Raw genomic sequence first — 57,671 nt, 5'->3', positions numbered from 1 at the left:
AGTTACCTCGGCGACTCATACTTTGGGTTACCTGAATGAAGGTTGGGAGGAATAGCTACACCTTGAGTTTGAAAAAATAGAAAATTTATGCGGTAAATTAGTCAATTTTCGGACTTTGTGCAACTGCTACATAATACCGAAAATATCTTGAAAACCCACCGCACTTTTCCACTTTTCACAACACCGTGATCTCAGAAAAGTCACCGTTTTCTTTGAGAAATTGATAGAAAAATTCGACGGAGTCTTTCACCGCGTCGGTCATCGGGAAGCCGAAGGAAACGAGGTCGGGTTGGATGCCCACAAAGACGATTTTTTTAATATCCTGTTCTAATTGCTCAATGAGGAAATTGAGCGGCATGTTATGCGTGCTCATGAAAAACATCTCAGCGATGGCGTCTTTTTCGATGATCCGGATTTTGCCCGGCGACAATTCCATATCGGCAGCATCGAAAATCAGCAGGAACTCAGGCTTAAGCTCACGCACGATGTGCGCGACGTTTTCCGGCGCGGATCCGCCGTCAAGTGCAGTCCAATTTTCCAGCGGATTTTCGCTCAGCAACCGATACAAATAAGGCCCCGCGCCGTCATCGCCCATCATGCTGTTGCCGACGGTCAAAATGAGGTTTTTATTCGTCACGACGTTTCACCATAATATACATCACCGGCTCGCGTTGAATGGAAGCCAAGGTGTCCATTAAAATTTCCGCCCATTGCTGGTGTTCGGCGCCAAAATTCCCTTTGTTTGCGTCAATGGCTTTGGCAAACAAATTTACATGGCTTGAATCAATCACGATTTCGCCGAATTTCATCAAGCCCGCCAATTTGCGTTTCGCCTCCCCTTCCGGGAAACTTGCCACGAAACGTTGATAATCCTCGTAGTCGCAAATCAGCAACTTTTTAAAGCAATCGATCACACCCACATGGTGGCCAATCGCCAAGGAATAATACATCACTTGCTGCGCTTGTTCGGGAATTTGCTCGTCGTTCTCGACGAAACGCTCGTTTAATAAATAGAAAAAGACTTTCGTTGTCATGGTATGTCCTTATAACGACGGATACGGTCTGAGTATATCCGAGAGTAATAAATTTCCCCTAAAGGAAAAACTTGGCTCCCCCTCGTTTACGGGCGAAGCCCTGAGGGGGGCAAAATCACGATTTTCAAGTATGGGTTAATTGAAAAAACAGCCCCCTTCCGCCCTTCGGGCACGTTATTCGCAAGCTCGCATGGCTTACTTGCTCACCTCGTTGGGGCCGTTGGTAAAGCCAACGCTTAAAACGCTTTGCGTTTTGTCCCCTGCAAGCAGGGGAGGTAAAATATTTAAGAATATCAGTATATTAATAGCATTTCTAACATCTTTGCTTTCCTAATGAGTACCCTAATTTTTGCTTTCAGCATAGTAGGAAAAGTGCAGCAATTTGAAACATAAATATATTATATTACTTATTAGTATTTATAAAATTTATAATAAAGCAATAGTTGCTATTTAAATCATCAAGAAAAAAGTGCGGTGGTTTTTTGAGGCGTTTTTAAAACGTTGGAAATTTCGACCGCACTTTAATATACCTTGTTACATTTAAAACTGACCCGTTTATACTGTTGGATACTTAATTAAGTCCATTCTTCCCAGCCATCAGGGTAGATCCAAACTGCTCCGGCAGGTGCAACGCAAATCCACCATAATAAATCAATATCCTTATCAGGCTCATCTTTACTATAGCTTTTGGGCCAGGCTTTTCTGAATAAATCTACTTGTTCTTCAGGCGATCCTTCTAGAAATTTGCTATGTTTAGCTAGTTTTAATTCCCCATCTTTTATTAATTCAGTCATAAAACTGAGAAACATTTCTTTTATTTCTGGTTTTTCATATATATCACCCATGATGGCTTGATATTGATTGAATAATGAAAATAATGGGGAGCCTTTAGAATAGTTTAATATCTCATTTCTAATGTTTTCCTGCATATCATTATCCTTACTATAAATTGTTATTTTATAAATAACTAAGTCATAAGGGCGCACTCTATGAAGAGTGCGCCGATAGAAAAAATGACTAGTCTTCTATTTTTATAAAAGGGAATGTTTCCTTAAAGCGTTTTAAAATGCTTGGATGTTGGTCTAGCGCTTTTAATGCTGCTTTTTTAGATATTGGCATATCATATATTTCTCCAAATCGTTTTATTCCTATTCCATACATAGCCATAATTTCACCTTTTGTAAAATTATCACTGGTAGCAAAACCAATTATATCGTATATATGTAACTTATTTTCTTCCTCTAAATCAATAAGATCCCATATAAAATTAGGCAGATCATCTATACTATTATTTTTTATAACAAAATATAGATACTCTTTAAACTCATTAAATGTAATTGCTATACCTTCACAATATATAACAAACCCTAATATACTAGAATCTTCTTTATTAAATCCTTTCATTTGTCCTCCTTAAAATCTATTTATTACCATTTTCCATACTATTTCCTCCAATATGTCCTGTTTCAGCATGTAATTTGGATGGAACTAATTGCATTCTTCCTGTATCTTGGTGATGATGCCAAGTATAATTAGGGATTTTTTCCTTACCAGCTTTAATAGCAGCAACTTGTTCTGCATTGAATTGTTTTTTTATACCATCCTCACCCAAATGCTTATACAGATCTCTTGTCGCCATTCTCATTTGTTCATTATAAGAAGAGGCTCTAAATTGGTTGATATCTAATCGCGTGTCATATTTGGCAATATCATCAAATATAGGGAAGCCTTTAACATCAAATGGAACCTTTGTTTCCGGATGTCTTTTTCCAGCTAATTTTACATTTGGCATACTCATCGGTGGAACCGTTTTTGACACAATATTGGCTTTGCCATATTTGTTTTCTAATAGATTTCTCACCTCTCTTGATGAATAAATAGATTCTACAGTATTTGGTACAACTTGATTGGCAAGAATATTTTGTAGTCTTTCTGCTTCTTTTACATTTCCTACTGCTTTGGCAGATTTTACTGCGGTATTTAATTCTTTTATTTGTTTTAACGGCACTTTTATGGCATCCGCGCCAGGTATAAGGGCTAGGGTGCTCAACAAATAGTCGGTAACAGTTTCTGATTCATAGAATCCTTTTATATCGCCAACTATTGGTGTCATATCTATCCCAATTTCGACCAGCGTATGAGCTAATGCCGTCATTTCCGCATCGGTTTTTGCTTTCGCTTTTTCATAAGATTCCATCTTTTCCAGTTTGGTATAGTTCTTTAGATTCTCCATTTCAGCCGGTGATTTAGGGATAAAGAACGTATTATTTAATAAAGCGATTTTAGCAACTGATGTTGATACATTAACATCTTTATTGGTTAGTGCTGCGATTGTTCCGACAACAATGGTAGCTTTATCAATAAGTTTCTCACGTTCTATTTTATCAATATCTTTAGGATCTCTGCCGTTAAGTAAGATTTCACCAACCACTTCCCCTAACGCCGCTCCCATAGCCCCATCTTGGCATTTTCCTTTGCTCGCACTTGCGGCGGCACAACCTACGGCGGCGTGGGCGAGTTTGTGGGCGACTTCGTGGTACCAGGTGTTAGCATTGGCGCCTTCTTTTATTCCTTTGATATATTGTGCGGCTTCACCTTGTAAGGTTTCGGCAAGCGCGGCAACAATGGCGTTTTCCAGCGCTTTGTCTAATTTCTCGCCATTAATCGCGGTGTTGACGACAGCAGATGTTCCGGCGTTAACCAGGCTCACTTGTAGTCTGTCGGTTAATAAATTGGATTCGGTGACGTTGCTTAACCCCACTGAAGAAATAATTTGGCTTGCAACACCGGCGGTGACGACGGAAGTCGCCAGTTGTTTTACCGTGCTACTCTGTCCTAAATCTTTTAAGGCTGCCCCCATATTGCCTCGGTTGTTGATCATGGTAATGGAAACTTATTGGTGCTTAATGATTCAAAAGTGCGGTCGAAATTTACCGCACTTTTCTTCTTCACTTAACGCCTAAACCAAGAGAAGAATCCTTTTTTCTTCTTGGCTTTTTCAGTGGCTATACGCATTCGCTCTTGCCACATATCGATCCATTCTTGTTGCGGGCGGTTATAATCGAATTCCTTCATAAAATCATACGGATCTTCATAATGAGGAAGCGGGTCATATTTAATGAGTTCTTTCGGTGCAATCGGGCTATCAATATTTAAATCGAAACCGTGGATTGAAGCGATTTTTCCATATAATACGACTTGCACTTGTAAATAAAAATCGAACCATACATTACAAGCATAAACAGCTTTTTTTGCCATTTTTGGTTCAAGTAATTTATTTAATGCGGCTTCCATACTGATCTTATCTTGATTACATAATGCTAAATAAAACTCATGATCAGGAATACGTTTTTGCTCCGATTTAGGAAGTTTTTCTTCATTTAAAAACATTAATGTTCTTTCTTTTAAAATCTCCCAATCTCCAGCTAAAGCAAGTAAAGTATTGCGAAGAAAAAAGCTGCTAAGCTCAGTACGCTTATAATGACCTTTAAAGCTATCTTTATGTTTAATCAAATATTCTATTAAATCTGGACTATCCGACATTATGGGAGCAAACAAACTTCGTGTATTCGTCCTAGAAATCCAACCCAATACATCTTTAGCACCTAGAATTTCTAGTTTTGCACCAACATATGCATCTTGTTTAAACAGTTTTACATCGGAATAAAGTAACAAATCACTAGAAGCTTTAGCTAAATAATAGTCTGACATAATATTCATCGCACCTATAGGATTACCAATACAAGAATCAATAGTTCTTAATAGTTCATTAATTCCTAATCTTTTATCTAAATTACATTCATACACATAATTAGCATCTTCTATCACATGTTTCACACTATCTTGGTAATTCCTATCAGAATCACTTACTAAAAAAACAGTATAGTTTTTATTCATAATTTATTCCTTATTTTAGTTGTTAGTGGAGTTTATTTGGTATTTTAACTGGTACTAAAAATACCTTATTATTTGTTTTATCAATTCCAGCTACAAGAGTTCTAACAGATTTATGATTTTGTTCTGCTTCTCTTAGTAGGTCTTTTACAGGATCATTTGATGATAAGCGCTCTCTTACTGCTTTAATCCAATCTTCCGATAATTGATTTGTTTTATCTACACCATTTGGACTTAGTTGGATCGAGCCATTTCTTAGTGGTTTACTATCAATAATTACTACAGTTCCATCTTTTCCTAAAAGAACATGATCAAATCCATTGTTACTTCCATATTTGCCACCTTGTAATGGAGAATAACCAGAGCGTTGAGCCAAATCATTGATCAGCTGTTCGGTTTTTTCTCCCTTTGGATCTCCGTTTTTAATAATGTCATCAAGTAATTTTTTCTCTAAAGTATTCGTCGGCTTAATTTCACAAGCTGTATTGCATACTTTAGTTGCATTTATAAAGCCGTTATTTGTTGATATGGCAATATTATCAACTTCCTTAATCACTTTGTTTAATACGGTGAAATTTGTAACTCGGTTCACTTGATGAGTTATGGTTTTACCGGCAACAGCCATTCCTTTTCCAACCATGCGGACTCCGGTAGTTGTTGCCCCTGTCACGGGAACTATCGTCAATACAATATCACCCAGTAATCTTGCAGCCTCTCTACCTGCATTATAGGCGCCTTCCGCACCTGCTTTTTCAAGATTCGCCGTTAGACTGTCAATTCTATTGATATAGCCTTGTTTTATATTTGCGGCAATCTGTTTGAGAGCATTGTCCTGTTGTAGCATAACCTTGATAGCCTTTAATGTTTCTATCGGACTGGAAGCCACTTCAATAATGTTTTTTAATTCTCCTTGCAAGAATTCAGGTGCTCCGACAACCATTCCGGCAGCAAAACTTAAGTTTTGTCCTGTGCCAATTGCAGCCCAGCGAACTTCTGTTTTGATTCGGCATAGATAATCGTTACAGTTAGCCAATTCGCGATTTTTTTGAATTTCTTGCCAGTCTGCCAGATAGTTGTTTTGAATTGTCACTGTCGCCGTATCAACCGTTTTATATACATCAGCATGGGTTAATGCCGCAATAGAACCGACAATAATTCTTGTCGTATTTAATACGATGCGCTTTTGATCCGGGTTTAGCTGTTTGGAATTATCAACACCATAAATTTGCTTGCCTAATATTTCCGCAACCACTTCCCCTAATGCAGCCCCCATAGCCCCATCTTGGCATTTTCCTTTGCTCGCACTTGCGGCGGCACAACCTACGGCGGCGTGGGCGAGTTTGTGGGCGACTTCGTGATACCAGGTGTTAGCATTGGCGCCTTCTTTTATGCCTTTGATATATTGTGCGGCTTCACCTTGTAAGGTTTCGGCAAGTGCGGCAACAATGGCGTTTTCCAGCGCTTTGTCTAATTTCCCGCCATTAATTGCAGTGTTGACGACAGCAGATGTTCCGGCGTTAATCAGACTCACTTGCAGTCTGTCGGTTAATAAACCGGATTCAGTGACATTGCTTAGTCTCATTGAAGAAATGATTTGGTTTGCAACACCGGCGGTGACGACGGAAGTCGCCAGTTGTTTTACCGTGCTGCTATGCCCTAAATCTTTTAAGGCTTCACTCATATTGCCTCGATTGTTGATAACGGCAATGGAAGCTTGACTGGCAAGGGAGCTGAATGCGGCATTCGCCATTGCGGCAGAAGCGGAACCGGCGGATAAGCTTGTTCCTGCGATAGTACCGGCGAGAGCCGAGCCTGCGCCATAAGTAGCAACCGCAACCACAATGGCAATTAACGCCGCGCCAGCACCGGTTAACCCTTGTTGTTTATAATCCCATTTGTCATACGCAAGGGCGACTTCATTCCAATTAATTTTTTCATTGGTTTGTAAGTCTTTTAAATAGGCGTATTCAGGTTTAGCAAGCAGTTTGACAATTTCAGCTTTCAGTTTACCTTTCGGAATATCAACCACAATGCCACCGGTAGCATGAAATACCGGTTGTTTGCCTTTGAATGTCGGCAGCGTTAAGTTTTCTATCACCTCGCCTTTACCCGACATACTTTGCCATACCATTGAACTGGATTTATGGTGTTCTTCCGTTTGAATCAGGGATTTCATGCCTTGCAGCAAAATTTTGGCATCTTTCCGTGCTTTTTCGCCTACGCCCGCCTGAATATGTGCGCCTGTTAACGTGTTAGCAAATTGGGTGCCTTGCAATACGGTATCCCAACCGGATTTTAAATTGGTGCTTTGTGCCACTAATCGGCTTGGCAACGCAGATTTCATCAGTGCCGTACTGGAATCATGGGAATGATGATAGGAAATACCGATAAATCTGGATTTCTTATGGCTTTCCAATTTGGAATAGCTGATTTCATCCACGGCATACAGGCGTAGGGCTTTTCCGGCAGTCAGGTTAATCGTGCCTTTTGGCGCGTCAAACACGGTAGCGTAAGCATCAATATTGCCGCCTGCGACGAGATCAATGCCTCCTTTAGCACTTAGCAACGTCGGTTCGGCTTTGGCATTACGATCTTCATGGATATCCGTATGGTACTTACGATTCAGGTGACCGCCGCTTTTATAACTGTATTTGTTATACGCGTAGAACTCGCCTTGTCCCGCCGGCATGACGATATCGTTATAAGCTTGCACATAAATCTTGCCGTTATCTGCTGATAGCAGGGAAGTCCCAATCACGACATTGCCGTTTTTGGTATCCGTAGAAACAATGTTAATGCCGTTTTTCGCGTTTATTACGGTCGGATTATTGAAAATCGCATAAGAATAATGATCGCCGCCGCCGTATTCATAGGTATCAAACAGCCCATTAATATTAATAGAAGACGGTGTTTGATCTTCTTTATTTGGCAATACGCCAGAAGCATAAATATTGACTTTCTGTTCGGCATTTAATTTAGCCCCTTCAATGTTAATACCTTGACCGGAGATTAAATTAATGTTTTTGCCTTTTAGATCGGAGAGGGTGTATTCGTGGCCTCGGGCTTTTTGTGTAAGGATTGATATTATTTTTTGTAACTTGCTTTCTTTTTCTTCTAATTCTAATAATTGAGAATCAAGCTGTTTTAAATACTTTTCTAACTCTAAAAATGAATCGTCAATTTCATCTAACATTCCATGAGAATAATAAAAATAGTATTCTCTGTTATAGTCGTTTTTTGCGTTAATATAACTTGGATTGCTTGTAAATATCTTGATTTTTTCTTTTATATAAGCGATTTCTTTTGTTGGATTTTCATTATGTTTAGTAGTAATGTAATTGTTGAAATTTTGTGCTATTCCATTAATTGATAACGTTCTATTTTTACTAACTAACGATACATCTCCTCTCTTAGCATTAAACTTCGCAGCATTAACCTCAACTTCATTACCAATGATCTTAATATCCTTTCCCGCTTCTAACTTAACCGGTTTTTCAATTAGATACTCGGTTGTAATCGGCGTTTTAATGGTTCTTCCGAGTCTTCTTTTTTCTGAATACGTCGTCTCAATCTTATTTCCCAACAACGTATCCAACTTTACCTTACCATTCTTAGAATGCAATTCAATGTCTTGTTGAGCACTAAAATCCGTATTGTTTGCTACCGTGATATTTTTATCGGCGAATACTGAAATATCGCCTTTTGCCGTATTCAGTTTGCTTTCTGAAATTTCAACATGATTTTGTGCATTTAATAAAATACCTGTTCCTGCGGATTTATCCGATTGCTTCACTTCCGTATTGGATAATTTGATGTTTCCGCTTGAGCTGAGAATGACATTATTTTTACCTTCAAGCTTGCCTTTAGTAGAGACAATATCGTTGTTTTTGTCAGAGGTTTGTACAATTAAGATCGCCGGTGATTTATCCGAATTATTGACCGCACTTATTTCCCCGCTATTTTCTAATTTGCCGGCTGCGGTTAACACCAAGCGATTATTGGCTTTTAAGGTTCCTGCATTTTTTACGCCAACACCGTTTTCATTGGCGATAAGTACAATACTGTTGGCATAAATTCCGCCTAATTGCGCCACATCAATCGCCACCGTTGGTTTGCTACCGCCGCTATTGGTGGCTTTTGCTTTATCGGAGGCATAATCAACGAGTTGTGTGCCGCTTTGTACGGATACCTGATTGGCTTGTAATTTGCCTTGAATTACCACGGCGCGACTCAAAACTTCCGTATAGTCCGTTCTGCGATTGTCTAGGCCTTTATTACCGATAGTTACCTGACCTTTCTGTACATTAATTTCTTTGACTGTGCCGTCTTTAACCGTCGGGCTGCCGGTGGTGAGGGTCACGCGTCCTGCGTTTTGAAAACTGCCGCCATTGACTTGGATACCGGAGGGATTGGCAATAATTACATCGGCCTTGGCGCCTCTTATGCCGAGTGCGCCTTCCAGTTTGCTGGGGCTATTGGAACGTACTTCATTCAGGATTAATTTCGCCGTACCTTTCGCGAGAAGCGGATTATCGCCCCGTTGGTTATTAAAGGTTGCCCCGTTTTGTGCTACATCAAACTGGCTATAACGGTTATGACTTAATCCGTTGGCATTCGGTGTTTGAATGTTAATCAACGGGTTGCCGCCACTGTCCTTTAGAATAATCGGGCGCTGATTCTGCGGTGCCGCCGAGTCGGCAATGATGTTGGCATAACAAGGATACATGGATTGGTACAGAAAACATAAAGTGATCAACGACACTTTGGTTTTTAATCCTTTATTGACAGAAAGCGCTGTACTTTTCTTTCGTTCCATCGAACCTGAGGTTAAAGTGCGGTCAGTTTTTTCCCTGTTTCATTAAATTTAATTTTTCCCATATATCCTGGGACGGCGGTAAGAAATAACATGCCGGAATTGAGATCCTGTGGTTCAATCACAATTTGTGTGGTAATTAATCCTTTATCTATTACGATGTTTTGTGCCAAGTTCTGTAAGTACTGAATGCCATTCGCCCCTAGACACATACCCGATTTAAAACCGGTTTGACGAGTTAATTCCAGAATAAGAGAAGATAACTCAGATATTGGATTTTTCAAGGATAACGCCTTGACCTGAATACAAGGTTGCTCAGGTGTAGAAAGATTAAAATGTTCGGTAGATTGTTCCGGTGTGGATAGATGAATATCGGTGCTTTACGCTAATTGTCGTTCTAATTGGTTTTGTTGTTGCTGAATGCGGATGGATTGTTGCTGAATAGTATCAGCATAAGAAAAAGAAGAAAATGTAAACCCAGTAAGTAAAGTGATTAAAGGTAAAAATGGACAAGAATAATGCAGATACAAATTCATGGCTCCTCCGAATCAGAGAATTAAAGTTATTTTTATGCTATTTATCTTTTGGCGGAGAGTTATCTCACTAATCTAGTTTTTCAATATATTTCACAAAATATAATTAAAAAATATTTCATTATTTAATGAATTAAAAAATAGAGACAGCACAATAGATGATCGTTTTCATTTTTATCCTATAAAGCGTCATCCCAAACAGATGGTACTTCTTTATACAAAGAAATTTAGTCATACCAATATACTATAGTGTTTCGAACAACCGTGGTCAGGAGACCACAGCTATTCGAAACATCATAACTACATAATAAAGGAAAACTTGGCTCCCCTCGTTTACGAGGAACTGGACGAAGCCCTGAGGGCAAAATAACTACTTTCAAGTATGGTTTAATTGAAAAAACAGTCTCTTCCACCCGTCGGGCCACTATTGGCAAGCTCGCATTGCTTACTTGCTTACCCTGAAAACGGCATACTTATCGCATGCAAACGCGTTACGATTTCGCTTAAGCGCGGATCCGCTTCCCGTTCCAAATATTCGCCTAAGCGCACACCAAACGGTACCTTGTCCTCTTCCGACATCATCGCCATAAATTGATTGGCGATGTCGCCGCCTTGGCGATAACCGGCAAGGCGACGGGCTTCGCGCTCAAGGCTAATGCGTAAATCCAGCGGAATGCTTGGAAAGCGCAACTTGGCTTCGGCGTTCGGGTCGGCTTTTTCCTGTTTGCCTTTGAGTTTTTGATCAAGCAGGCCTAACGCCATGGCGAAACCGTAAATGGTGGCGGCCGGTGTCGGCGGGCAGCCCGGGATATACACGTCCACCGGCACGATTTGATCGGAGCCGCCCCACACGCAATAAAGATCGTGGAAAATCCCGCCGCCGCAACCGCAAGCGCCGTAGGCGATACAAATTTTCGGATCAGGGGCCGCTTGGTAGGCGCGCATGGCAGGGGTTCGCATGGCGCGGGTGACGGCGCCGGTGAACAGCAAAATGTCCGCATGACGCGGCGAAGCCACCACTTTGATACCGAACCGCTCGGCGTCGAAGGTCGGGGTGATGGTGCTGAAAATCTCGATTTCACAACCGTTGCAACCGCCGCAGTCCACGCGATACACATAGGCGGAACGTTGAATGTCCTTTAACAAGGTTTTTTTCATTTGCGCAATGTTTTCATCAACGCTAAACGGCGTTGAGATACCGTTAACCGGCATTGGAATTTGTGTGTTCATCGTCTTTCGCCTCCTGCTAAAACGTTAGAAAAATCGACCGCACTTTCTTCCCGTTGTTCGATGCGTTTGGCAAAATTCAGCCGCACCGGTTCTTTAAAATCGATTAATTTCATTCGCATATTGGATTCCATGTTTGCGGTTTTTTCCAAACTATGCTGCCGTTTGCAAACCGGACAAGTATGCAGCACTTTCAATTTTTGTTTGACGACTTGTGGATCGCCCAAACTTTGGTTGAATAAATCGATGGTGTAATTCAGTTCTTTATAAGAAATAAACGGTTTACCACACTCCTGACAGCTCACTGTAGAAAAAGTGGTTTCTTGGAAAAGATCCTGTTTATTGCTCACCGATAATTCAAAGTCTTGTGTCAAGCGAATGGCCTTAGTTGGACAAACCTCTTCACAACGTCCGCAAAAAATACAACGACCAAGGAACAGCGACCATGTACGATCGCCCGTGACCGGATCGGTTCGCATGGTTAACGCATTAGCCGGACACGTCATCGTACAGGCAGCACACACAATACATTGATCGGAATTGAGTTCCGGTTTGCCTCTAAAATCATCATCGACTTCGTAAGGTTTAAACGGATATTTTGTTGTCGCATCACCGGTTTTAAAGACGGTTTTAAGTAACTTAAACATTTTCCACCTCGCTTATTTCAATGGTGAATTTTTACGTTCAATACCGTAGCGTTCAATTTCTTTGTAATCTACGGTTTGTGCCTTACGTTTTCGCACATCCACCACAGTAACGCGGTCAGTACAAGAGTAGCAAGGGTCAAGACTACCGATAATAAGTGGCGCATCTGACACCGTATTGCCACGTAACATATAACGCAAGGTTGGCCAGTTAGCATAAGTTGCTGCACGACAACGCCAACGGAAAAGTTTTTGGTTATCTCCCAGCATTGACCAGTGAATGTCTTCGCCACGCGGTGCTTCCGTAATACCAAGAGCAAAGCGTCCCGGCGTATAATTGAAGCCTTCTTTTAAGATGGCACCGCTAGGCAAATTATCCACCATATAATCAATGATATTCATGGACTCAAACACTTCGTTAATCCGCACTTTCACACGGGATAACACGTCGCCATTGGCCTCGGTAAACATATTGAAAGGAACATCACCATAACCTGAGAACGGATGCACTTTACGCACATCACGCGCAAAGCCGGAACCTCGAATCATCGGACCTACCGGGCTAAAATCGCGAGCGATATCTTTGGCTAAGATACCAACGCCAACGGTACGTTGTTCCATATTTGGCGTATTCAACAAAATATCAGACAAAGTTTTAATTTCTTCGCGCATTTCGCCAATCAGCTTGATACATTGCTCCCGTTGATGTTTCAACATATCGCGACGCACACCGCCGATAAGGTTAATACCGTAGGTTTTACGAGCACCGGTGAGTACTTCTGCCAAGGTCATGGATTTTTCACGCACACGGAAGAATTGCATAAAGCCGGTATCAAAGCCGGTAAAGTGGCTTGAAAGCCCCAAGTTCAATAAGTGACTGTGCAACCGTTCTACTTCCAACAAAATGGCACGAATCCACTGAGCACGTTGCGGAATTTGAATACCTAAGGCACTTTCTACGGAATTGGCGTAGGCCACACTGTGAGTAAAACCGCAAATCCCACACACACGGTCAGCAAGGAAGTTCACTTGGTCGTAATCCATACGGGTTTCCGCCAATTTTTCCATACCACGATGGACATAGAACAAGCGGTAGTCCGCGTCAATGATATCTTCCCCATCCACAAACAAACGGAAGTGTCCCGGTTCGTCCGAAGTGATATGCAACGGACCAATCGGCACGATACGCGCTTCGCCTTTTTCGTTAATAAATTCGTACGTTTCCGTTGCGGTTGTCGGATCGGGACGTAAGCGATAATCCATAGAGTCTTTACGCAATGGGTAAAGATCATCCGGCCAATCGTCCGGTAATACCAAACGGCGTTGATCAGGCAAGCCGACCGCTTTTAAGCCGTACATATCGAACAATTCGCGCTCACCCCAGACAGCCGCTTTGACTTTCGGTGTAACGGACGGAAACTCCAAGGTCACAGGGTCGACTAAGGCTTTAATGGTGACAAAGGTTTTCACTTCCCCTTCCATGGAAAGTACATAGTACACCGCATAATTGCCATGAATCGAACGCTCATCATTCCCAAACACCAAAGGTAACCAGCCATAATGTTGGTAATAAAGATATTCCACCACATCAGGCAACATATTAGTTTTAATGGTTAGCGTGACCTGATTCGGTGTTGACCACTCCTCGTCCAAAATGGTATTTGGAAATTTAGCATTCACTGCTTCAATATAATTTTTGCCAATCATTTTGGCTGGATCGACCGATGTATTTTTCGTTAATTCCATATATTCCCCCTCTTGTCGATCATTGCTCTAAACTTTGCCAAGGTAAAACTAACATTTCACCAAAAGACACATTAGGTTGTCCTAACACAATACCCACCGCATTTGTCAAAAGCTGTAAAATCGGTTCGGAAATATAAATCCCCATGAATAAAAGAAGTAACAAATACGTTGCCAAAATGACAATCGAGGATTTATTCAACTCACCGACTTCAATGCCTTCTTTCGGTTTGCCTAGTACCGTTTTCAATAACATGGTGGTTAACCCTGCCAACGCGATAGTTAAGAAGATTAAACACAAAACGATTAACCATGTTTTACCGGCATAAATACCGGCAACCGCAATGGCAAACTCACTGGTAAACATACCGAATGGCGGCATACCGCCCAGTGCTAACGCACCACCGGCGAATAACACGGCAGTAAACGGCATGGTGCGCCATAAACCACTGACTTCATGAATATCACGGCTGCGATATTTCAATAAAATGTTACCGGAAGCACAAAATAATAAGGCTTTTGCCAAACTATGAGTGATGGTATGCAGTAATCCTGCAAAGGCGCCAACAGGACCACCTAAGCCAAAGGCAAAGCTAATTAAGCCCATGTTTTCAATACTGTGATACGCCAGTTTACGTTTAATATCATGTTGCATGATGATAAAGAAGGACGCGACACCGGTGGAAAGCAAGCCAAACACTAACATGAGGGTTTGCGGGTAATCGCCACCCACGGCTTTAGAAACCAAAATGTAGTAACGCAATACCACCAACATGGCACAATTCAATAACACAGCGGAAAGTACCGCACTGACCGGGCTTGGCGCTTCACTGTGAGCGTCAGGCAACCAAGTATGCATCGGAAACAGACCGCACTTGGTGCCGAAACCAACCAAAATAAACGCAAAGGCAAGATACATCAAACCGTGGTGTAAGTCAGAAGCCTGTTGATTGACTGCTGTCCAGAAAATGGCTTGGCTAGGATCCGCCAAGAGGTTGGTACCGTTAGAGAAAGTTAAAATCGTGCCAAACAATCCAAAGGCCACCCCAACAGAACAAATAATAATGTACTTCCAAGCTGCCTCAAGCGAAGTCTTTTGCTTATAGGTTCCCACCAAGAAAGCGGAACTTAAGGTAGTCGCTTCAATACCTGCCCACATTAAAATTAAGTTATTGGTTGTTACGGATAAAATCATCGTAAAGAAGAAAAGATGTAGAAATCCGTAGTAATTACAATAGGTCTTAAGATCAATGTGGCCTTCGTTAAATTCACGATTGATATAAGCGATAGAATAAACACCGGCCAGACCGCCGACAACGCTGATTAAGGCTAAGAAGATAGCTGACAAACTGTCAACATGAATCCAGTTTCCCAAACTGCTGATTTCACCTTGTGTAAGCACACCGGCAATAACCTGCAATGAGAAAGCAAACATTAAGATGAGCCCTGTAACATGAAGTGCGGTACAAATTGTACGCGTTTTTGTCACACTGCAGGCGAAACTGGCAAGTGATATTGCTAAAGGTGCGATTAATAACGCGATTATCCATTGTTCATACATAGCGTTACCCCTTCAAACTCATAAGTTGTTTGGCATCTAATGAATGGAATGTACGGTAAATTTTGTTCACCAACACCACCATTATGATGACGGCAAAGATAGCATCTGTGGCAATTCCGATTTCCACTAACTCAGGTGCTTTGTTTGCCAATAAGGCTAATGTGAGATGAGAACCGTTTTCCATCAAACAATAACCGAACACTTGTTTCACGATATTGCGTTGGCTGACGATGCACACCAAACCTAACAAGAAGTGACTTAATGACACGGACAGCGCCGGTTTAAGATGTGCAACCAACGGCAAATCGATTGGGATGACTACAAAATAGCACAATGTCACTATCACTGCTGTGATCGGGATCAACCAAGCGACATTAATTCCGACAGGTGTTTGATTCTCGTCAATTTTTTTCATGGCATAGACTAAAATCATCGGTACTAAAATCACTTTGGTAATAAATGCACTGATTGACCACATATAAAGTTCATGGGCTTGCATTTCATAGGCAAGATATACAAACAGCAATACCAATACCAAAGATTGCAAGCTATAAAATAACGCAGCTTTTTTGGCGGTTCGCACCATAATTACGCAAAGAGAGGTAATAATGAGTAAACACGCAAGACCATTTATCATTAACATAGATTCCTCCTTAACCTAACCGGCCAAACCCAGCCAATATGCGGCAATAAAACTGGAGCATACGGACATCACCATAAGAACTACCAATACAACGCTCATTGAAAGTGTTATCGGTTGTGCTTTGGCAACCGCTTCTGACGGTTTACCGATCACACATTGTCCGAATTTATACAACAACCACACGAATGTCGCGGTAGATTCAATTAAGGCAAGCACCATCAACCAAGTGATCCAGCCATATTCATGACCTAATTCAAACCCGGCGGCGAATAACGGATATTTACTGAAGAATCCGTTAAACGGTGGCACACCGGCAATAGCTAAAGCCGCAACACCGAATCCTGCACCAACCATCGGCATAGTACGCATAATGCCTTGCAACAACGGCATAGAACGGGTTCCGGTGGCATAACTTAACGAACCGGCCACCAAGAAGAACAAACTCTTCGCGAAAGCATGGTTGAAGATATAGCTAATGGCGGCCACAAACGCGAGTTTAGATCCCAGTGCAGCCAGAGAAATCCCGATGAAAATATAAGAAAGTTGAGTAATGGTTGAATACGCCAATAAGCGTTTTAAGTCGGTTTGTGGCAAGTACATCAAGAAGCCGTAAATTAAGGTAATCATCGCCATGATGATGCCCACCTCGCCCACAATGTGTGGAATATCACCGGCGGATATAACAGAACGAGCGAAAATATATACCCCAACTTTCACCATTGATGCGGCGTGCAAATACGCACTCACCGGTGTCGGCGCTTCCATCGCATTCGGCAACCAAATTTGCATTGGCAATTGCGCTGATTTACCCCACGCTGCAAACATTACACCGAATAACACGATTGTTTTCGCACTCGGATCCAAATGCTCTAACGCAGTAATAGAGAAAGTACCTGATTGGCTAAATAAATAGGCTGCGGCGATATATAACCCGATTGCCCCCACATGGGTGATAATCAACGCTTTCATCGCAGCGGCTTGCGCTTTTGGTGTTTGATAATAACTGATTAATGCCCAAGAACATCCCCCAGTAATTTCGAAGAACAACAATTGTCCGGCTAAAGTTGAGGAATACACCAAGCCCGCCATGGCCCCGATAAAAATGAGCAAGAACGCGTAAAAACGTGGTAACCCATTATGTGGGTGTTCACGGTTTTTATCGGTTAAATAACCGCAAGAATATAAGCAGATTAAGAACCCCAAAGCCACGACGGCAAAGGCAATTAATGTACTTACTGCATCAAGGGTAACGCCGAAGATGGCAGTTTTCTCAAAAGCCACAATGTCGTAAGTGACGGCTTGATGGCCATCGGCAAACCACTGCCCCGCTACCAACAGGGTACCCAATGTAGCAAGGGCGGCAAATACAGTGGCAATTTGAGCAAAGTGTTTTTTGTTCAAACCGACAATAAACGCGCCGACGAAAGGTAAAATGATTGTAATCAGAGCTAAACGTTCCATATTTGTCCTCCTTACAACCCTGTGAAGTAAAACACAAACGCCAACACAGAAATGCCGAAGCCGACCACGGTTAAACGTCCTGTTAACATAAAGCGGGTACGGGAAAGCGTGTTTTCAAAGACACAAGCCAACACGAACACCACCAACAATTTTACAAAGAATAAAACGCCACCAAAAATGACCGCACTTAAGCTCATCTCGCTAGGGATACCAAACGGAAGTAACACGCTCACAAAGATAGATGCTACAACCATAGATTTTAAGCTTAAGCCGACTTTTAATAAGGCGAGCGCCGGACCGGAATATTCGGTCAATGGACCTTCTTGTAATTCTTGTTCTGCCTCTGCCAAATCAAATGGAATTTTACCCATTTCAATAAACACGGCGAAGAACGCGGCAGCGATAGCAATCACTGTAGCGACTGGATATTGCCAAGTGTTTTCAGAAAGCGCATTACCGATAACGGCTAAATTAGTTGAGCCCGCAATTAACGCAATCACAAGGAATGCCAACATTAAAATTGGCTCCACCAACACGCCCAATGTTACTTCACGGCTGGCACCTAAACTTGAGAATGTGCTGTTAGAGTCCAAACCCGCGATAGAAAAGAAGAAACGGAACAAGGCGAATAAGTAAATCACGGTGATTAAATCACTGCCTGCGCCAAACGGTGCGACACGGGTAAATAAAGGCAAGCTCATGGCAACCACCATCACGGTGCTGATTAGCACATAAGGCATCACTTTAGAAACCCAACCTGCATTGTCCGGCCAAATGTTTTGGCGTTTCATTAATTTCGCGATGTCGCGATAATCTTGTAACACGCCCGGACCTCGACGGGATTGAATACGGGCACGGATCATGCGTGAAATACCGGAAAATAACGGAGCAAGGACAAGCAAAATCAAGGCTTGCACAATGGCAAATACAAACATTCCGGCAGATGTTGCAATTTCTGAAGGTAACGTAATCATTTTCAACCTCCTACATCAACGCAATGGAAAGCAGTACTGCCACCAAAGCAATCACGAAGTACACGCAGTACACGCGGAAATCGCCTTGTTGCAGCCATTGAAGTTTTGTTCCTAACCAAGGAATAAAACGGGCGATAGGCATGGTCACCTTTTCTTCCCAGAACGGTTCGGTTTTCGTCGCACCTTTGATTACCGCTTGGATACCTTTATCACCTAAAGGCGCAGGATCCAACACTTCCCGCAAGGTATAAAGCGGTTTGAAAATCGTACGTAATGGACGAGTAAAACTACCTGCAGAAGCCGCCATATCTTGTTCATAAGCATAACCACAAGCCCATGGATTGCCTTTCGCACGATCGGATAAACGTTGATTTTTGGTGAAGGCGTAAAAACTAAATGGCAAGAAGAAGAATGCCAATAGCATGATAATCACCATCGGTGTTGAAAGTGCGGTATGCGGTTCAGCTTGCGCTACCACCACGCCGTTTTGCGCTAATGTTAACGGTTCAGTATTCGCAAGTGCGGTGGAGATTTTCGCTATAATTGGGGTTACTACAGATGCGCCCACACCTAACAACACACAACATAACGCCAACACTGCCATGGCAATCACCATTGGTTTTGGTACTTCACGTGCATTGGCTGCTTTTTCGCTACGCGGTGCACCACCGAAGCTGATACCGTACACTTTCACGAAACAAAGTGCTGCTAACGCACCCGTTAATGCCAACATAATGATGGCAATCGGGCCGGCAAGTTTTAATACGAAATCATCACTTTGGCTTAAGGTGAATAAAGATTGATAAGTAAACCATTCACTGACGAAACCATTAAACGGTGGCAATGCAGAAATCGCCATGGTACCGATTAAGAAACAGAACGCAGTGTAAGGCATAAGTTTGCCTAAGCCACCCATTAAGTCCATATCTTTAGTATGCAAGCGATACATCACGGAACCCGCACCTAAGAATAACAAACCTTTGAACACGGCATGGTTAAGTAAGTGATACAACCCACCAAGTAAGCCCACAGTTGCTAACACCGGATGATGTGTTGCAATACCAATCATACCTACGCCTACGCCCATCATAATGATGCCGATATTTTCAACGGTGTGATAAGCCAAGAGTTTTTTGATGTCATGTTCTGCCAAGGCATAAAGTACGCCAAGTACGGAAGAGACTGCACCGAAACCAAGCACGATGACGCCATACCAAACATTGGTAGAACCGAGAAGATCGACACCAACTTTAATGATTCCAAAGATACCAATTTTCACCATCACACCTGACATCATGGCAGACGCATGAGAAGGTGCAGCTGGGTGAGCTTTCGGTAACCAGCTGTGTAATGGAATCATCCCTGCTTTTGCACCAAATCCCAAGAACGCCAAAATAAAGACGGTAAAGGCAAGTGGTGCCGGCAAGGTGGTTTGACGGAATGCACTAAATTCAAAGCTACCCGCATAGCAGTAGAAAATGAAGAAGGCGATCATAATCAACACCGAACCTGCATGTGCAATAAAGAAATAAAGCAAGCCTGCATTTACGGCGTTATCATCTTGTTCGGTAAGGACTAAGAAATAGGATGCCAATGACATCATTTCAAAGAACACAAGGAAGTAGAAGGCATTATCGCTGGTGACTAAAGCAACCATTGAAGCGATAAATAAATTCATAAAGAAACCCATGGAACCTGCGCCCTTGCCTTTATATTCTTTTACATAAGAGAAAGAATAAAGTGCGGTCACAATCACTAATAAAGAAATCACGCACACCATAAACGCAGCCAATCCGTCAATACGGATGGAGAACGAAGCAAATTCAAATGGGGTTTGGAAAACATCAACGACAGTGTCGCTGCTGATAAGAACGGGGATGCAGGCAATGATGCCCAAAGCTCCACCAAGTACACCGGTCACGCCGGATATATTGATTGAAAGTTGTTCATTTCGTCTAACCGCAAGCGAAATAAATGCACCGACGACATAAATCAACAGGGTCGTGATGAGTAAATTGATTGGTAAACTCATAATTTCACTCCATTGATTAACGAGTTAAACAAACTAATTATCTTGGAATGGCCGGCGAAGAGACCATCGCCATTTCACGTTTTCTTTGGTTAGCTTGTTTGAGACTCTCATCACTGATAATAAACAACGTTTTGGTCGGACAGGTTTGCACACAAGCCGGACCATCTTCACGGAAATAGCAAAGATCACATTTCACCGCAATGGCTTTCACTCCGGGTTGCCATGCCAGCATATTGTGTAAATCCGTATTATCCGGCGCGGTACGAATATCCCGTGTTACCGCATCAGTGAAAGAGAATCCCTCATAATACGCAGGTGCGCCTATCGGTGCGGAACCATGTTGGGTAATCGCGCCGAACGGACAGGCAATACCACAAAGTTTACAACCGATACAGAGACTTTCATTAAGTTGAATGGTGTCATTAATATGCGTGATAGCATGTACCGGACACACAGTGGCACATGGCGCATCATCACAATGACGGCAAAGAATTGGCACGGTTACATCGTCATTACGCATAACTTGTAATCGTGGAAAAGACTGTAATCCGAAGGCTTTATGCACTTCGCTACAAGCGGCCATACAGGTGTTGCATCCAATGCAATCTTTCGGATCACCGATAACAAAACGATTCATATTTTCCCCCTATAAAAAGAGCCAGTAAATAACCACCCTTTTCGTAAGGATACTCTCGCTCCAAAATAATTAATACCTCAAAAGGATTATTGTTTGACGGAGATCATGATTTTTTCATTTTTTATAAAGTAGAGTAATTACAAGCAGATAAACGCAGTAAAATATCATTTGTGAAAATGAATAAGCTGTTAATAATATGACAATTTTGTAACGTTTACAGAAAATGAAAATCTACCGTTAAATCAGGCGGCTAAAAGATAATCACTCGGAAAAATTCTCGGAAAGCAACATGAAAGGGATCGAATTACGCATAAAAGGCAAGGTGCAAGGGGTCGGTTTCCGACCTTTCGTTTGGCTATTGGCAAAACAATATGCCCTTCGCGGTGATGTTAACAACGATGGACAAGGCGTATTAATTCGTCTATTAGAACCGACAGAACAACAGTTGCAACAATTTTTGCACGATCTGCAACATAAACTGCCTCCTCTTGCGCTAATCACCGATATTCAACAACACGAAAAATACTGGGAAAATCCACCGCACGTTGAAGGCTTTGAAATCCGCGAAAGCGAGAATAATGCCATGGATACCCAAATCGTGCCCGATGCGGCAACCTGTCCTGCCTGTCTGACAGATTTATTTGATCCAACTAACCGTCGCTATCACTACCCTTTCACTAACTGCACTCATTGCGGCCCGCGCTTTACCATTATTAAAGCCATTCCCTACGATCGCAAAAACACCTCTATGGCCGATTTTCCGCTATGTCCCGACTGTGCCGAGGAATACAAAAACCCAGCCGACCGGCGCTTTCACGCACAACCTAACGCCTGTGCCGTCTGTGGTCCGAAGGTTTGGTTGACTGACAAAGATGGCGCGCTTATCGATGAAAAAACACCGATAAAAACCACCGCACTTTTGCTTCGCGAAGGCTACATCGTTGCCATCAAAGGCATCGGCGGATTTCATCTGGCGTGTGACGCGGCCAATCCGGTGGCCGTACAATTATTACGCGATCGCAAACTCCGCCCAAGCAAACCCTTGGCAGTAATGGCGCCTAATTTAAATGTGCTGACAGATTTAACCGAACAGGAAATCAAACAACTCAAAAGCACCGCCGCACCAATCGTATTATTACCAAAACACAAAGCGCCGCCATTAGCTGAGCAAATTGCACCAAAACTCAACGAAATCGGCATTATGCTACCGAGCAATCCACTACAACATTTATTATTAAAAGAAACCGATCGCACCTTGGTGATGACCTCCGCCAACCCAAGTGGTCAACCGCCGGTATTGGAGAACCCAAGTGTGGTTGACAAAAAACAACGTTTTTTGAACGTTGGCGATGCCAATGGCCCCGAAGGGGTGAATAAGCGAACGAGTGCGCTTATGAATAATAATTTAAGTGATTTGGCGGATTATTTCCTCTGCCACAACCGCGATATTTTACAACGTGCCGATGATTCCCTCGTGCGACTAGCGTTCGATGGTGTAGAAACTCTACGCCGCGCCCGAGGCTATGTGCCTGACGAAACTCTGTTGGATCACCACAGCCCGCGTAATGTATTGGCGCTAGGCTCCGACTTAAAAAATACTTTCTGTTTATTACGCCAAAATAAAGCCATCGTCAGCCAACACATCGGTGACACCTCAAATGAAAAAGTGCGGTCACAATTAGAAGCGAATATCGCGCTATTTTGTCAAATTTATCAATTCAAACCGGAGCTTATCGCTATTGACGCACATGCGGGTTATTTCACCCATGAAGTGGGTAAACGACTGGCAGCACAACACCAAATCCCTTATGTGGAAGTGCTCCACCACCACGCCCATATTGTCAGTGTAATGGCTGAGCACCATTGCCATGAACAGGTTATCGGACTTGCGTTGGACGGTATCGGCATGGGTGAAAACGGGCAACTTTGGGGTGGTGAATGTTTGTTGGTCGATGAAAAACACTGTCGTTATTTAGGTGGTTTACCTGCGGTGGCATTGCCGGGTGGCGATCTCGCTGCCAAACAACCTTGGCGCAATTGGCTGGCACATTTACATCAATTCGTGCCAAATTGGCAAGAAGTCGCCGCCCAAACGTGCGCCGACTACGACTGGCAACTGCTCTCTAAAGCGATTGAACGCAACCTTAACAGCCCACGGATTTCCTCGGCCGGGCGCTTATTTGACGCCGTGGCATTCAGCTTAGGTATTACCCGACCACAACTGAGTTGGGAAGGCGAAGCCGCTTGTCAACTGGAAGTATTGGCTGCTCAATCGGGTCTCAGCAACCAACATCAACAAACCATCAAATTGCCGACACTTATGCCGATTAACGCAGACAACAAGTTGGATCTCGCCACCTTCTGGCAAGCCTGGATTGCCCTTAATGCCTCTCCGGCCGACAAAGCATTCATTTTCCACTATGCCCTCGCCCAAGGTCTATCCCGCCTCGTCCGTCAACAAGCCAATCAACATCATTGCAACACTATCGTGTTATCCGGCGGCGTTTGGCACAACCAATTACTACGGCGATTGGTTAAAGAGAATTTAGCAGAATTTAAGGTGTTGACTGCACATCAGTTCCCAATGGGAGACGGGGGGCTAAGTTTAGGGCAAGCGGTCATTGCAAGTGTCCAATTCAGTAAGACAGAACCGCATAGCTGACGCATGCCGAACTAAACCAGTAAATGGCACGCGTCAGGAGACGTGCGCCATTTATAGTGTCAGGGGACAACACCATCAATGGGAATATGATTTATGAAAGTGCGGTCGGTTTTCCAAACGTTTTACCTGCCATCTGCTATACTCATCACATCATTTCTTTATCTATAAACGGGAGGCTTCCTATGCTTAACAAAGATACCCAACTCTGTATGTCCCTCTCCGGTCGTCCCGGCAACTTCGGCACCACATTTCACAATTATCTTTATCAAAAACTCGGCTTGAATTTCATTTACAAAGCCTTCACCACTAACGATATCGAACACGCCGTAAAAGGCATTCGTGCCTTAGGCATTCGTGGAAGTGCTGTGTCTATGCCGTTCAAAGAAAGTTGCATGCCGTTTTTAGACGAGATCTCACCCTCCGCGCAAGCCATTGAATCGGTCAATACTATCGTCAATGACAACGGTGTTTTACGCGCCTACAACACCGACTACATGGCCATTGTTAAGCTTATCGAGAAATACCAATTAAATAAGAACGACCGCGTGATCGTGCACGGCAGTGGTGGCATGGCAAAAGCGGTCGTGGCGGCGTTTAAGTATTCAGGCTTTGAAAAACTCAACATCTTCGCCCGCAACGAAAAAACAGGCAAATATTTAGCCGCACTTTATGGCTACGATTACATATCTTCTCTCGACAAACAAACTGCAGACATTCTCATTAACGTTACACCAATCGGCATGAAAGGTGGCAAAGAGGCATTCGATCTCGCCTTCCCGGAAGCCATGATCCGTCAAGCCAAAACCGCATTTGATGTGGTTGCCCAACCTGCCAACACGCCATTAATCAAAACCGCCCAATCCTTAGGTAAACAAACCATCTCCGGCGCCGAAGTGATTGTGTTACAAGCTGTTGAGCAATTCGAACTCTACACCGGTAAAAGACCAAGCGAAGAACTTATTGCCGAAGCGGCAGATTATGCAAGAAAAAATGCGTAAAGTGCGGTGGGGATTGGAAGTGTTTTTTAAATATCTTGCTGGCGCACGTTTCATAACCTGTGCCTTTAATCTCAAGAAGTTACAGCACACGCTGGGAAGCGTGCGCTATCGGACTGGGAATCGTGAGCTATCAGAGGAAAAATAAGGAATAAACTATGATTATAATGAGAAGAAATGTAAAAATTCTTAACCAACATAATAACTACCAAAGCATATATAACATAGTTAATGTTATTTTGCCTATTATATCAATGGCAAGTATATTATTAGGCGGAGTCACGGCATTTATCTACTTAAAATCAATAAATCATGTAAGTTTATTATCATCTTTTACAGTAACAGATTTTGCATCAATATCATTATCTTGGTTTATATTTATTTTTTACATATGGTTCCTATCTCATTTCCTTTCATTTATGAATATTTATATTTTAAAAGAAGAAAATAATAAAAATAGAATAAACAAAAAATCCAACCCATTGATACTAAATTACATTCTAAACATTGTAACATTTTTGTTTCTACTACTGCACTACTATATATGTAAAAACAAAGAAAACAATTACTATTCTATTTGGTTCAATCCAGTTTTAATAACATTAACTTGGGGATACCTATCATATTCAATCTATAAAAAAATCAAAAAATATTATCCAGATTCATTAATATTTCGCGTCCTAACTCATATAGCAATTTTAATATATCCAATAATATTTATATTCACACCCTTTTATTTTATATACAAAGCCTCTTATAACCATACAGATAATTACATTTTATTTATAATGCTTTCAATGATATTTTCTAGTGTATTAGGAAATTTTATAACTATAGATATAAAAGATCGGAAATTTAAAGACATCTTGCCTAAAATTCTTTTCTCAATTACATTAACAATATTTTCTATAACAGCCCCATCTCAATTATTCGAGACTAATTTTAGCTATACATTACTTTCTATTTTAGGTAAGGTCGATAAAACGACCAAACCTTATATTATAGATACGGAATTTATTTCAAAACAAGGGATAAAGCTAAGCAATCCAGTTAAGGGAACTAATATTTATTGTGTGAAATTAATGTTTAATTCTGGAGAAAAATATATCTTTACTGAAGATAACAAGGCACCTCAACAGTACCTAAAGTATTATGAAATATCAAATAAAAATATTGAACTATATCAAGGTGACGTTAAATGTGAAGAAAACAGCAGCAAAGAGAAAAATGATAATTTATCCTAAATTATCTCCAATAGCGCCAGCGCACACGCCGGTGCTTCTTTGGGTACAAGCGTGGACGCTTTTGAACCATCACGGAATTTAAAGTACAAAAGTGTGGTTGAAATCCCAAACGTTTTTCACTGCAAAAAACAATCTAAAATCCCACCACACTTTTTAACTAATAACGCTCAAATAAAACGAACTTCGTATAAATTGCCCGAACGACTTGGCATTTTTAGGAAAATTTCGCTTTGTTTGAGCCACTCCGATGGCGCGCGTCTCCCGACGCGAGCCTTATCTTTTGTTTTTAGCACGCGTCGGGAGACGCGCGCTATCGATGCTCCATCGGAGGGGTTACATGAGAACTGAAACTGAAATACTTGATGTGATTTTACAAACCGCCAAGGTCTTGCAAGTTGACGCCGTCGCCTTGTCCGGTTCGCGGGCCACTCCCAAGGCATTAAAGGATGAGTTCCAAGACTATGATGTGGTCTACCTCGTAGAAAATTTGGATAGTCTCGTAGACGACCTCGCTTGGCTAGACCGGTTTGGTAAACGGATGATTGAGCAGCATATTTCCCTAGAACATCGCCGGCTCTTTCTTATGCTCTTTGAAGATGGCAATCGGATTGATCTGACTCTCTGTCCCAAGGAACATATTAAAGAGTGGCTGGATAGCGAAGCGGATTTCACAGTGCTGACCGACCCTCACGGGCTCTTTCAGGCCCATGCGCCTGCTCCCCAACGCTATTGGACGGCACCAGCGACTGCGACTGATTTTGAAAAATCCTGCAATGAATTTTGGTGGGTATCAGCCTATGTGGTCAAAGGCATTCGCCGCCATCAATTAATCTATGCCGCGGATCATCTCTATGAAATTTGTCAGAAAGAATTGCTCAAACTTTTAGCCTGGCAGGTAGCAGCAGATAAGGGATCGGTAGATGTCGGCAAAAATTACAAATACCTCTTTCAGTATTTGCCTGCTGAAAAAGAGAAGGCTCTCGTAGCGCTGTTTGACTTCTCCAACCAAGAGAATCTCACTCAATCCCTGTTGGCTACCCAAATATTCTTCCACCAAGAAGCCCAGTCCTTTTCTCACAAAACCGGCTTCTCCTATGACAAAGAAACAGCAGAAAAGATGCTGGAATATACCAAGGAAAAGTTAGAACTGATAGATTGATTTTCAGCGCTAGAGATGGCGCATATTTCCTAACGCGTTCCCTGATATCAATGTGTTACAGCACACGCTGGGAAGCGTGCGCTATCGGGGAGCGGCAGATTATGCAAGAAAAAATGCGTAAAGTGCGGTAGTTTTTTAGAGGTATTTTGATAACATTGATGATTATAAATAGCGCTTATAAACATGTACCGACAGAGGGGGAAATATAAGTTTCGGCACGAAAATTTAACGCTTGAGCAAATACAGACAATTTATCGCGATACTAGCAAACAAATGAATAACCTACCGGAGGATTACAATATGACTGATAAAGTTTATTTGGCGTTATACAAACACAAACGTTCTTTTCGAAAAGAACCGCTAAAAGCGGCGACTGACGCAATAACACGCTTTCTTACAAAGGGCAAATATTCCCATTGTGAGCTTGTTATTGAGAAAATTAAACCCACCGGTGGCGACCACCATAAACAGGAGACAATATACCAATGCTTTTCGTCGTCTGTACAAGATGGCGGTGTGCGCTGTAAAGAAATCGACATGATGAGCGGCAAGTGGGACTTAATTGAATTACGTAACGCAGATCCGAACCAAATCTTGAATTATTTCTTCCAAACGAAAGGCATGAAATACGACTGGTGGGGAGCTATCGGCATAGTGATTGGTATCAAACAAAAACGGTCAAAATATTTTTGTTCCGAATGGTGCTATAACGCATTGGCTGAAGGTGACCTAGACGGATGGCGATTTAGCCCGAATGATTTGGCCGTGATTTTTAGGCGGGGATAAATATCCAAATCGGTGATGTAGTAAAACCACCTCATAGTTCCTAATAACGCCGAGATTCATGCCATCAATAGCGCGTTTCCTAGCGTGTATCTAAAATACCATATGGTTACAGCACAGGCTGGGAAGCGTGCGCTATTGGAACCATAGGAGAAAAAAACATTTATGAAAATATTAAAAAATTTTGCCTTATTTTTTATGACTATCATCATTTCATTTGAAACGATAGGTGTTGAATTAGTCAATTCAACAAAAAAGCAAAATAAAATTAAAGAAGATAACCAAGTAACCAAAACTTATTCCCCTAGACCGGACTTAACCGGGAAACAGACAGGGAGTTTAGAGTTATCTTATCAATTTGACATTAAAGCAACGGGAGAATACGAACCCGAACTTGGGTTACCCCTATATGATATTTATAAACGTACCAATACTGCAGATGGAAAGACGCTATTTTATGAGAAAGAATACTCTGGCGACATAAAACCCAGACCGCCTAAAAACCACCACAAAAAGGAGATAATTAAATTTATAAAAAACGGAGAGGAGCGCTGGATTACAATAGATCATTACTATGAAACCACAGGTACGCCAAGTTACATTAAACAATATCGCTTATGGGATGATATAAATAATGAAATTAAGGTGGCTTTTGACAAAGGAAAAGTAGAGAGGCTTTATATAGACACCGATAAGTTTAACGAAGTATTGGGGATATTTTCGGACGTTAATTATATTTCCTACACCAACGGAAAACCAACTCAAAAACACTATATAACGGTGCAAAATGGAGTAAAGGAAGATCTTTATGAAAATTATGATGAACAAGGGACACTAGAAAGCGTAAATTATCTTAAAAACACTAATTTTATTTATACAAAATATTTTTATCCAAATGGCAAAATAAAATCATACGTAAACCATCAGAAAAATATTGAACAAGACTTTAATGAAAATGGGATATTAATCAAAAAATTGTCAAAATAAATTTCCTCTTGTCGCCTCCAACAGCCCCGGCGTGGACGCCGGGGCTTTCCCTCGATAGCGCGCGTCTCCTGACGCGTGCTGAAAACTAGAAATAAGGCACGCGTCAGTAAAAGATAATCGCATCAAAACAAATGCCGTTATTGTCTGTTTAATTGCGATAAATAAGCCTTACGCTGTGCGGTAAACGCCGACCAAGGCTTCGGATCGTTTCCTTGGATAAAATCAGTTAAAGATAAAAAGACGTCTATCATACAAGGATCATGCTGCATATCGGTTAATTCGCAAAGTGTGTAATACATGGCATAGGCATCACGCCCTAACAAATCCTGCGGTGTGTTAATCCCCAGTTTCCGCAAATCTTCCGCAACTGCCTTGCCTACATTCGGCAAATTCGTCAGTTGGTGTAATTTATCCCGTTGGACTTTGGATGGGTTCATGTTTTATGGCTCCCTCTAGTACCAATATGATCGTTTGGACTTTCGTAGGGACAGGCTTTATGCCTGTCCGATAATCTGATGATATAAATAAGGACAGACATAAAGTCTGTCCCTACCAAACAAAAATCTAGAAGTGCGGTCGAAATCCCCAATGTTTTTCACATAAAAAACAATTCCAAATTCCACCTAACCCTTTTCGTCAATAACGCTCAAATAAAACAAGCCCCGTATGAATTGCCCGAACGACTTGGCATTTTTAGGAAAATTTTGCTTTGTTTGAGCCTCGCAGTGGCGAGTTCTCTGATGGCGCACGTCTCCCGACGCGTGCCTTATCTTTTGTTTTTAGCACGCGTCGGGAGACGCGCGCTATCGATAAGGTGTGTTCTTTGCTACTTTCTTGCACAAGCAAGAAAGTAGAACAACCTAACAAATCCTCGGCAACGGCCCCTTTGATAGCGCCAGCGTCCACGCTGGTGCTTCTTTGGGTCCACGCGTGAACGCTTGAACCATCATAAAATTACAGCACACGCAGGGAGGGGAGAGCTATTGGAGGTGCTATCAGGAGCCACAATCTATTAATTATAAATATTATTGCTGAATCTCAATTTTCCAAGATGGATTATTATTTTTTATCTTTTCCACATCCAGAACCCTCTCACTTTCTATAATATAATCATAGCATTCATTATCGTTCTTTAAAGAAATCCTCTGACATGGAACATAACTAAAATTCTTATTATCATAAAACAAATAAATTAACCCACCATTAGAGAGTTTCATTTTTATTTCTTCATCAGCCTTTTCCAATTCAAGTAAATTATCATAATTAATTATAGAACCATAAAATGATTTAGGAAAATTAAATAAATTTATATACTCGCTTTTTTGAAAGCGCTCACTGCCAAAAAATACTTTTCTTAAATCTGTATATTTAAAACTGCATCCTGATAGCAAAGAATTTTCAAATATTCCACCTGAAAAATCTGACTTATCAACATCTAAATTATCCATATTATTTCCAATTAAGAAACTACTTTTAAATGAAGACATTGAAACCTTACCGGACAATATAGAATATAATACATATGAATCATTAAAATTCGAATCTTCAATATTAATATTAGTTAATTCAGATTTTGTAAAAAATGAACCCTCAAAATTACTACCTTTAAGAATATTAGCATCTGTTAAGTTAGCTCCAGACAGATCACTAAAAATGAACTTACCTTTAAATTTTGCTCCAACTAAATTGGCACCCTGTAAATTTATATTTGAATAATCATCTATACAACTAAATATATCTAAGACTTCAGGTTTTAATCCGGGTAATTTAAAATCCATACCAGCTAAACAAAGACCAGGGAAAACCTCTGGAAATTTAATTAAATTAGTTCCACCATCAGATAATAAAACCTGAGTAATTGCTATACCTATCGGACTATGAGCCTTTTCTTTCAAATGATAAATAACTCCATTATAATCACTCAATATATTCCCACTACCATTATAACTTTTAGTTCTATTAACTAATTCTACGAACTCATTCCTTAAATAAATCAATTGAGACAACTCATCGTTTTGCAAAATCTTCCACAAAGATAACAATAAATTTAAAGACGATGTTCTAAAAGAATCTCCATAATCTCCTCTATAAAAAGGCAATAAGCTATAAATCGCAGATACTTGTAATGCTATAGCGCTATCAGTTTTACTAATTGTATAAATACTTCTATCTTGCGAAGGTCTAATATACTCTCTGCTTATTTCTATAATATCTTCCTCATTTTTTTCCTTTTTTTCCTTTTCTATGAATTTATCTTCAATTAAATTAATTCCACTCACCCACTCTGCAAGCTTCTGGAACTCTTTTAAGTTAATATCTTTCCTTTGATTCTCAATCTGATGATTTACATTTTGATCTCTAAAATGCCAAATAATAAATGCAACCGGAGCAGAGATTATGAGGATTGCTAAAGTCCAAAATCCATTTATCCGGAATAGTTCAGGAGTATATTTATTTACTATATAGTAAATTAAAATTGCTAAAATACAGGATAAACCTCCCATTTGCAGTACTTTGTAATGATTTGGTACTTTAAGACATGTTTTTTCTAAATACTTATTCATTTCATATCATCCTTAGATATTTATAAAACTCACCTATTTTTAGGTAGGTTAGTCCCTACAGATAATTCCTTTAGATTCAAGTATGAGACACTTACCCCTCTTTTTCGTCTAGAGTAAGCGCCAGCCCCACGCTATCGATAAGGTGTGTTCTTTGCTACTTTCTTGCACAAGCAAGAAAGTAGAACAACCTAACAAATCCTTGGCAACGGCTCATTCATCGGCAAATCCAGCAACCTTGACTGACCGAAACTACCTAATAATCTTACTTTTTTATCCGTGGTCACTTCACCAATCACGGCGGCATTTTTACCTAATTCATGGGAATGAAGTGCGGTCAGAATTTCAGGCGTTTTTTCGGGGGAAGCGATGATCACCAGTTTGCCTTCGTTCGCAAAGTTTAAGGCTTCTAACCCAAGCAATTCGCAAATGCCGCGTACTTCCGGACGGATGGGTAAATCGTCTTCGTTGATTTGCATGCCTAATTGTTGAGCTGAGGCGAATTCGTGCAACACCGCATTCACCCCGCCACGGGTGGCATCGCGTACGGCTTTTACGCCCTCAATGGGGCGCAATAAATCGATGAGGGGCGCAAGAACCGCGCAATCGCTTTTGAGATCCGTTTGAATACCCAGGTTTTCGCGCAAATTAAGAATGGTTGCACCGTGTTCACCGATAGTGCCACTGACGATAATCTTGTCGCCCGCTTCAATACGGTGCATACCCCAATCGATGCCTTGCGGGATGACGCCAATGCCACTGGTGTTAATGAAGATTTTATCCACCGCGCCTTTTTGCACCACTTTGGTGTCGCCCGTCACCACTTGCACACCGGCAGCTTGGCACGCTTCTGCCATAGCTTGGATGATGTCTTTGAGTTCGGCTAAGAGCAAGCCTTCTTCTAAAATAAAACCGCAAGAGAGATATTTCGGCACGGCGCCACACACTGCCACATCATTTAACGTGCCGCATACGGCAAGTTTGCCGATATTGCCACCGGGAAAGAAAATCGGGTCGATAACGAAACTGTCGGTACTAAAAGAAAGTTGTTCCCCTTGAGCCATGAGCTCTGCTAAGGGCAAACGCGCTTGGTCTTCCCCTTGCGCAAGAATGGGATTATCAAAAGCTTCGACGAAATAGTCCTGAATGAGTTTTTGCATGGCACCGCCGCCGTTGCCGTGCGCCATGGTGATGAAATCTGTCATTATTCTCTCCGATATTGATAGTAGGCGGCACACGCCCCTTCCGAGGACACCATTAAAGCGCCATAGGCATTGTCCGGGTTACATTGCGTGCCAAATAACGGGCAATCTGAAGGTTTGCATTTGCCGGTGAGCACGTCGCCGCAACGAGAATTTGGGTCATCCGCCACTTGTTGCGGTTGGGTGTGGAAATACACTTCCGCATCAAAGCGTTTATAAGCATCGGTTAGTTCTACACCCGACTCTTCAATTTCACCCAAGCCGCGCCATTCGCTGGATTTTTTCAGTTGGAACACTTCACGCATGGCTTGTTGAGCTAGCAGGTTACCTTCGGAATGCACGATACGTTTATATTGATTTTCAATTTCGCAACGCCCGTCCACAAATTGCTGCACCAACATGACGATGGCTTGCAAAATATCTAACGGCTCAAAGCCCGTGATGACGAAAGGTTTGTGGTATTTATCCACAATGGATTGATAAGGCGAAGTACCGATCACCATGCTCACATGCCCCGGGGCAAGGAAGCCGTCAATTTTTACATAATCTTGTGAAAGCAAACTATGTAGCGTTGGAATGATGGTAATGTTTTGGCAGACCACCCAGAAATTTTGAATATTTAATTTATTCGCCTGCTGCAAAGTCACCGCGGCACTCGGCATGGTGGTTTCAAAACCAAGAGAAAAGAACACCACTTTTTTGTCAGGATTGTTCACTGCGATATTCATCGCATCCAACGGTGAATACACGATTCGCACGTCAGCACCTTTCGCTTTGGCTTCCAACAAGGAACCTCGACGCCCTTTCACGCGCATAGCATCGCCAAAGGTGCAAAAAATCACATCCGATTTCTGCGCAATTTCAATGCACACATCAATGCGTCCCATCGGCAAGACGCACACTGGACAACCGGGTCCGTGAATAAATTCAATGCTTTTCGGCAACAAACGATCTAAACCGAATTTAAAAATGGTATGCGTATGCCCACCGCAAACTTCCATTAAATAGAGCGGATTTTCCGCCGTATATTGCGGCAATTTCGCCATTAATTCATTCAGGCGATTGACTAAACTTTTGGCTAATTTCGGATCACGAAACTCATCAATAAACTGCATTTTGTTTCACAATCCTTATTGTGCCTGTAACCAATCCAACCAAGCCTTTAAGCCTTCGCCGGTGGTCGCAGAAAGTTGAATCACTTCAATTTGTGGATTCACCTGTTTGGCGTAAGCAATACATTTTTTCACATCAAAATTAAGGTACGGCAACAAGTCGATTTTATTTAAAATCATTAACTTAGACGCTGCAAACATGTGCGGGTATTTCAGCGGTTTGTCTTCACCTTCAGTGACCGACAAAATCACTACTTTGGCTTTTTCGCCTAAATCAAATTCTGACGGACAAACCAGATTGCCCACGTTTTCGATAAACAGCAGACTGTTTTGTTTCGGTTCAAGTTTGAACAACGCGTCGTTGATCATTTGTGCATCTAAATGGCACCCTTTGCCGGTATTTACTTGAATCGCCGCCACACCGGTGGCGCGAATACGATCCGCATCATTTTCTGTTTGTTGATCGCCTTCAATGACATAGCAAGTGCGGTCATTTTTCAGCGCGTTTAACGTGGTGGTGAGTAAAGTAGTTTTGCCGGAACCCGGGCTAGACACCAAATTCAGTGCAAGAATATGTTGTTGCTGGAAAAGAAAGCGATTGTGCGCCGCGATTTGATTATTTTTACCTAAGACATCCTGCTCTACTTTTAACAGACGTTTTTGCGTTTCAGTTGCATCGGAAGATGATTCCGCCGCATGAAATTTGAAATGAGAAAAGTTTGGATTTTTGACCGCACTTTTTGTGCCGTCATGATCATGATGAGAATGCTCGACTTCACCAATTCTGACCTGTTCCGGATGACCACAACCACAAGTCGTACACATAATATCCCCCTTAAAATAAGAACATGCTAAGGATAGCACAACATCCATGTGGGGTTTTGATTGAGATCATAAAGTCAGAATATCGTCCGCCAATTGCGCGGTAAAGCCCCGATGATGAGACGCCACCAGCATAGGCAACGACAAGTCGCGCAAAAGTGCGGTCAGTTTTTCGGTATTTTTACGATCCAATCCGTTAGTCGGCTCGTCTAACAGTAACATTTTCGGTTGCATCGCCAACACACCCGCCAACGCCGTGAAATTTTTTTCCCCGCCGGACAAGGTATGTACGGTGCGATCCTGCAAATGAGCAATACCTAGGCGTTCCAGTTGCTGCAAAGCAACAGCATACGCCTGCTGACGCGGCAAGCCTTGATTTAATGGACCAAAGGCAACATCATCCAGTACGGTGGGGCCAAAAAGTTGATCATCGGCGTGCTGAAAACAAAGCCCCACGGTGCCACGAAAAGGCGCAAAATCTTTTTCTTCCCGACACAACTGCCCGAATAGACGAATCTCTCCGCGAGTAACAGGCACAAAGCCTAACAAAGCAAGCAATAAGGTGGTTTTCCCTGTACCGATTCCTCCCTGCACGAAAAAACGTTGTTCTGCTTCAATTTGAAAAGACAGATTATCAATAATCCGTCGTTCACCCCGTTTAATTTGCAATCCATTGACTTGTAAAACCGTCATTTTTCCCCACTTAATTTCGTTTTTTCGCCGAAACGAAAACCACGACATTTAAGGGCGATTTGCGCTGTTTCGGCTTTGAGTAAAGCATGAACCAATAAGAGAGCTACCCGTTGCGCAGTGACATATAAAGTGCGTCGATTACATCCCCCATGATAACCCCGTGCACGCATCGCCAAATCCATTTTCTGTCGTAATTCGCCTAACAGCGCAATATAGCGCACCGTCAATACAAACAACCAAATCAGCTTGGGCGGCAACGGCAATTTACCGATGGCTTGTACCAACACTGCATCGTTCATTTTCCACAGCAACAACCATAACGAAAACAACAACAGGTTCATGCGTAAACTGATTAACAGTGCCGTATCCATGCCTGACGGGTTAAGTTCAACACCATCAGCGCCAATACGCCAACTCAATGTCACCCAAAGCAATAAAGTAAAAATGTTGAATACCAGCCAGCGTTTTAGATAAGGAAAATAAGGATCTCGACTACGATAAATCAAGTTCACCAATAAGATTAGGGTGATTCCGTTTAACCATAGCAACAAGGAGAGCTTCGACAAGGCGCTGATCACCACCCCCCAAAGGAATAGGTAAATCAGGCGCAAGTGAGGTGCAAAAAAGTGCGGTGTAAAAAAACGCTGAAAAGCGGAGATCATTGCTCACACCGTTCGTTGTAGCCAAGGGTTTTCGGTGAGCCAACAACAGGTTGTAACGCAGCGGGATACATTTTACCGAGTAGGGAAATCACGCCGTAGCTGATAATGCTATCCAACACGAATACAGGCAGATGAGACAGCAACAACAAGGCGATTAAATCCTGATAATGTTTGCCACCGTCCAACGCCAAGACAAGAGAGGCTAACGCCCCCGCGCCGCCTACGCCAATTACGCCGGCACCCACACCAGTGAACAGTTTCGCCATGAACCCCATGTCAGGCTGCAAATAGCCCCGTAATAAGTAATGCGCCGCCACTGCCGGCAACGCCATCACACACAAGTTTACGCCCAATACGGCAAAGCCACCGAAGGAAAAAAACAGCACCTGTAATAACAAGGCAATCAGAAAGGCCGGGAATACCGCCCAACCAAGAAACAGCCCTGCCATGCCATTTAAAATCAAGTGAACGCTACCGATGCCTACGGGCACATGAATGGTACCGGCAACGAAAAAAGCCGCAGCAAACAACGCAGTCAAAGGCAAACGTTCGCTATCCAAACGGCGCAATCCGACAGCAACACCAATCGCGGCTAAAGCAACGCCTGCCAATAACACCGGTGTATGCAATACACCTTCCGATAAATGCATTATTGATGTCCTTTTCTTAATTTGCGGGCTTTTAACCAAGCAGCAATGCCTGCAATGCCCACAATGTAACCGATGCCCCCTAAAATATCGTGCAGATAAATTTTATCGCGCAACTGTGCAATATCGCCACGCAGTAACAGCAAACTTTCATCGCTCGTTTGATTTGCCGAGCTTGGCTTCGCGGTGATGCGATCCGCCACCACCGTTGCGCGATGACCTTCTTCCCCTTCTACCACCACTTTTAAAACGATATTCGGTTCTGCTTTTAACGGAAGGTGAAAATAACCGTTATTGTCGGTTTTCCCCGTCAACAACGGCTGATTTTCCCCATGGCGTACCACCTCCACATAGGTTTCGGCGGCGGGGGTCATATCGGAATAGTAGGATTTCCCTGTTACGGCCTGCCCATCATACTGGGCAAACACATAAAGTGCGTGCGCCAAGGCATGAGGGGCAGACAATAACAAGGGGAAAAGTGCGGTCAGAATACGCAACGTTTTTTGCATTGTTGCCTACTGAGCATCAAAGGTCAGCATATATTCTACAGAGCGGCGATCGTAATCCGGATTGCTTTTCACCTTTTCTTCAAATTCCGCCCAAACTTTGTTGTAACCTGCCTGCGGAGTAAATTCAGCAATGCCTTTGTCGTTAGTTAAGTTAAACGGCGCGTCTTCACCCAATCCCACTTTAATGTCTTTCACCGGGTTACCTTTATGCAACACTAAAATCTGCAACGGTTTTCCGGCTTTTGGTTGCGCTTGTGGCACCAGTTCATATTCCATGCCATGTGCTTTCGTTGCTTGCTCGTCCCAGTGTAATACGGCTTTACCGAATTTCACCGGATTCACAGAAGATACGGCGGTTGGTTCTTGTTGTTTAGTTTTTTCTACATATTTGCCGCTTGGCAATTTTGACCAAACGCCGTTATCAAAACGGATAAACACTAGTGATGCTTTATCGGCATTGAGATAGGCTTCGCCTTCTTTGAATTGATATGTTGCGTTAGAAACGTTGCCTTGATTATCTAGCAACTTAACGGCTTTCAATTTGTGTTCAGGGTAAGTTTCGGTCTGTTCATGACCGAATTTCACGACATATTGTCCGGCAGAATTAGCCTCCTTGACAGGTTCTAGCCATACGTTGTGGGCATTGGCAATAGATGCGGCGAAAAGTGCGGTACAAATTACACTTGTTTTTAGAAATTTCATTTGATCTCTCCTGGTTATCGTTGAATTTTATCCAATGATAAAATCTGAAGCGACTTTAGAGTCAAGTGTTTTAAAAAAAATATACGAAAAATGAGTAAGATAGATGAAGAGGAAAATAGATTCCGCATGCGCTAATACTGCACGCGGAGAGAGAAAATAGTTAATTCAATTGTGCCAACATAGCAACAACCATGGCGGAGGATTGTTTGGCGGCGAGCGGAAGAAATTCTTCAAAAGACATATTGGCTTTGCCGTCACCCGCATCGGAAATGGCGCGCACGACCACGAATGGCACGTTAAAAGCGTGGCAAACTTGCGCGATTGCAGCCGCCTCCATTTCCACAGCAATGACATTCGGGAAATCCTGCTTGATTTGTGCTAAACGTTCACCGCCTTGAATAAAGCTATCGCCGGAGCAAATCAAACCGCGTTTTACATGCTGCCCTAACTGTTGGGCAGTTTGTTCCGCCAATTCAACTAATTCTGCATCGGAAACAAAAGTGACGGGGCATGCAGGAAGCTGTCCTTTGGCATAACCGAAAGCGGTAACATCAGCATCGTGATATTGGGTTTCAGTGGAGACAATAACATCCCCGACACTTAATCCTTCAGCCACGCCACCGGCGGAACCGGTATTAATTACAATGTCCGGTTTGATTAATTGCAATAAGGCTGTCGTTCCCATGGCGGCGGCAACTTTGCCGATACCGGATTGCAATAAGGCAACTTGTTTACCCTGAATATTACCTTCATAAATAGTGCATGCCGCTAATTTTGTGACGTTTTTATCGGTCATTAAATTCACTAAAATATCCACTTCCTGCGCCATGGCGCCCACAATACCGATTTTCATTTGTTTCCTTAACTACTCTTTTTTATTAATTAAATAATCCAACACCGCAAGGGTGTAATCATCGTTATATAAGGTGCTGGCGGTCAACACATATTTGCCGTTGATCACCACATAAGGGAAAGTAAACACGCCATAATCTTCCGTTAAATGAATGGCGTAATCCACATCGCGCTTTACTTTTTCCGAATGATAAACCTGTAAAAATCTATTGCGCTCAATGCCTTGTGTTTCCAACCAAGGCAATAAATTATCCATTTTTGATAAGCGAATATAATTAGGTTTTTCCGCCGTTTCAAACATCAAAGCCGATGAAACATGTTCGGCCTCTAAATGTTGCAGACTATAAAATACACTGGCAGAAAAACGGGCTTTGGCAGTGGCGACGGGATGTTCTACCAATGCGACCTTATCCCGATTAATTTGCACATAGAGTTCCAACACATCTTGTGCGGAAGAACATACGCGACAGTCATAATCGAAGAAAAACTCAATGAGAACTTTATCGAGACGTGGTGGCAATGAAACGGGCTCTACATAAGAAAAATAGTCTTTGCCGTCTTCAAATTGAGTAGTGTCATCATCTAATAGTTGTCGTGGAGAATCGCTAGAAAATGGCTCGCCATGTTGCGTGAAGGCAACATTACCAATACATAATAATATGATTAATAACCCGACCCGTAACATGGTTTGTACTAATTTCCTAAAGGTTCAATATAATCCACTAGTAACTGGACACCTCGATTGCCGCGAAACTCGTTGATGTCTAATTTGTACACCAGTTTCGCGTTTTTTATTGATAAATCAGGATAATACCGCGTATCTACATTAAAGGCGATAGCGTCTAATAATGGTCCGCCCAGTTTAGGCTCCACCATCATTTTTAAGTGTTTTTCGCCTACTAAACGCTGTTGTAAAATCTTAAACTCTCCGTCAAACATCGGTTCGGGAAACGCCTGTCCCCAAGGACCGCCCTGCTGTAAAGTCTCCGCCGTAGCGAGATTTAACAAATCCGCGCTTAATTCGCCGTCCGTCCAAATCGTCCCTTGTAGCTGATCTTGCGACAACAACTCACTGACGGTCTGATTAAAAATACGTTGAAAATCCGCCAAAGCGGCTTCAGGTATACTTAAGCCCGCCGCCATCGCATGACCGCCGAATTTTAAAATCATATCAGGGTGTTGCGAATAAACCCGCTCCAACACGTCACGAATATGCAACCCCGGAACCGATCGGGCAGAACCTTTTAAAATACCTTCCTGTTCTTGTGCAAAGGCAATTACCGGACGATGAAACTGATCTTTAATGCGGGACGCCACAATCCCTAGCACGCCTAAATGCCAATCCGATTGATACAACACGATGCAATGAGGCGTTTCCCTTTCAAGTGCGGTGGAATTTGCAAACAAATTTTGGCAGATACTTAACGCTTCCAGTTTCATACCTTGCTCAATTTCTCTGCGCGCCTGATTTAAACCGTCTAATTCTAACGCTAAAGCACGGGCCGATTCCATATTTTCTGCCAATAAAAGTTCAACTCCGACGGACATATTATCCAAACGCCCTGCCGCATTTAAACGGGGGCCAATGGAAAAGCCCAAATCGGAGGCTACAAAACGGGAAACATCACGTCTTGCCACCTCTGCCAATGCACGAATGCCATAACGACAACGTTCGGCACGAATGCGGGCAATGCCTTGATACACTAAAATGCGATTATTTTGATCCAACGGCACCACATCAGACACCGTACCAAGCGCCACCAAATCTAACAATTCCGTGAAATTCGGTTGATTGTTGACGGCAAAAAAACCCAGTTCACGGAATTTTGCACGCAAGGCAAGCATAAGATAAAAAGTGACCCCCACGCCGGCAAGATTTTTTGACGGAAAACCGCAATGGGCAAGATTTGGATTCACAATGGCATCGGCGTTCGGCAGCGTTTGCGGCGGCAAGTGGTGATCGGTAACAATCACCTTCACGCCTTGTGTTTTTAAAAACGCCACGCCCTCATGGGAAGATACGCCGTTATCTACGGTAATTAGCAGCTCAACATCAAGCGCCAAAGCCTCTTGCGCAACGGCAACACTTAACCCATAACCTTGCTCAAAACGATTCGGTACTAAATAGGTTACGTTGACAAAACCCAGTTGACGCAAGGCTAACACTGCCAATGCTGTGCTGGTGGCACCATCTGCGTCAAAATCGCCGACAATCACAATGCGCTGTTGCTTTTGGTAGGCCTCAACCAACAATTTTACCGCACTATCCACACCCGACATCAAATTGGGGTTATGCATAGAGGCCAAAGTGCGGTCTAATTCTTGGCTATTTTTAATATGGCGGGAACGATAAAGACGATCCAATAATGGATCGTCACAAATGGGATTGCCGCTTGGCATTTCGCGCCGTAGGATGAGTTTATGCACGGCTAAACCTGAATTAACCTTCTAATTCAGCCAACAAGTCTGCCGGTTTTAAATAACCGCCGATCGTTTCACCTTCGCTGGTGATAATGGTTGGTGTACCGCCAACGCCAAATTGAACGCCAAGCATATAGTGTTTTTTCACGATATTCGGGGTTTTTAATTCTTTCGGAAGATTACCTTTTTCCGCTTCATTTAATGCAAATACCGGATCTTTCGCTGCAAAAATCGCTTCCATTTGACCTGCCGTTTGACCACTGGCGCCGGAGCGTGGAAACGCTAAGTAACGAATGGTAATACCTAAATCGTTATATTCTTTGATTTGTTGGTGTAATAAATGGCAGTAATGGCAAGTAATGTCCATAAATACAGTGACAACATGTTTTTCATTTTTTGCCGGATAAACAATCATTTCGCCTTTTAATGCGTTCAATTTATCCGTCAACACTTTGTTGGACACGTTGCTAATGCCTTTATCGGTTAACTTGTAGATTTTGCCTTGGAGTAAATATTCGCCGTCTTCACTGGCATAGAAAATACCTTGATCACTCACTACGGTTTTCAACCCTTTAATCGGCGAAGTTTGAATATCAATATCTTTTGCACCTAATTTTTCCAACTTACTTTTCAACGCAGCATCGCTTGCGGTTGCCCCCACAGAAATTGCCAAAAGAGAAAGTGCGGTAATAATTTTTTTCATTTCTATTGTTCCTAAATTGTGAAAATGAGTGCGAATTATAAAAGTAATTGGTGCGTTATGCAAAATCGATAACATCATACTAAATCTAATAAAAATACTTGACTATTGCACTCAGTTTTTTTTTATTCTAAAAAACGTACAGGCTTTCTTGTACAACAACTTTACATTTTAAATTTACTCAATAAAGAGGTAATCCTAATGAAAAAACTTTTCAAAGTCGCTGCAGTATCTGCACTCACATTAGTTTCCGTTAGCGCATTCGCTGCGTCTCAACAAGCTGAAGAAGTGAAAAAATTTAAAGCTTGGCAAGAAACAGCCGGCCAAAAACTTGAAACTAGTTTTGATGCAATTGCTACCGCCTCTGCAAGTAGCAATGCGGCTGCAACTGAAACTGCTGTTGCAGAATTTGATAAAAAAGCAGCAGAACATGTAGCTGAATTAGAAGCATTAGGCATTAAAAGTGAAGAAGTTTCACCACTTGTTGCTATGTATAAAGAATATGTGAATGCTGAAAAAGAAGTAGCTCAACTAATTTTATCTCAAGTCAAAGCACCATCTACTGACAATGCCGGTAAAGTTCCTGAAGCTGTCGCAAAAGCAAACGCAAAAGAGGATGCCATTGACAAATTAGCAGATCAATTAGAAGAAAAATTCCCTGCTGACGAATAATTCATTTCTAATAAAGTAAATTTAAAACCTTATTCATTCCTTATGAATAAGGTTTTTTATTATGTCATCACCTACCAAATCCCCGCAAAATCCCTTATAATCCCGCACTTAATTTAGTCTTTAAACACATTTAATTATCATGTTTGAAATTAATCCTATCAAAAATAAAATCACCGATTTAACCGACCGCACTTCGGTGCTTCGGGGGTATCTTTGACTTCGACGCCAAAACGGATCGTTTAGAAGAAGTCAATGCCGAATTGGAACAGCCTGATGTATGGAACGACGCAGACAAAGCACAGGCACTCGGCAAAGAACGTGTTTCTTTAGAACAGGTAGTTAACACCATTAAAAATTTAGAGCAAGGCTTGGAAGATGTAGACGGTTTGTTGGAACTGGCCGTCGAAGCGGAAGACGAAGCCACCTTCAACGAAGCCGTTGCCGAATTAAACGAACTGGAACAACAACTCGCCAAACTGGAATTCCGCCGTATGTTCAGCGGAGAACACGATGCCTGCGATTGTTATGTAGATTTGCAAGCAGGCTCCGGCGGTACCGAAGCGCAAGACTGGACAGAAATGTTACTTCGTATGTATTTGCGTTGGGCGGAAAGCAAAGGATTCAAAACCGAATTAATGGAAGTCTCCGATGGAGATGTGGCCGGTGTTAAATCTGCTACCATTCGTGTTAGCGGCGAATACGCATTCGGTTGGCTACGCACGGAAACCGGCATTCACCGTTTGGTGCGCAAAAGCCCATTCGACTCCAATAACCGTCGCCATACCTCATTCAGCGCCGCTTTCGTCTATCCTGAAATTGACGACGATATTGATATCGAAATCAATCCTGCCGATTTGCGTATTGACGTGTATCGTGCCTCCGGTGCGGGCGGTCAGCACGTGAACAAAACCGAAAGTGCGGTGCGAATCACCCACATGCCAAGCGGTATCGTGGTGCAATGTCAGAACGACCGCTCCCAACACAAGAACAAAGATCAGGCAATGAAACAACTTAAAGCGAAGTTGTACGAATTGGAATTGCAAAAGAAAAATGCCGACAAACAAGCCATGGAAGATAATAAATCCGACATCGGCTGGGGTAGCCAAATTCGTTCTTATGTGTTGGATGATTCCCGTATTAAAGATTTGCGCACCGGCGTAGAAAATCGGAATACGCAAGCAGTGTTAGACGGCGACTTGGATCGGTTTATTGAAGCCAGTCTCAAAGCCGGATTGTAAAAGTGCGGTCGTTTTTAAAAACGTTTTTTAAAATTGAAAATTAAAGGTAAATAAAATGTCAGAACAAGAAGTAAAAGAGTTAGATGTCAACGGTGAAATGTTAGTACGCCGTGAAAAACTCGCGGCCTTGCGCGCCAAAGGCAATGCCTTCCCGAACCGATTCCGCCGTGATTCGTTAGCTAAAGCATTACATGATCAATATGAAGCAGAAGACGGTGAAGCATTAAAAGAAAAACATATTGAAGTTGCTGTCGCCGGCCGTATCATGACCCGCCGCGCCATGGGTAAAGCCACCTTCATCACATTACAAGACATGAGCGGACGCATTCAGCTTTATGTAGCGCGCGATAACTTGCCTGAAGGCGTTTACAAAGATGATGTCGGCGCGTGGGATTTAGGCGATATCGTGGGCGTAAAAGGCACATTATTTAAAACCAAAACCAACGAACTCACCGTCAAAGCAACTGAAGTGCAATTGCTTACAAAAGCGTTGCGTCCGTTGCCGGATAAATTCCACGGATTAACCGACCAAGAAGTGCGTTATCGTCAACGTTATTTAGATTTAATTGCTAACGAGGACTCCCGCCGCACTTTTATGATTCGCTCCCAAGTGGTTGCCGGTATCCGTGAATATTTCATTTCCAAAGGCTTCATGGAAGTCGAAACCCCGATGTTACAAGTGATCCCGGGCGGCGCGGCGGCGCGTCCGTTTGTGACGCACCACAACGCATTAGACGTGGATATGTACTTGCGTATCGCCCCTGAGCTTTATTTAAAACGCTTAGTGGTCGGCGGCTTTGAACGCGTATTTGAACTTAACCGCAACTTCCGTAATGAAGGCGTATCCGTTCGTCACAATCCGGAATTTACCATGCTTGAATACTACCAAGCCTATGCCGATTACCACGATTTAATGGATAACACCGAAGAACTGTTGCGTAAACTTGCCATCGATATTTTAGGCACAACCATTGTGAAATACGGCGAATACGAATTTGACTTCGGTAAGCCGTTCGAGCGTATCACGTTACACGATGCCACCATTAAATATGGTGCGGAAAAAGGCATCGTGAAAGAAGATTTATATGACTTAGAGCGCGCCAAAGCTGCGGCAAAACGTTTAGGTATTGAAGTACAAAAATCTTGGGGCTTGGGTAGCATTGTCAATGCGATTTTTGAAGAAGTGGCGGAACATCATTTAATTCAACCGACTTTCTTAATGGCTCACCCGGCGGAAATTTCACCGTTGGCACGTCGTAACGATGAAAACCCGGAAGTGACAGATCGCTTTGAACTCTTCATCGGTGGCCGTGAAATCGGCAACGGTTTCTCCGAATTAAACGATGCCGAAGATCAAAATGAACGTTTTGACGCCCAAGTGGCCGCCAAAGAAGCCGGTGATGACGAAGCGATGTTTAAAGACGAAGATTTCGTTGTGGCCCTTGAACACGGTCTTCCACCAACTGCCGGTGAAGGCTTGGGTATCGACCGCTTAGCCATGCTTTATGCCAATGCCCCATCCATCCGTGATGTGATTTTGTTCCCGGCGATGCGTCAGAAATAATCCGAATAAAATCTAAAAGGAAGTCAATCGACTTCCTTTTTTTCCCTCTATCGAACGATCACTGACAAGTAGGCGCTTAAAAAATAATACATTAGGCTCTTAATCCATTGCTCGAATCTCACTGCCGAAGAGACTCTCCAGAAAAACGTCCCAAAAAAGCACCGCACTTTTTTCAAGTGCGGTCACAAAATCCATTGAATTTCGAACGCTGGCTTTACTAACGGCCCCAAGGGGCGAACAAGTCACCTCTGTGATTTGTAAGTAATTTTTTCCAATGTTTTTTTAACGCTCATCCAGTAATGAAATCGGGCGAGTTTGTTTACGAAGTTCTTCTACTTCGTCTAACAGACGCATGATGAGGCTTAAAGCGGGGATGCTGGCATCAAAGTCATGGCTTAAGCGGTGAGCGCGGCGCACACGAGCCATTTGGAAACCGCTGAAAACCGCCTGCTCGGGACGCCCATCCACAGAAATCACGCCTTCTTCTATCAATTCCAGTAGCCACTGGCGATCAGCAGAACACACTTTCAACATTTCATTAAAGCTCAATTTAATATCAATATCTTGATTCATCATTTCAATTCCTTATTCTGTCTTATACCTGTTTGGCAGTAAAGTGTGCCGCTAATTGCTCCCATGCAACACGGTCGGCATCATTCTCGATGGTCGGCACTACAATACGAATATTTAAATATAAGTCGCCTGCCTCTTTGGCCGGAATGCCTTTACCTTTCAAGCGGATGCTTTTACCGTTTTGACTGTTTGCCGGTAAGTTAATTTGTAGGCGTCCGCCAAGGGTAGTAACCTGAATCTTACCACCTAATGCTGCCTGCCACGGAAACACGTCAATAGTTTGACAAACGTCTTTTTTATTTTTTACATAAAGATCAGGGCGTTCATGGAAACGAATTTTCAAATACAAATCGCCGTTTTCGCCGCCGTTAATACCGGGTAAACCTTGGCGCGCCAAACGGATTTGCTGTCCTTCGGTAATACCTTTTGGAATTTTCACATTTAAGGTTTTATTTTGTTGGATAATTCTTCCATAGTCGTCAATGGTTGGCACATTTAAACTCAAAGAACGCTCCGTGCCGTCATAAGCGGCGGCAATGTCAATACTGAGTTCTGCGTACTGATCTTCACCTTTCATTGGCCCTGTTTGGCGAGTACGGGATTGTTGCTGTCCCCCGCGCCCGAAGGCAGAGAACAGATCTTCAAAATGAAAATCTTCTTGTCCGAACGGCTCGCCGTCACCAGAATGGAACTCATAGTGGCGGAAACCGTTGGCATTGCCGTAAGCACCTTCAAATGGGTTACCCTGAGCTTGCGCCCGACCAAACGGGTTTGCCAACATTTCGTCATATTCTGCCCGTTTTTGCGGATCTTTTAAGGTTTCATAGGCTTCGTTCACCTCCGCGGTTTTCTGCACTGCATCAGGATCTTTACTCACATCAGGGTGATATTTACGCACCAATTTTCGATACGCTTTTTTAATGCTGTCGAGGTCGGCGTTTTTTTCAACTCCCAACACCTCATAATAGGTTTGTTTTGCCATAGTTATCCTTTTAAATGTTAATGTTTGTCATTCGGTTTATCGTTGTTGTCGTTCCTCACTCACAAGCAACAACAAATGGACTCATCATAATTTGAGTAAATTTTGTTCTGTTTAATATAATAACAATATGAATTTTTTAAAGTAGTTTTTTCATCATTTAATTACCTCAAGCAACGCCTTGTCATTTCTCATTGCGGGTAAAATCCGCTATAATGCGAGCCATTTTTCCGGTGCCGATTTCGACGTTTCCATGGCACATTTCATTTATAAGAGGTTTTTATGACAACTCCTGTTGTTGCGTTGGTTGGCCGTCCGAATGTGGGCAAATCCACCTTATTCAATCGTCTGACCCGCACCCGTGACGCGTTAGTCGCCGACTTCCCCGGCCTAACCCGTGACCGAAAATACGGCCATGCCCACCTCGCAGGTTATGACTTTATTGTTATTGACACCGGCGGTATCGATGGCACGGAAGAAGGCGTAGAAGCAAAAATGGCGGAGCAATCATTACTTGCCATTGAAGAAGCGGACATTGTGTTATTTTTAGTAGATGCCCGCGCCGGCTTAACGTCAGCGGATATTGGTATCGCCAACTATTTACGCCAACGTCAAAATAAAACCACCGTGGTAGTCGCCAATAAAGTGGACGGCATTGACGCTGACTCCCACTGTGCCGAGTTTTATCAATTAGGCTTAGGTGAAATCGCCCAAATTGCCGCTTCTCAAGGACGCGGTATCGCCAACCTGATGGAACAAGTATTAAGTCCGTTAGCGGAAAAAATGGCGGAAAAAGAGGAAGAAAGTGCGGTAGAAAATGATGATGTTTCTGAAATGGCTCAACACGATGAATGGGATGAGGATTTCGATTTTTCAAATGAAGAAGACACTGCGCTTTTAGATGAAGAATTGGCGCAGGAACAAACACCGGACAGTCAAAATATCAAAATCGCCATTGTAGGTCGTCCGAACGTGGGCAAATCCACACTGACCAATCGCATTTTAGGCGAAGATCGCGTGGTGGTTTACGATATGCCGGGCACCACCCGAGACAGTATTTACATTCCAATGGAACGGGACGGCCAACAATACACCTTAATCGACACTGCCGGTGTGCGTAAACGCGGTAAGGTGCATTTGGCGGTGGAAAAATTCTCTGTCATCAAAACGCTACAAGCCATTCAAGACGCTAATGTGGTATTGCTCACCATTGATGCACGGGAAAATATTTCCGACCAAGATTTATCACTGCTTGGCTTTATCTTAAATGCCGGCCGTTCCTTGGTTATCGTGGTGAATAAATGGGACGGTTTGAATCAAGAGGTGAAAGATCGCGTGAAATCGGAGCTTGATCGCCGTTTGGATTTTATTGACTTTGCCCGTGTGCATTTTATTTCAGCCTTGCATGGCAGCGGTGTAGGCAATTTATTTGAATCTGTCAAAGAAGCCTATGAATGCGCCACGCAGAAAATGACCACATCCATGCTTACCCGCATTCTGCAAATTGCAGTGGATGAGCATCAACCGCCGATGATTGGCGGTCGTCGGGTGAAATTGAAATATGCACACCCGGGCGGTTACAACCCGCCGATTATCGTGATTCACGGCAACCAAGTGGATAAACTGTCGGACTCCTACAAGCGTTATTTATCCAACCATTTCCGTCGTAGCTTAAAAATTATCGGCTCGCCGATTCGTCTGCAATTCCAAGAAGGCAACAATCCGTTTGCCGGCAGACGCAATAAACTCACACCGAACCAATTACGTAAACGTAAACGTTTGATGAAGTTTATTAAGAAAGCAAAACGATAAACAAAAAGTGCGGTGAAAAATCACTGCACTTTTTTATCTTCTATTTATAGAATACGCCGGTAATGGATAGCCGTCGTGCAGCATAACCTTTGTAGTCACCTCTTTCGTCATATTCAATAGTTAAATAATCAAAAAAGACCACTACGTCACCTAGCACCACATAAGGTTTGGCGTCTTTTGTTAAGATGACCAATTCATTTTTAGTGTATTTTTTGTGAATATCCAAATTGTGTCGGGCAAACAAATCACGCAAATAGGCATCAAGATTCCATGTAACGTATTCTCCACCCTCTTTTGGTTGTATTTTTAACAAAAAATCCGGCGAGTTATTGTTGCGCAAGAAATCTACGCATTTGACATAAGCACCATTTAATTTGCCGCGCGAATCTAAAACTGCCTCCAATCCAATCTGACAATTCTCTTCTTTTGAATTAAGCTCACTAATGGTAAATCGACGATCTGCTACTTCGCCATTAAGCCACAGGAAACGGTTGTAATTCTGAATATCCATAAACTGCTCTTGTTTATTTTCAATCTCAAAATAAGACACTAATTCCTCTTGATAACCATTTGATTCAGGCAACCATTCATAAAGCGATTTTTCTTTCGGTATACCATAATGCTGTTTAAATTCCTCAACCCATTGTTCATCTGCCCCTAATAACACAGCATAGGTTCTATTGCTAAATTCGTCAGACAATTTAGCATCATTTCCTCGAGTCGCTGTCCATTGTTTAATGTGCTCTTCAGTTAATTTGCCATTGCTATCTAATAATTGTTGAGTTTTTACAAAATTATCAAAACGAGCCAATTGATCTTGGTAAGCGATTTGGTTTGCGTCAATCACAAAAACATTACTTAATAATGCTAGCAACAGCACGCCGGCAAGAAGACGATATTGCCTGATTTTCGGCACGAGCAAAATGAAGTTCCATAATGCAAGAACCATAGCCCCCATGAGTAAATACACACGATCTTGAGTAAAACCGTAATGGTGAATACGAATAGACGCGGCATACCATAACATCACCAACGGCAATAAATTGAGCCACGGCAACAGATGATAAAACTTCTGCCATTTTTCGTTATCCAATAGGATTTGCAAGGTATAAAGCACAATGCCAATCATCAAATAAGGAAATGCCACATTGGCGATCATGCCTTCCGGCATTTTACCTTGGATCAAAATCGACACTGCATAAGCGTAAATAATCAGAGTATAAATCACCAACGCAGGGGATAAAATCCAGTTTAGCAGAATCTTGCTTAATTCATTAAAACGCCCGCTAAAGAGATTTTCTCGTTGCGACAAACTTAAATATGCCAGTGGGAAAATCCACCACCACGTCACTAACCAAATCCGAGAATACATCGACAAGGCATACATATCCACATGGAATAATGCTTGAATGGCTGCTGCCAATCCGTTGCCTATTCCACCGATGATCAGCGCAAACAATGTGGCAATCACAGCATTGAGCATATTATTGAGCAAGATGCTCATAAAAGTGCGGTTGTTTTTTGCCACGTTTTTACACAAGAAAATTACTAATACGGCAAGGTTTAAAATACCGAAACGCGCACTTTGTGTGAAATCGTTAAGATCAACCAATGTCGCCAACACTCCAAACGCGATAGGAATAAAAATACTCAAACGATAATATTTATTTCCATGGGTCAAATTAACCAACATAAACGCCATTGGCGCCCATAGCAAAAAGTCGGCATAACGCTCCATCATCGCATTGGGTTCAGGGGCAAAAATCGGGATTGCACCACAAATTGCCACCAATAAAAGCTCAACCGGGTGTCGAATCAAAGCCTGCTTCGCAAGTTGAACAAATTGCAAGAGCCATTTTTTCATAAAATTTCCTTCTTTTTATTAGAGATTATTTCCGCTAGTGGCTTTTCCATAGCGAAAATGAATATAAATAAACAGCAGTAGCCCCATCGCTGCAAAGGCCGCCCCGGAAAAACCGATATTGGCTAAACCAAAATGTTGCATCACTTGATTACCAAACAACGCGCCTCCTCCTATACCAATATTGTATAGCCCCGAATAAATGGCCATGGCTACATCCGTCGCATCCGGTGCCAGTTGTAGCACTCGCACCTGCAAACTCAATCCAATGCCCGAAATACCAACACCCCATACGAATGCCAGTAAATACATGGAAAATTCGCTATGACTGAATGGTAATAACAAAATCAAAGAAAATACTAAAACAGCCATAGACGCCAACAAGAATTTGGCCGGCGCAAAACGGTGAAAGCGGTTAAAGAGAAGGCTTGCGGTTACCCCTGACAACCCAAAAATCAATAAAATTGCAGTGGCTACGCCATCAGTCATTCCTCCGACACGAATGATGAAAGGCTCAATATAACTATAAGCGGTAAAATGCGCCGAAATGATAAGTATGGTTAATACATAGAGTCCCACCAATAATGGGCGCTTAAATAAGGAAGGCACGCTACTTAGCGAACCGGCGTTGCGACTGACCAAGTGCGGTAGGAATCGATAAAGTAATAAGAGGATACAAAACGCAAGAAAGGCAATAATGCCAAAGGATTCCCGCCAACCTAAAAACTGCCCGATAATCCGTCCGAGCGGCAAACCTAACACCATCGCTAACGCACTGCCCATCGCCAATAGCCCGATGGCCTGCGCTTTTTTGTCTTTCGGTGCCACACGTACCGCCAAGGATGTGGTAATCGACCAGAAAATTGCGTGAGTAAACGCAATACCAATACGGGAAAGCAACAACACCCAAAAATCCCACGCCAATACCGACAAAATATGGCTGGCAACAAAAATAATGAATAATTTAATTAACAGGCTACGCCGTTCCAATTTTGCCGTCATCAACATAAATGGCAACGACATAAGGGAGACAATCCAAGCATAAATGGTAATCATCAGCCCGGTTTGCGCCACGGGGATTTGAAAACTGTGAGCAATGTCTGAAAGTAAAGCCACCGGTAAAAACTCGGTGGTGTTAAATACAAAAGCGGCAAAAGCCAACAAAACGACGCGGAAAAATTTTAGGCGTCGAACAATTCTTAAAGCAACCATCGTTATTGTTTTAATTTACGTTTAATAAGATCTTTAATTTTACTGCGCAAGTTTTTGTCAAATTGCACTTCATATTGCGGTGAATAGCAGCTATCAAAAAAGCGAATTGGCAAAGTGAACTCCGCATATTTTTCATCAGTCGGATGCAGATTTAAATCAACGTTACATTGCATTGATTGCAAATCTACAACACCAGTTCCCTCTCCTGAAAGAGCGGTAGTTTTTAACGACATTTTTTCAATATCCAGTTGATGCCCATTGAGTCGGAAAAGGCCGGTGGCTTGATCATACCTTGTATTCAAACCGACTTTCTCTTTAAGTTCCGCTTCATTCCAATTGATCGGCAAATACTGCCCTACTAAATCCAACAGATTCAAACCTAATAATTCGCCGTTTTTGGCATCAAAAAAGAATTCACCATTAATAATTTGAGAATGGGCAAACTGCACGGCAATCTCTACATCGGCGGAACCGGTAATGGTTTTCGGGAAAGTCAGCCACGTCAACAAACGTTCAATAGGATAATTTTTAGCGGAAAAAGCGACCGCACTTTGTTCCGGCTCGCTTACATAATCCAAGTGCGCAGTACAAGGCAAATTCGGTAGGCAACCGGAATCAATATCTGCAGTGAGATGTTTGGTGTATTGGGATAAATCCAACTCCGTTTTAACAAAGCCCACCTTCTCTTCATTTAAAACAACATGATCAAAATAGGCTGCAAGTTTTCTCTCATTACTGCACTCAATTCCGCCTTTGATAAAGCGAAAATTAAAAATTCTATTGTTGCCGTATAACGGTTTTGCCAACTCCACAAAAATTTGACTATCACCGTTCAACGCAATGTTGTCGGTAGTAATGTTATCCAGGGAAAAATCAGAGAAACGCATTTGAATATTTGCCGAGTTTTGCGCGTTTTCAGAGAGCTTGACGTTTTGAATGTCAATTTCTTGCAATTTGACATCACCGAAAAATAGTGCCGATAAGGGAAATTTACCTATCAGTTTTTCAATACTGATTCGGTTATGCTGAACATTATCAAAGGAAATATAAGGTTGTGGGAAAACGCCCAGATTAAACTCTTGAAAGGTGGTTTCATGTTGTGCCAGTTTGGTGGCGACCATGGTTTCCAACTTATGAATTTGGACATAAAAAAATGCAAAGATCGCAAATATCACGACCAAAGTAATCATTGCGATCTTTTTCATTTATTTGTCCTCGTCAATGCGGCTGGCTACGGCATTTTGTTGGTTTTTGTATTTGGCATCTTTACGGCTGTTATATGGTCGCGCCGCCGGCCCGCTTAATACTTCAAAGCTCAATGCGCCGATAATCATATTTGGGCGCAACGCCAACGGCAGTTTGCCGGAATTGTAAAATTCCAACACAATTTTTCCTTCCCAACCCGGGTCAATGCGATGTGCGGTCACGTGCACCATTAAGCCCAAACGCGCCAAAGAAGAACGTCCGTCCAACCAACCGATAATATTGGCCGGCAGTTTCACCGATTCCAAAGTGGTGGCAAGAGCAAGCACACCGGGGTGCAAAAAGAAGGCTTCATCGTCGCCGATAATAATTTCATCGCTCATCACCAATTCCAACTGCGCCGACACTTCTTCTTTCGGACCGCTTAAATCAATGTAAGGTGCGGAATGTTCACGAAAGACGCGGAAAGAATTCCCCAAGCGTACGTCAATGGTGGCGCCGTTAATCTTGTCATTTGACGGGCGCGGGTTAAGAGAAATCAAACCTTCGTCTAAATAACGTTCAATGTCAGTATCACACAATCTCATGATCCGTTCCTATTTTTTACTTAATAGCTGCATAATTTGGGCTTTTAACATATTGATGGCAATACGATTTTTACCACCACGCGGAATCACAATATCGGCGTGTTGTTTGGAAGGCTCGATAAATTGCAGGAACATCGGGCGCACGGTGGCGCGGTACTGATCAATTACCGATTGAAGGGAACGTCCGCGCTCTTCCATATCACGCTGTAAACGACGAATAAAGCAAATATCCAACGGCGTATCCACAAACACGGAAATATCGGCCAATTGGCGTACGCGCTCATCGGTTAATAATAAAATGCCTTCTAAAATAACAATGCTTTTTGGGGTGAAATAGGTGACATCGTGAGTGCGGGTGTGATCCACATAGCTATAAACGGGAATTTCCACAGAATTGCCGGCTTTTAACGCTTTTAAGTGTTGAATCAATAAATCTCGGTCCATGGAATTGGGATGGTCATAATTGGTTTTGACCCGTTCGGACATTTCTAAATGACTTTGATCTTTGTAATAACTATCTTCCGCAATGATGCCGATTTCTTCACAGCCCAATTCATTACATAGCTCTTTGTGTACCGTAGAAGCAATAGAACTTTTACCTGAAGCCGAAGCGCCTGCAATGGCGATAATAATACAAGATGAAGTTTGATTCTCTGACATGCCGTTTCCCTTTCTCTTATAGACGTGAATAAATTGGCGGAATTATAAAGAAAAACGCGGCATATTTATAGAAATAACACTGAGAATCGATGAAATTTCTACGGATAATTCACCACGTAAGACAACTAGGCCATAAAATTATTATTTTTGTGAGAATTCTCACATTAATTTCTAAAAATTTTGGGTAAGATGCCCCCAACCTAAAACCACGAGCTAGTCACGCTCAATATAATATTTCTATAAATCATGGACAATAAAGAGGTTATCTGTATGAAATTAAAATCACTTTCTCTTGCAATTTCCACTGCACTTTTAGCCGGCGGATTAATGGCGAGCCAAGCGGCTGTTGCCAAAGGTCGCTTAGTCGTTTATTGCAGCGCCACCAATATTTTATGTGAAACTACTACCAAAGCCTTTGGTGAAAAATATGATGTAAAAACCTCATTTATTCGTAACGGCTCAGGCAGTACCTTTGCCAAAGTAGAAGCAGAAAAAAATAACCCGCAAGCAGACGTATGGTTTGGCGGTACATTCGATCCACAAGCGCAAGCGGCTGAATTAGGCTTAATCGAACCTTACAAATCTAAACACATTGATGAAATCGTAGAACGTTTCCGTGATCCGGCAAAAACCAAAGGCAACTATGTATCTGCCATTTACATGGGGATTTTAGGTTTCGGCGTGAACACAGAACGTCTGGAAAAATTAGGCATCAAAGAAGTGCCGAAATGCTGGAAAGACTTAACGGATCCACGTTTGAAAGGCGAAGTGCAAATTGCTGACCCACAAAGTGCCGGTACAGCCTATACTGCGCTTGCCACGTTCGTACAACTTTGGGGTGAAGACAAAGCCTTTGATTTCTTAAAAGCTTTACATCCAAACGTTTCCCAATACACCAAATCCGGTGTTACCCCATCCCGTAACGCCGCTCGCGGCGAAGCGGTTGTTGGTATTGGTTTCTTACACGATTACGCACTTGAAAAACGCAATGGCGCACCATTGGAACTCGTGGTGCCATGTGAAGGCACCGGCTATGAATTAGGTGGCGTGAGCATCTTAAAAGGTGCACGCAATATCGACAACGCGAAATTATTCGTGGATTGGGCGCTATCTAAAGAAGGTCAAGAATTGGCATGGAAACAAGGCGAATCCTTACAAATCTTAACCAATACGACCGCAGAGCAATCTCCAACAGCATTTGATCCGAACAAATTGAACCTCATCAATTACGACTTTGAAAAATACGGTGCTGCCGAACAACGCAAAGCCTTAATTGAAAAATGGGTTCAAGACGTTAAATTAGCGAAATAACACGCTAAAGTGCGGTCGAAAATTCATGCATTTTTCTCACCGCACTTTTCTTATATTGATGGCTCGTGTCTTACGGCGCGAGCCTATCACCATCATTAGGACGCACATCAACAAAAGTGCGTTACCTCGAAATCAAAAACACAGGAGTGTTGAAATGAAACTCTCAAAAATTGCGTTAGCTCTTTCAGGCGTTGTACTCGGTGGGATGTTATTAAGTGGCAATGCGGCGGCAAAAGGTCGCTTAGTCATTTATTGCAGCGCACAAAATACTATGTGCGAGCAAGAAGCCATGGCATTCGAGAAAAAATATGATGTAAAAACCAGTTTTATTCGTGGCGGCACAGGCACTATCTTAGCCAAAATCGATGCGGAAAAAGATAATCCTCAAGGTGACATTTGGTATGGCGGTACAATGGATCCGCATTCCCAAGCGGGTGAAATGGGCTTGTTAGAACCGTATAAATCACCAAATCTGCCACAAATTGTTGAACAATTCCGTGATCCGGCCAAAACGAAAGGCAACTATTCCTCTGCTATCTATCTTGGTGTATTAGGTTTTGGTGTGAACCCTGAACGTTTACAAAAACTCAATTTGCCAATACCAAAATGCTGGAAAGATTTAGCCGATCCTATGTATCGCAATGAAATTCAAGCGGCGGATCCGCAAAGCTCAGGAACCGGCTATACACAATTAGCGACCTATATCCAGCTTTGGGGCGAAGAAGAGGCCTTCAAATACTTGAAAGCGTTAAACAAAAACGTCTCGCAATATACCAAATCCGGTAACACCGCAACCCGTAATACCGCCCGTGGCGAAACGGCAATCGGCATCGGCTTTTTACACGAATATTCGTTAGAAAAAGCCAAAGGTGCTCCGGTTGAATTAGTAGTGCCTTGCGAAGGTACCGGCTATGAAATTGGTGGTGTCAGCGTGATCAAAGGTGCACGCAATCTTGAAAATGCCAAACTTTTCGTGGATTGGGCCTTATCGAAAGAAGCGCAAGAATTAACATGGCAAAAAGGCGAAGCCTATTCCATTTTAACCAATACCACGGCGCAACAATCGCCTTATGCGTTGGATTTTAAATCCGTTAATTTGATTAATTACGATTTTGACAAATACGGGGCAACCGACTTGCGCAAACGTTTAATCACTAAATGGGTTGATGATGTTAAATTAGCCAAATAAACCGTTGTTAGATAAAGAAGCAATGCCTATTGCATTGCTTCACTTCTCTACTTATGCGAGGTTGTATGAACGCAAATAAACTTCCAATAACACATTCTGCCAATTTTTGGATAATCTTATCCATTATTGCATTCCTTGTTCTCCCTTCCCATGCCTTAGATTACGGCTTGTTCGATAGCACTGCTGATGAATTCTACGATGCCATGGGTTGGTCGTCTTTTAACATTACCGTCTTTTGGTTCTTGCCGGTGATTTTGTACGGTTTGTTGCCGTCTCTGAAATTACCCGCCAACACCCAAGCTAAAGCGGAGCTTTACTTACTGGCAATTGCCACACTATTCACCTTTATCAGTGCTAGCGTGTTGAAAATCAGCATGGGCTATTCGGTCATCGTTTTACTCATCGGTTTCACCGCACTTGCCACACTATCGCTTGCCAAGCTGAAAATCATGCAGGGTGATAAATTTATCATCGCTTCCCTACTGTGCATTATTTTACTGATTTTCTTCTTTATCGTTTACCCGACATTGGCAATTTTCGTCTCCATGTTCTACGACGGAGAAACCTTTGCGCCACAACAGGTGATGCGTATTTTGACGCAAAGCTATATTGTACGCGTCATCAGCAACTCACTGTTCTTGTCAGGTTTCGTCGGTCTCGTTTCCACCGTGTTTGGTTTGGCATTTGCCCTTTATACTACGCGAATTGCACGTCGTACTGCGTTTATCGGAAAAATTTTCTCTATTTTACCGATCGTCACGCCGCCTTTCGTTGTCGGTTTAGGGGTAACCTTAATGCTCGGTCGTTCCGGTTATGTCACCGAATTTTTATCCACCTATTTCGGTTTCACCAACCATAACTGGTTATATGGTTTTAACGGAATTGCTATTGCGCAAATTTT

At 42.5% G+C, this 57,671-nt stretch carries 51 protein-coding genes and 1 pseudogene (2 of these 52 running past the window's edge); 13 read left to right on the top strand and 39 right to left on the bottom strand.

The window, feature by feature from the left end; all coding sequences use genetic code 11:
- The 18 genes and pseudogenes from DK428_RS08600 to DK428_RS08515 form a co-directional block, all read right to left on the bottom strand.
- Nucleotides 1-34: pseudogene (locus DK428_RS08600) on the bottom strand (integrase core domain-containing protein) (its annotated part extends 203 nt beyond the left edge of the window); the annotation flags it as partial.
- 141 nt (nt 35-175) lie between these two features.
- On the bottom strand, nt 176-637 hold the full coding sequence (gene hycI, locus DK428_RS08595) for a hydrogenase maturation peptidase HycI (protein ID WP_109063657.1): 462 nt from the start codon (nt 635-637) through the stop codon (nt 176-178).
- A complete protein-coding gene (locus DK428_RS08590; protein WP_109063656.1) occupies nt 627-1,034 on the bottom strand; it encodes a formate hydrogenlyase maturation HycH family protein in 408 nt (135 codons plus the stop codon). Before DK428_RS08590 ends, hycI begins: the two co-directional genes overlap by 11 nt.
- Nucleotides 1,035-1,609: 575 nt before the next feature.
- A complete protein-coding gene (locus DK428_RS08585) occupies nt 1,610-1,963 on the bottom strand; it encodes a DUF596 domain-containing protein (protein ID WP_109063655.1) in 354 nt (117 codons plus the stop codon).
- A gap of 88 nt (nt 1,964-2,051) precedes the next feature.
- Nucleotides 2,052-2,438 (bottom strand): hypothetical protein, encoded by a 387-nt coding sequence (locus tag DK428_RS08580; protein ID WP_109063654.1) that lies wholly within the window; start codon nt 2,436-2,438, stop codon nt 2,052-2,054.
- 16 nt (nt 2,439-2,454) lie between these two features.
- Nucleotides 2,455-3,915 (bottom strand): DUF637 domain-containing protein, encoded by a 1,461-nt coding sequence (locus DK428_RS11855; protein ID WP_109092132.1) that lies wholly within the window; start codon nt 3,913-3,915, stop codon nt 2,455-2,457.
- Nucleotides 3,916-3,986: 71 nt separating this feature from the next.
- Nucleotides 3,987-4,931, bottom strand: a complete 945-nt coding sequence (locus DK428_RS08570) for an Imm49 family immunity protein (RefSeq protein WP_109063652.1) — start codon at nt 4,929-4,931, stop codon at nt 3,987-3,989.
- 22 nt (nt 4,932-4,953) lie between these two features.
- A complete protein-coding gene (locus DK428_RS08565) occupies nt 4,954-9,744 on the bottom strand; it encodes a two-partner secretion domain-containing protein (RefSeq protein WP_109063651.1) in 4,791 nt (1,596 codons plus the stop codon).
- Nucleotides 9,745-9,755: 11 nt separating this feature from the next.
- Complete coding sequence (locus DK428_RS08560; RefSeq protein WP_109063650.1) at nt 9,756-10,025, bottom strand: POTRA domain-containing protein; 270 nt, start codon at nt 10,023-10,025, stop codon at nt 9,756-9,758.
- A 702-nt stretch (nt 10,026-10,727) separates the two neighbouring features.
- Entirely contained in the window at nt 10,728-11,504 is a 777-nt protein-coding gene (locus tag DK428_RS08555; RefSeq protein ID WP_109063649.1) for an NADH-quinone oxidoreductase subunit B family protein, read from the bottom strand.
- A complete protein-coding gene (locus tag DK428_RS08550; RefSeq protein ID WP_109063648.1) occupies nt 11,501-12,148 on the bottom strand; it encodes a formate hydrogenlyase complex iron-sulfur subunit in 648 nt (215 codons plus the stop codon). Before DK428_RS08550 ends, DK428_RS08555 begins: the two co-directional genes overlap by 4 nt.
- Nucleotides 12,149-12,160: 12 nt before the next feature.
- Nucleotides 12,161-13,891, bottom strand: coding sequence for a hydrogenase large subunit (locus DK428_RS08545; RefSeq protein ID WP_109063647.1), 1,731 nt, complete (start codon nt 13,889-13,891; stop codon nt 12,161-12,163).
- A 19-nt stretch (nt 13,892-13,910) separates the two neighbouring features.
- Nucleotides 13,911-15,449 (bottom strand): hydrogenase 4 subunit F, encoded by a 1,539-nt coding sequence (locus tag DK428_RS08540; protein WP_109063646.1) that lies wholly within the window; start codon nt 15,447-15,449, stop codon nt 13,911-13,913.
- 4 nt (nt 15,450-15,453) lie between these two features.
- Nucleotides 15,454-16,092 (bottom strand): hydrogenase 4 membrane subunit, encoded by a 639-nt coding sequence (gene hyfE, locus DK428_RS08535; RefSeq protein ID WP_005700907.1) that lies wholly within the window; start codon nt 16,090-16,092, stop codon nt 15,454-15,456.
- A 15-nt stretch (nt 16,093-16,107) separates the two neighbouring features.
- Nucleotides 16,108-17,553 carry a hydrogenase 4 subunit D gene (locus DK428_RS08530; protein WP_109063645.1) on the bottom strand — a complete coding sequence of 482 codons (1,446 nt, stop codon included), beginning with the start codon at nt 17,551-17,553 and terminating at the stop codon, nt 16,108-16,110.
- 11 nt (nt 17,554-17,564) lie between these two features.
- Entirely contained in the window at nt 17,565-18,527 is a 963-nt protein-coding gene (locus DK428_RS08525; RefSeq protein WP_109063644.1) for a respiratory chain complex I subunit 1 family protein, read from the bottom strand.
- Nucleotides 18,528-18,537: 10 nt separating this feature from the next.
- On the bottom strand, nt 18,538-20,559 hold the full coding sequence (hyfB, locus tag DK428_RS08520) for a hydrogenase 4 subunit B (protein ID WP_109063643.1): 2,022 nt from the start codon (nt 20,557-20,559) through the stop codon (nt 18,538-18,540).
- A gap of 37 nt (nt 20,560-20,596) precedes the next feature.
- Nucleotides 20,597-21,196 carry a 4Fe-4S dicluster domain-containing protein gene (locus tag DK428_RS08515; protein ID WP_109089987.1) on the bottom strand — a complete coding sequence of 200 codons (600 nt, stop codon included), beginning with the start codon at nt 21,194-21,196 and terminating at the stop codon, nt 20,597-20,599.
- Nucleotides 21,197-21,485: 289 nt separating this feature from the next.
- Here DK428_RS08515 and DK428_RS08510 point away from each other — a divergent pair, with 289 nt between their 5' ends.
- The 6 genes from DK428_RS08510 (at nt 21,486) to DK428_RS08485 (ending at nt 29,026) form a co-directional block, all read left to right on the top strand.
- On the top strand, nt 21,486-23,858 hold the full coding sequence (locus DK428_RS08510) for a carbamoyltransferase HypF (protein ID WP_109063641.1): 2,373 nt from the start codon (nt 21,486-21,488) through the stop codon (nt 23,856-23,858).
- A gap of 182 nt (nt 23,859-24,040) precedes the next feature.
- On the top strand, nt 24,041-24,856 hold the full coding sequence (locus DK428_RS08505) for a shikimate 5-dehydrogenase (protein ID WP_109089986.1): 816 nt from the start codon (nt 24,041-24,043) through the stop codon (nt 24,854-24,856).
- Nucleotides 24,857-25,011: 155 nt separating this feature from the next.
- A complete protein-coding gene (locus DK428_RS08500; protein ID WP_109063639.1) occupies nt 25,012-26,097 on the top strand; it encodes a hypothetical protein in 1,086 nt (361 codons plus the stop codon).
- 337 nt (nt 26,098-26,434) lie between these two features.
- A complete protein-coding gene (locus tag DK428_RS08495) occupies nt 26,435-27,256 on the top strand; it encodes an aminoglycoside 6-adenylyltransferase (RefSeq protein ID WP_109063638.1) in 822 nt (273 codons plus the stop codon).
- 300 nt (nt 27,257-27,556) lie between these two features.
- Nucleotides 27,557-28,042, top strand: coding sequence for an enoyl-CoA hydratase (locus tag DK428_RS08490; RefSeq protein ID WP_109063637.1), 486 nt, complete (start codon nt 27,557-27,559; stop codon nt 28,040-28,042).
- 162 nt (nt 28,043-28,204) lie between these two features.
- Entirely contained in the window at nt 28,205-29,026 is an 822-nt protein-coding gene (locus tag DK428_RS08485; RefSeq protein ID WP_204352571.1) for a hypothetical protein, read from the top strand.
- Nucleotides 29,027-29,163: 137 nt separating this feature from the next.
- On the opposite strand, the gene DK428_RS08480 is transcribed toward DK428_RS08485, so the two are convergent.
- The 14 genes from DK428_RS08480 to dsbC form a co-directional block, all read right to left on the bottom strand.
- On the bottom strand, nt 29,164-29,463 hold the full coding sequence (locus tag DK428_RS08480) for a helix-hairpin-helix domain-containing protein (RefSeq protein WP_109063636.1): 300 nt from the start codon (nt 29,461-29,463) through the stop codon (nt 29,164-29,166).
- 588 nt (nt 29,464-30,051) lie between these two features.
- On the bottom strand, nt 30,052-31,590 hold the full coding sequence (locus tag DK428_RS08470; RefSeq protein WP_109063634.1) for a pentapeptide repeat-containing protein: 1,539 nt from the start codon (nt 31,588-31,590) through the stop codon (nt 30,052-30,054).
- A 188-nt stretch (nt 31,591-31,778) separates the two neighbouring features.
- The gene (gene hypE, locus DK428_RS08465; RefSeq protein WP_109063633.1) at nt 31,779-32,792 is read right to left on the bottom strand and encodes a hydrogenase expression/formation protein HypE; all 1,014 of its coding nucleotides are present in this window, start codon (nt 32,790-32,792) and stop codon (nt 31,779-31,781) included.
- Nucleotides 32,792-33,904 carry a hydrogenase formation protein HypD gene (hypD, locus tag DK428_RS08460; protein WP_109063632.1) on the bottom strand — a complete coding sequence of 371 codons (1,113 nt, stop codon included), beginning with the start codon at nt 33,902-33,904 and terminating at the stop codon, nt 32,792-32,794. The genes hypE and hypD overlap by 1 nt, the downstream gene beginning before the upstream one ends.
- A gap of 15 nt (nt 33,905-33,919) precedes the next feature.
- Entirely contained in the window at nt 33,920-34,726 is an 807-nt protein-coding gene (gene hypB, locus DK428_RS08455; protein ID WP_109063631.1) for a hydrogenase nickel incorporation protein HypB, read from the bottom strand.
- Between the two features lie 66 nt (nt 34,727-34,792).
- Nucleotides 34,793-35,416 carry an energy-coupling factor ABC transporter ATP-binding protein gene (locus tag DK428_RS08450; protein WP_109063630.1) on the bottom strand — a complete coding sequence of 208 codons (624 nt, stop codon included), beginning with the start codon at nt 35,414-35,416 and terminating at the stop codon, nt 34,793-34,795.
- A complete protein-coding gene (locus DK428_RS08445) occupies nt 35,413-36,078 on the bottom strand; it encodes an energy-coupling factor transporter transmembrane component T family protein (protein WP_109063629.1) in 666 nt (221 codons plus the stop codon). The genes DK428_RS08450 and DK428_RS08445 overlap by 4 nt, the downstream gene beginning before the upstream one ends.
- A complete protein-coding gene (gene cbiM / locus DK428_RS08440) occupies nt 36,075-36,728 on the bottom strand; it encodes a cobalt transporter CbiM (protein WP_109063628.1) in 654 nt (217 codons plus the stop codon). The genes DK428_RS08445 and cbiM overlap by 4 nt, the downstream gene beginning before the upstream one ends.
- Nucleotides 36,728-37,234 (bottom strand): hypothetical protein, encoded by a 507-nt coding sequence (locus tag DK428_RS08435; RefSeq protein WP_109063627.1) that lies wholly within the window; start codon nt 37,232-37,234, stop codon nt 36,728-36,730. Before DK428_RS08435 ends, cbiM begins: the two co-directional genes overlap by 1 nt.
- A 6-nt stretch (nt 37,235-37,240) precedes the next feature.
- The gene (locus tag DK428_RS08430; protein WP_109063626.1) at nt 37,241-37,936 is read right to left on the bottom strand and encodes a DUF4198 domain-containing protein; all 696 of its coding nucleotides are present in this window, start codon (nt 37,934-37,936) and stop codon (nt 37,241-37,243) included.
- 160 nt (nt 37,937-38,096) lie between these two features.
- Nucleotides 38,097-38,789: a 5'-methylthioadenosine/adenosylhomocysteine nucleosidase gene (locus DK428_RS08425; RefSeq protein ID WP_109063625.1), complete on the bottom strand. Its 693-nt coding sequence runs from the start codon at nt 38,787-38,789 to the stop codon at nt 38,097-38,099.
- A 12-nt stretch (nt 38,790-38,801) separates the two neighbouring features.
- Nucleotides 38,802-39,473, bottom strand: a complete 672-nt coding sequence (locus tag DK428_RS08420) for a thiol:disulfide interchange protein DsbA/DsbL (RefSeq protein ID WP_109063624.1) — start codon at nt 39,471-39,473, stop codon at nt 38,802-38,804.
- Nucleotides 39,474-39,481: 8 nt separating this feature from the next.
- Nucleotides 39,482-41,215 carry a single-stranded-DNA-specific exonuclease RecJ gene (gene recJ, locus DK428_RS08415; RefSeq protein ID WP_109063623.1) on the bottom strand — a complete coding sequence of 578 codons (1,734 nt, stop codon included), beginning with the start codon at nt 41,213-41,215 and terminating at the stop codon, nt 39,482-39,484.
- Nucleotides 41,216-41,228: 13 nt separating this feature from the next.
- The gene (gene dsbC / locus DK428_RS08410) at nt 41,229-41,912 is read right to left on the bottom strand and encodes a bifunctional protein-disulfide isomerase/oxidoreductase DsbC (protein WP_109063622.1); all 684 of its coding nucleotides are present in this window, start codon (nt 41,910-41,912) and stop codon (nt 41,229-41,231) included.
- A 198-nt stretch (nt 41,913-42,110) separates the two neighbouring features.
- On the opposite strand from dsbC, the gene DK428_RS08405 reads away from it, so the two are divergent.
- From DK428_RS08405 to lysS, 3 genes are all read left to right on the top strand, one after another.
- A complete protein-coding gene (locus tag DK428_RS08405; RefSeq protein WP_109063621.1) occupies nt 42,111-42,581 on the top strand; it encodes a preprotein translocase in 471 nt (156 codons plus the stop codon).
- Nucleotides 42,582-42,720: 139 nt separating this feature from the next.
- A protein-coding gene (gene prfB, locus DK428_RS08400; protein WP_109063620.1) for a peptide chain release factor 2 occupies nt 42,721-43,819 on the top strand; the annotation gives its coding sequence in 2 pieces (ribosomal slippage) (nt 42,721-42,795 and nt 42,797-43,819; 1,098 coding nt in all).
- Between the two features lie 55 nt (nt 43,820-43,874).
- Nucleotides 43,875-45,383: a lysine--tRNA ligase gene (lysS, locus tag DK428_RS08395; protein ID WP_109063619.1), complete on the top strand. Its 1,509-nt coding sequence runs from the start codon at nt 43,875-43,877 to the stop codon at nt 45,381-45,383.
- A gap of 282 nt (nt 45,384-45,665) precedes the next feature.
- Here the strand turns inward: lysS and DK428_RS08390 are convergent, their stop codons facing one another.
- Nucleotides 45,666-45,956, bottom strand: coding sequence for a chaperone modulator CbpM (locus tag DK428_RS08390; protein WP_005700939.1), 291 nt, complete (start codon nt 45,954-45,956; stop codon nt 45,666-45,668).
- Between the two features lie 22 nt (nt 45,957-45,978).
- Entirely contained in the window at nt 45,979-46,938 is a 960-nt protein-coding gene (hscB, locus tag DK428_RS08385) for a Fe-S protein assembly co-chaperone HscB (RefSeq protein WP_050332811.1), read from the bottom strand.
- A 279-nt stretch (nt 46,939-47,217) separates the two neighbouring features.
- Between hscB and der the strand changes: the two genes are divergently transcribed.
- Nucleotides 47,218-48,747 (top strand): ribosome biogenesis GTPase Der, encoded by a 1,530-nt coding sequence (gene der / locus DK428_RS08380; RefSeq protein WP_109063618.1) that lies wholly within the window; start codon nt 47,218-47,220, stop codon nt 48,745-48,747.
- Between the two features lie 40 nt (nt 48,748-48,787).
- Here der and DK428_RS08375 read toward each other — a convergent pair whose 3' ends face one another.
- Genes DK428_RS08375 through udk form a run of 5 tightly spaced genes read right to left on the bottom strand, consistent with a single transcriptional unit; the run spans nt 48,788 to nt 54,270 of the window.
- Entirely contained in the window at nt 48,788-50,611 is a 1,824-nt protein-coding gene (locus DK428_RS08375) for a DUF4153 domain-containing protein (protein WP_109063617.1), read from the bottom strand.
- Nucleotides 50,612-50,629: 18 nt separating this feature from the next.
- A complete protein-coding gene (locus DK428_RS08370; RefSeq protein WP_109063616.1) occupies nt 50,630-51,820 on the bottom strand; it encodes a sugar transporter in 1,191 nt (396 codons plus the stop codon).
- A gap of 2 nt (nt 51,821-51,822) precedes the next feature.
- Complete coding sequence (locus DK428_RS08365; RefSeq protein ID WP_109063615.1) at nt 51,823-53,025, bottom strand: AsmA family protein; 1,203 nt, start codon at nt 53,023-53,025, stop codon at nt 51,823-51,825.
- Complete coding sequence (gene dcd / locus DK428_RS08360; protein ID WP_109063614.1) at nt 53,026-53,610, bottom strand: dCTP deaminase; 585 nt, start codon at nt 53,608-53,610, stop codon at nt 53,026-53,028.
- Nucleotides 53,611-53,619: 9 nt separating this feature from the next.
- A complete protein-coding gene (gene udk, locus DK428_RS08355; RefSeq protein ID WP_109063613.1) occupies nt 53,620-54,270 on the bottom strand; it encodes a uridine kinase in 651 nt (216 codons plus the stop codon).
- Between the two features lie 270 nt (nt 54,271-54,540).
- Here udk and DK428_RS08350 point away from each other — a divergent pair, with 270 nt between their 5' ends.
- The 3 genes from DK428_RS08350 to DK428_RS08340 all read left to right on the top strand — a co-directional run.
- Nucleotides 54,541-55,581: an ABC transporter substrate-binding protein gene (locus tag DK428_RS08350; RefSeq protein WP_109063612.1), complete on the top strand. Its 1,041-nt coding sequence runs from the start codon at nt 54,541-54,543 to the stop codon at nt 55,579-55,581.
- A 154-nt stretch (nt 55,582-55,735) separates the two neighbouring features.
- Nucleotides 55,736-56,770 carry an ABC transporter substrate-binding protein gene (locus DK428_RS08345; protein WP_109063611.1) on the top strand — a complete coding sequence of 345 codons (1,035 nt, stop codon included), beginning with the start codon at nt 55,736-55,738 and terminating at the stop codon, nt 56,768-56,770.
- Nucleotides 56,771-56,835: 65 nt separating this feature from the next.
- A protein-coding gene (locus DK428_RS08340) for an ABC transporter permease (protein ID WP_162616574.1) crosses the window boundary here: on the top strand, nt 56,836-57,671 show its start. It continues 1,222 nt past the right edge of the window; only the first 836 of its 2,058 coding nucleotides appear in the window; its start codon is at nt 56,836-56,838; its stop codon lies off the right edge, out of view.

The organism is Aggregatibacter kilianii (assembly GCF_003130255.1).
Lineage (GTDB): Bacteria > Pseudomonadota > Gammaproteobacteria > Enterobacterales > Pasteurellaceae > Aggregatibacter > Aggregatibacter kilianii.
Note: the sequence above shows the minus strand (reverse complement) of the source record. Positions and strands in the feature narration are given on the sequence as shown.

Excerpts from the sequence above, each read along its gene's own strand:
- DK428_RS08590 (WP_109063656.1), bottom strand. The coding sequence starts at position 1,034 with ATGACAACGAAAGTCTTTTTCTATTTATTAAACGAGCGTTTCGTCGAG.
- DK428_RS08585 (WP_109063655.1), bottom strand. The coding sequence starts at position 1,963 with ATGCAGGAAAACATTAGAAATGAGATATTAAACTATTCTAAAGGCTCC.
- DK428_RS08580 (WP_109063654.1), bottom strand. The coding sequence starts at position 2,438 with ATGAAAGGATTTAATAAAGAAGATTCTAGTATATTAGGGTTTGTTATA.
- DK428_RS11855 (WP_109092132.1), bottom strand. The coding sequence starts at position 3,915 with ATGATCAACAACCGAGGCAATATGGGGGCAGCCTTAAAAGATTTAGGA.
- DK428_RS08570 (WP_109063652.1), bottom strand. The coding sequence starts at position 4,931 with ATGAATAAAAACTATACTGTTTTTTTAGTAAGTGATTCTGATAGGAAT.
- DK428_RS08565 (WP_109063651.1), bottom strand. The coding sequence starts at position 9,744 with ATGGAACGAAAGAAAAGTACAGCGCTTTCTGTCAATAAAGGATTAAAA.
- DK428_RS08555 (WP_109063649.1), bottom strand. The coding sequence starts at position 11,504 with ATGAACACACAAATTCCAATGCCGGTTAACGGTATCTCAACGCCGTTT.
- DK428_RS08550 (WP_109063648.1), bottom strand. The coding sequence starts at position 12,148 with ATGTTTAAGTTACTTAAAACCGTCTTTAAAACCGGTGATGCGACAACA.
- DK428_RS08545 (WP_109063647.1), bottom strand. The coding sequence starts at position 13,891 with ATGGAATTAACGAAAAATACATCGGTCGATCCAGCCAAAATGATTGGC.
- DK428_RS08540 (WP_109063646.1), bottom strand. The coding sequence starts at position 15,449 with ATGTATGAACAATGGATAATCGCGTTATTAATCGCACCTTTAGCAATA.
- hyfE (WP_005700907.1), bottom strand. The coding sequence starts at position 16,092 with ATGTTAATGATAAATGGTCTTGCGTGTTTACTCATTATTACCTCTCTT.
- DK428_RS08530 (WP_109063645.1), bottom strand. The coding sequence starts at position 17,553 with ATGGAACGTTTAGCTCTGATTACAATCATTTTACCTTTCGTCGGCGCG.
- DK428_RS08525 (WP_109063644.1), bottom strand. The coding sequence starts at position 18,527 with ATGATTACGTTACCTTCAGAAATTGCAACATCTGCCGGAATGTTTGTA.
- hyfB (WP_109063643.1), bottom strand. The coding sequence starts at position 20,559 with ATGAGTTTACCAATCAATTTACTCATCACGACCCTGTTGATTTATGTC.
- DK428_RS08515 (WP_109089987.1), bottom strand. The coding sequence starts at position 21,196 with ATGAATCGTTTTGTTATCGGTGATCCGAAAGATTGCATTGGATGCAAC.
- DK428_RS08510 (WP_109063641.1), top strand. The coding sequence starts at position 21,486 with ATGAAAGGGATCGAATTACGCATAAAAGGCAAGGTGCAAGGGGTCGGT.
- DK428_RS08505 (WP_109089986.1), top strand. The coding sequence starts at position 24,041 with ATGCTTAACAAAGATACCCAACTCTGTATGTCCCTCTCCGGTCGTCCC.
- DK428_RS08500 (WP_109063639.1), top strand. The coding sequence starts at position 25,012 with ATGATTATAATGAGAAGAAATGTAAAAATTCTTAACCAACATAATAAC.
- DK428_RS08495 (WP_109063638.1), top strand. The coding sequence starts at position 26,435 with ATGAGAACTGAAACTGAAATACTTGATGTGATTTTACAAACCGCCAAG.
- DK428_RS08490 (WP_109063637.1), top strand. The coding sequence starts at position 27,557 with ATGACTGATAAAGTTTATTTGGCGTTATACAAACACAAACGTTCTTTT.
- DK428_RS08485 (WP_204352571.1), top strand. The coding sequence starts at position 28,205 with ATGAAAATATTAAAAAATTTTGCCTTATTTTTTATGACTATCATCATT.
- DK428_RS08480 (WP_109063636.1), bottom strand. The coding sequence starts at position 29,463 with ATGAACCCATCCAAAGTCCAACGGGATAAATTACACCAACTGACGAAT.
- DK428_RS08470 (WP_109063634.1), bottom strand. The coding sequence starts at position 31,590 with ATGAATAAGTATTTAGAAAAAACATGTCTTAAAGTACCAAATCATTAC.
- hypE (WP_109063633.1), bottom strand. The coding sequence starts at position 32,792 with ATGACAGATTTCATCACCATGGCGCACGGCAACGGCGGCGGTGCCATG.
- hypD (WP_109063632.1), bottom strand. The coding sequence starts at position 33,904 with ATGCAGTTTATTGATGAGTTTCGTGATCCGAAATTAGCCAAAAGTTTA.
- hypB (WP_109063631.1), bottom strand. The coding sequence starts at position 34,726 with ATGTGTACGACTTGTGGTTGTGGTCATCCGGAACAGGTCAGAATTGGT.
- DK428_RS08450 (WP_109063630.1), bottom strand. The coding sequence starts at position 35,416 with ATGACGGTTTTACAAGTCAATGGATTGCAAATTAAACGGGGTGAACGA.
- DK428_RS08445 (WP_109063629.1), bottom strand. The coding sequence starts at position 36,078 with ATGATCTCCGCTTTTCAGCGTTTTTTTACACCGCACTTTTTTGCACCT.
- cbiM (WP_109063628.1), bottom strand. The coding sequence starts at position 36,728 with ATGCATTTATCGGAAGGTGTATTGCATACACCGGTGTTATTGGCAGGC.
- DK428_RS08435 (WP_109063627.1), bottom strand. The coding sequence starts at position 37,234 with ATGCAAAAAACGTTGCGTATTCTGACCGCACTTTTCCCCTTGTTATTG.
- DK428_RS08430 (WP_109063626.1), bottom strand. The coding sequence starts at position 37,936 with ATGAAATTTCTAAAAACAAGTGTAATTTGTACCGCACTTTTCGCCGCA.
- DK428_RS08425 (WP_109063625.1), bottom strand. The coding sequence starts at position 38,789 with ATGAAAATCGGTATTGTGGGCGCCATGGCGCAGGAAGTGGATATTTTA.
- DK428_RS08420 (WP_109063624.1), bottom strand. The coding sequence starts at position 39,473 with ATGTTACGGGTCGGGTTATTAATCATATTATTATGTATTGGTAATGTT.
- dsbC (WP_109063622.1), bottom strand. The coding sequence starts at position 41,912 with ATGAAAAAAATTATTACCGCACTTTCTCTTTTGGCAATTTCTGTGGGG.
- DK428_RS08405 (WP_109063621.1), top strand. The coding sequence starts at position 42,111 with ATGAAAAAACTTTTCAAAGTCGCTGCAGTATCTGCACTCACATTAGTT.
- lysS (WP_109063619.1), top strand. The coding sequence starts at position 43,875 with ATGTCAGAACAAGAAGTAAAAGAGTTAGATGTCAACGGTGAAATGTTA.
- DK428_RS08390 (WP_005700939.1), bottom strand. The coding sequence starts at position 45,956 with ATGAATCAAGATATTGATATTAAATTGAGCTTTAATGAAATGTTGAAA.
- hscB (WP_050332811.1), bottom strand. The coding sequence starts at position 46,938 with ATGGCAAAACAAACCTATTATGAGGTGTTGGGAGTTGAAAAAAACGCC.
- der (WP_109063618.1), top strand. The coding sequence starts at position 47,218 with ATGACAACTCCTGTTGTTGCGTTGGTTGGCCGTCCGAATGTGGGCAAA.
- DK428_RS08375 (WP_109063617.1), bottom strand. The coding sequence starts at position 50,611 with ATGAAAAAATGGCTCTTGCAATTTGTTCAACTTGCGAAGCAGGCTTTG.
- DK428_RS08370 (WP_109063616.1), bottom strand. The coding sequence starts at position 51,820 with ATGGTTGCTTTAAGAATTGTTCGACGCCTAAAATTTTTCCGCGTCGTT.
- DK428_RS08365 (WP_109063615.1), bottom strand. The coding sequence starts at position 53,025 with ATGAAAAAGATCGCAATGATTACTTTGGTCGTGATATTTGCGATCTTT.
- dcd (WP_109063614.1), bottom strand. The coding sequence starts at position 53,610 with ATGAGATTGTGTGATACTGACATTGAACGTTATTTAGACGAAGGTTTG.
- udk (WP_109063613.1), bottom strand. The coding sequence starts at position 54,270 with ATGTCAGAGAATCAAACTTCATCTTGTATTATTATCGCCATTGCAGGC.
- DK428_RS08350 (WP_109063612.1), top strand. The coding sequence starts at position 54,541 with ATGAAATTAAAATCACTTTCTCTTGCAATTTCCACTGCACTTTTAGCC.
- DK428_RS08345 (WP_109063611.1), top strand. The coding sequence starts at position 55,736 with ATGAAACTCTCAAAAATTGCGTTAGCTCTTTCAGGCGTTGTACTCGGT.